We start from the raw sequence: 46,031 nt of genomic DNA, 5'->3' as shown, positions 1-46,031 counted from the left end.
CGTTAAAGGCGAAGCCGGTACCGTGATCTCGACCGAAAAAGAAGGTATCGAGTGGTACTAAGCCGTTAGGCTGGGTTCACCAAACAAAAAGGCTGCCTCAGGGCAGCCTTTTTTCGTATGCCTCCGACAAAAAAAACCGCAGCAAGAGGCTGCGGTTTTCGCTGCGGGAAAGAGCTTTAAATTCCGCCAAATGAGCACACGGTAAACAGCGACAGGCCATCATCGCGCACCAGTTTGGCGCCGCCCAGTTCGGGCAGTTCGATAATGGCTGCCGCCTCGACTACTTCTGCACCCAGCTTTTGCAGCAGATGGTAGCCGGCCATCATTGTGCCGCCGGTGGCGACCAGATCGTCGATCAGTAATACACGGTCACCTGGCTTGCAGGCATCGGTATGCATTTCTACGGTGGCGTTGCCATATTCCAGTTCGTACTCTTCCGCCACCGTGGTGAAAGGCAGTTTGCCTTTTTTGCGGATTGGAATGAAGCCGACATTGAGCTCGTAAGCCAGCACCGAGCCGATAATAAAGCCGCGCGCATCCAGACCTGCAACCAGGTCGATCTTCTGATCCATATAGCGATGGACGAAGATGTCGATCAGCATGCGGAAGGTCTTGGGGTTTTGCAGCAGCGGGGTGATGTCGCGGAACATCACGCCATCGTGCGGCCAGTTGGGAACGGCGCGAATCCAGCCCTTGAGGTAGCTCGCGTAGTCGATATTGCTGAGGTTGTCCATGATGCGGTCCGTACAAGGGTTACCCGCCATTGTACAAGTTTGTGGACGGGTATGTACAAGGGGCGCTCGAGGCGCCCCTTGTTGATGGAAGATAGCTGGCAGCTTAGTGGAAAAAGGCCAGTTTGAAAATCCACATGGCGGTAATTACCAATACTGCCGGGCTCAGATCCTTGGCGCGGCCAGCCAGCAGTTTGATGGCGGTAAAGCTGATAAAGCCAAAGGCAATGCCATCTGCGATGGAGAAGGTGAAAGGCATGGCCAGTGCAGTCATCACAGCGGGTGCCGCCTCGGTCAGGTCTTCCCACTTGATCTCGGCCAGACCGCGTGTCATCAGCACCGCTACATAGCAAAGTGCGGGGGCGGTGGCATACGCCGGCACGGTCTTGGCCAGCGGCGACAGCCACAGGCAAGCCAGAAACAGCAAGGCAACGGTGAGCGAAGTCAGGCCGGTGCGGCCACCCACGGCGGTGCCTGCAGCCGATTCGACATAGGCAGTGGTGGAAGAGGTGCCCATGGCCGCGCCGGCGGTGATGGCGATCGAGTCAGCCAAGAGGGCGCGCTTGAGGCGAGGCAGTTTGCCGTCTTTGTCCAGCAGGCCGGCACGGTGCGAAACGCCAACCAGGGTGCCGGTGGTGTCAAACAGGTCGACAAAGAAAAAGACGAAGATCACGCCCAGCAAACCAGCATTGAGCGCGCCCTGAATATCCATGGCCATCCAGGTGGGCGCGAGGCTTGGCACTGGCGCAAAAATGCCTTCGAAGGTCGACAGTCCCAGCGTAATGGAGAGTGTGGTGATCAGGATAATGCTCAGGATGATGGCGCCGGGTACCTTGCGGTATTCGAGGGCCACGATCATGAAAAAGCCGAGAATCGCCAAGAGAGTGGTCGGGTTGTGGATATCCCCCAGCGTGATCAGCGTCGCAGGGTGAGCGGCAATCACACCTGCGTTTTTCAGGCCGATAATCGCCAGGAACATGCCGACGCCGGCAGAAATGCCGAATTTGAGCGATTGCGGAATGGCATTGACCATGGCCTCGCGCACTTTAAACAGGCTGACGGCGAGAAAGACCAGGCCGGACAGGAACACGGCGCCCAGCGCGGTTTCCCATGAAACGCCCATGCCCTGCACCACGGTGAAGGTAAAGTAGGCATTCAGCCCCATGCCCGGTGCCAGTGCAATCGGGTAGTTCGCAACCAGCGCCATAATACTGGTGCCCAGCGCGGCGGCCAGACAAGTGGCGACAAAGACGGCATTGATATCCATGCCGGTTGCCGACAGGATGGCGGGGTTGACCAGAACGATGTAGGCCATGGTCAGGAAGGTGGTAATCCCGGCGATGACTTCCGTTTTGACCGTGGTTCCATGTTCTTTAAGTTTGAACAGGCTCTCTAGAACTTGCATGTCGTGCACCCTCGGCGGCATTTCAGTTTTTTATGAGTTGGCTATTTTATACGATTTATCATTAGGAGAGTGCGGGAGTTCCAAGTGCTTCTCTTTAAAGATGGCCCTCTCTTGTGGTAACCTGAAATATTAGTCCAAGTTTACAGAGAGCCAGCCCATGAGTATGTCGACCGGTAGCATCTTTATCGTGGTAGCACCGTCCGGTGCCGGCAAGACTTCACTGGTGGCGGCGTTACTCAAGGCAGCATCCGATGTCGAACTCTCGGTCTCTTTTACTACGCGCGCGCCGCGCGCCGGCGAGGTCGACGGTCAGCATTATCATTTTGTGTCGCGCGACGCATTCGAAGCGATGATTGCGGCCGGTGATTTTCTCGAGTACGCCGAGGTGTACGGCAATTACTACGGTACCAGCGTGCGCTGGATCCGCGAGCGTACGGCAGCTGGTCACGACATTCTGTTAGAAATCGACTGGCAGGGGGCGCGTCAGGTGCGCGAGATATTCCCCGATGCGGTCGGTATCTTTATTCTGCCGCCTAGCCTGCAAGTGCTGGAGAGCCGTTTGCGTGGCCGTGGTACCGACAGTACCGAGGTGGTCGAGCGCCGCCTGGCCGAGGCGCGTGCCGAGATCGCTCTGGTCGGCGAGTATGATTACATCGTGGTTAATGATGAGTTCGAGCAAGCACGCACGGATTTGCTCGCTGTTGTTCGCGCGGTGCAGTTGCGTGCACCGCGCCAGTGCGAGCGTCTGGCGCGGGTGTTGGCGCAGATGCAGCCTGCCGGCTGAAAAAATTGGTCAATCCGGCAAAATCACATATAGTTTCCACCATTCTTGAAAGAGGTAAACCCCATGGCCCGTATTACCGTTGATGACTGCCTCGACCGTATCCAGAACCGTTTCGACCTGACTTTGGCTGCCGCGTATCGTGCCCGCCAGGTTGCTTCGGGCGGAACGACTTTTGTTGAACCCGGTCGCAACAAGCCGACCGTGGTGGCTTTGCGCGAAATTGCTGCCGGTCATGTCGGCCGCGAAATTCTGACCCGTAATAAGGGCTGATTGCCCCGGATATCTCCTAGGTATGCAGCTGGATAGCGCACCCACCATTGATTATCAGGCCATGATAGATACGGCGGCGTCGGCTTTGCTTGAGTCGGCAGTCGCCTATCTGAAGCCGGAAGATGTGCAGCTATTGCGTCAGGCATTCGATGTCAGTCGCGAGGCGCACGAGGGTCAGACGCGCAAAAGCGGCGAGCCTTATATCACCCATCCGCTGGCGGTGGCCCAGATGCTGGTCGACTGGCGCATGGATGCGCAAGGGGTGGCCGCAGCCTTATTGCATGATGTGCTGGAAGACACCGGAGTATCCAAGCCCACGTTGACTGAGCATTTTGGCAAGACTATTGCCGATCTGGTGGATGGGCTGTCCAAGCTGGAGCGGCTGGAGTACCAGACCAAGGAAGATGCGCAAGCGGAAAACTTCCGCAAGATGGTGCTGGCGATGGCGCGCGACGTGCGCGTGATTATCGTCAAGCTGGCCGATCGCTTGCACAATATGCGCACACTGGATTCGATGCGTGAGGACAAACGCAAGCGCATCGCTTTGGAAACGCTGGAAATTTATGCGCCGATTGCCAACCGCATCGGTCTGAATAAGGTCTATCGCGAGTTGCAGGACCTGGCGTTCAAGCATCTTTACCCTACGCGCTATACCGTGCTGGCCAAGGCGGTACGCGCGGCGCGAGGTAACCGGCGCGAGATCGTCAACAAGATTCTGGAAGCGGTCAGCCAGCGCTTGGCCGAGAACAAGATCGAAGCGGTGGTCAAGGGGCGGGAAAAGAATCTTTACAGCATCTACAAGAAAATGCAGGAGAAAAACCTGTCGTTTTCCGAGGTGCTGGATATCTACGGTTTCCGCGTGGTAGTCAATGATATTCCCAGTTGTTATCTGAGTTTGGGTGCGCTGCATAGTCTGTACAAGCCTTTGCCGGGCAAGTTCAAGGACTATATCGCGATTCCCAAGGGGAACGGCTATCAAAGTCTGCATACCACCTTGTTCGGCCCTTATGGTACGCCGGTGGAAATGCAGATCCGTACTCGCGAGATGAATGCGGTAGCCGAGGCGGGCATCGCTTCGCACTGGATGTACAAGAGTGGTGACGGCAGTCTGGATGCGGCGCATCAGCGTACGCACCAATGGTTGCAGAGCATCCTTGATATCCAGGCCGAAAGTGACGATGCGATCGAGTTTTTCGAGCACATCAAGATCGATCTGTTTCCGGACGAGGTATACGTATTTACTCCTAAGGGCAAGATTCTGGTCTTGCCGCAGGGCTCGACTCCGGTCGATTTTGCCTATGCGGTACATACCGATGTGGGACACCGCTGTATCGCGTCACGCGTTAATCATGCACTGGTGCCGTTGCGTACGGTATTGCGAAACGGAGATAGTGTCGAGGTAATCACCTCGACCCAGGCTAAGCCAAATCCTTCGTGGCTGAATTTTGTCGCCAGTGGCCGAGCGCGCTCGTGCATACGCAGTTATTTAAAGAGCTTGCAGACCACTGAAGCATCGCTGCTGGGTGAGCGCCTGCTTAAGCAGGCTTTGGGTGCGCTGGTAATGACGCCGCTGGCCGACGTTGACGCGCTGCAGGGCGAGTATATAGCGCTGTATGGCGATAATCTGGGCTCGTTCCGCGAGGTGCTGGCCGAGATCGGGGTGGGCAAGTTGCTGCCTATCGCCGTAGCGAGGCGTCTGGTTGAGCTTGCCGGGCGCAAGTCCGGCGAGTCGGTGCGCGTGTCGGCCATCGCCATTCGTGGCAATGAGAGCGGCACGATACAACTGGCTACGTGTTGCAGTCCTATTCCGGGTGACGAAATTGTCGGTGCGATTGCCAAGGGGCAGGGGCTGATTATCCATCGCAGCCTGTGTGCCAATATCCTGCGTTTCGATCAGGATAAATTACTGGAAGTAACCTGGGATACGCAGCGGGATCGCATGTTTGCGGTGACGGTCAGCGTATTGGCGCGTAATGAGCGCGGCACGCTAGCCGATATCGCATCGGCAATTTCCGGCGCTGCCGCCAATATCGAAAGCGTAGACACGCAGGATGGCTCGGCGGGTGAGGGTTATATCCATATCCATTTCCGTCTGCAGGTGGGGGATCTGGTTCATCTTGACCGGGTGCTTGCCGCCGTGGGGCAGTTAGGCAGCGTGATTAGTGCTAAGCGCGGGTGACGAGCCTGCTGTGCCGTAATAACATCAGGCGCGGATAGGCCTCGACTTTTTGCTGCGAGTCCGGTATAAGTTTCAGCCCTGCGTGAAGCCCGCACTTTCGAGTACGTGCTGCCGATGGCCGAGGCCGACCCGGCGCCTACGCTGGCCGCGTTTTGTTTCGACCAATTGCAACACCATTTCTCCTAGTGAGGGGGTGATTTTTTCAGTCGTTTGTCGTGCATGGTGCACTCAAATGACGAACTTCGGAATCCAGGACTTTATCAAAAAGGATTCCGTTGCTAAAATACCGGTTTTATCAAGCATTTAGCTTACCCAAGATTTTAAGGATCCCTGTCGATGCCGACTGTTCGCGTAAAAGAGAATGAACCGTTTGAAGTAGCAATGCGCCGTTTCAAGCGCTCCGTAGAAAAAACCGGTCTGCTGACCGAACTGCGTGCGCGCGAGTTCTACGAAAAGCCAACCACCGAGCGCAAGCGTAAAGCTGCTGCTGCCGTGAAGCGCCACTACAAGCGCATCCGTAGCCAACAGCTGCCACCAAAGATGTTCTAAGCTTTACGTACGGTTGATTTACAGGACCGCAGGCTTTGTCTGCGGTTTTGCCTTTTGTAGTTCCGCATTTCTGCGGCCGGCTTCATGTCGGCCGCTGTCTCTTCTGAAAGCACGATATGAGCCTGAAATCACGTATCACTGACGACATGAAGACGGCCATGAAGGCCAGAGATGCCGTGCGTTTGTCCGCCATTCGCTTGTTGATGGCGGCGATCAAGCAGAAGGAAGTCGATGAGCGTATCGAACTGGACGACGCTGCCATCGTGGCGGTGGTCGACAAGATGCTCAAGCAGCGCCGCGACTCGGTAACGCAATACGAGGCGGGTGGCCGTCAGGACCTGGCGGAGCAGGAAAAGGCCGAGATGGTCGTGCTGGCCGATTATCTGCCACAGCAGTTGAGCATTGCTGAAATCAATGCACTGATTGAAGCCGCCGTTGAGAGCAGCGGTGCTGCCGGCATGCAGGATATGGGCAAGGTTATGGCGCTGTTGCGTCCGCAACTGGCTGGCCGTGCCGATATGGCCGCCGTGTCGGCTCTGATCAAGGCCCGCCTTGTTGCTTAAGGTGCGCGGATGATCCCGCAGGATTTTATCGATCAGCTGCTGACCCGCGTCGACATTGTTGACGTGGTGGATCGTTATGTCCCGCTGAAAAAAGCGGGGCAGAACTACTTGGCGTGCTGTCCGTTCCACAAGGAAAAATCTCCCTCTTTTACGGTTAGCCCGTCCAAGCAGTTCTATCATTGCTTTGGGTGTGGCATGCATGGCTCGGCCATCGGCTTTGTCATGGAGTATCAGGGGCTGGGTTTTGTCGATGCGGTGCGCGTGCTGGCAGATAGTGTGTCCATGCCGGTGCCGGAAGTGCGGCATGCCGATCCGCAGGCAGAGCAAGCAGCGCGTGCGCGTCGTTTGTCGCTTGAAGAAATCCTTGCCGCTGCTGCGGTTTATTTCAAGCAGCAGTTGAAATCTTCGCCTGCTGCCGTCAGTTACCTGAAGGGACGAGGTTTGTCCGGCGAAATTGCCGCGCGCTTCGCCTTGGGGTATGCGCCCGATGCCTGGCAAAATCTGGCCGCGATTGTGCCTGATTACCAGGAGGAATATCTGGTCGAGGCGGGGCTGGTGATCGCGGGTGATGAAGGTAAGCGTTACGACCGCTTCCGCGGTCGGGTGATGTTTCCCATTCGCAACCAGCGTGGCGTCATCATCGGTTTTGGTGGGCGGGTGCTGGGTCAGGGCGAGCCCAAATACCTGAACTCGCCGGAGACGCCGCTGTTCGAGAAGGGGCGCGAGCTTTACGGTCTGTATGAGGCACGCCAGGCGATACGCGAGCACAACCGTGTGCTGGTGGTCGAAGGCTATATGGATGTAGTGGCGCTGGCGCAGTATGGTGTGGCGTATGCGGTCGCGACACTGGGCACGGCAACGACCGGCGAGCATGTGCGCAAGTTGCTCAAACACGCTGATCAGGTCGTGTTCTGCTTTGATGGCGACAAAGCCGGACAGAAGGCGGCTTGGCGGGCGTTGGAAAACAGTTTGCCGTTCCTGGTTGACGGCAAGTCTTTGAGCTTTCTGTTTTTGCCGGAGGCGCATGATCCGGACTCGTATATCCGCGAGTACGGCACCGAGGCGTTTGAACGTCAGCTTAGTGAAGCCAGTGTACCCTTGTCGGGTTATCTGACGCGCGAGCTGACGCGGCGGGTTGATATGTCCACCCCGGAGGGGCGGGCCGATCTGGTCAAGCAGGCCATGCCTTTGCTGGCGCAGATTACAGCGCCGGCCTTGGGTTTCATTATCCGCAAGCGTCTGGCCGAACTGGTGGGTGTGGAGGTCGACGAATTCGACATGATGACCGGCCAGCGCAAGGCTCCAGCGCGTGGCCGGCGCGAATACCGTTTGCCGCGCCAATCGGCGCAGCCGGATGTGATGTCTACCGTTCGGCGTCTGATCAAGTGGCTGGTGATGAATCCGGCTTGGGCCAATGAAGTCGAGGTGCGTGATAGTTTGCCCCTGTCGGGTGATATTGCCTGTCTGGCTGCCTTGATCGAGCGGGCGCAAGCGTGTGTCAGCACGCCGACCAGTGCGCAATTGGCCGAGAATTTTCGTGGTACACCGTTTGAATCGCAGATTGACTCTGTGTTGCAGGCATCGTTGCGGGATCCGGCAGAACTTGCCAATCCGGACGAGTTTGATCTGGATATGTTCAAGAGCGGCTTCTCCAGAATGATGGATGCGTGTGATGACGCGCTATACCGGCAATTGTCGGTGCGCGGGCTTGAGCATCTGAGTGATGAAGATAAACGTTTGTTGCAGGAACTGATGCGCCGCATGGCGGCGCGGGCGGTACACAATCCGTTGAAATAACGGGCTGTGATATACTCAATTGTTTTTTTCGGCTTTTTTTCAAGCAGGAAACGAAATGGCGGCTTCCCCCAAAATCGATAAAGATGTGCAGGACAACCAGGACAATCCTCAGTTGAGCCTGGAAGAGCAGCGCAAGCGCTTGCGCCAGCTGATTGCGCTGGGCAAGGAGCGTGGCTACCTCACATTCGCTGAAATCAATGACCATCTGCCGGAAGACGTGTCCGACGCCGAGCAGATCGAAAATATCATCGTCATGATCGGTGGTCTGGGTATCCGGGTGACCGAAGAGGCGCCGGATGCTGATACCCTGCTGATGACCGATGCTCCGGCAGCGGTCACCGACGAGGATGCGGTTGAAGAAGCTGAGGCCGCCTTGTCGTCGGTTGATGCCGAGTTCGGTCGCACCACCGACCCTGTACGCATGTATATGCGTGAAATGGGTACGGTTGAGCTGCTGACCCGTGAGGGCGAAATCGAAATCGCCAAGCGGATCGAAGACGGCCTCAAGTACATGATCCAGTCCATCTCGGCATGCCCCGGCACGATTGCCGAAGTGCTGACGCTGATGGACAAGGTCGAGCGCGAAGAGATGCGCATCGACGAAGTTGTTGATGGCTTTATCGATCCGAATGCCAGCGTTGAGGCAGAGACCGAGTTTTCCGAGCCGGAAGACGACGAAATGCCGGATGATGACGAGCCGGAAGAGGAAGATGAAGAGGCCGATGCTGAAAGCATCAATGCCGCTAACCTGCTTGCGCTCAAATTGCAGGCGATCGAATTCTTTGCCGATGTGCGCGTGCAATATGCCGGCTTGACCGCCGCGCTGCAGAAATCCGATGCCAAGGCCGCCCAAGCTTGCCAGCAGCAGATTACCGATGCCTTTATGCAGGTGCGTTTTGCTACGCGCCAGATTGAAAGCCTGTGTGACTCCCTGCGCTCGCTGGTCGCTGAAGTGCGTTCGCATGAGCGTGAAATTCAGGATATCTGCGTGCAGCGTGTGCGCATGGATCGTAGCCACTTCATCAAGAGTTTCCCCGGTAACGAAATCAACGTTGACTGGGTGGTGAAGGAAATCGAATCCGGCAAGGCCTGGTCCGAAACACTGGAGCGCTTCAAGCACGCGATTATCGAGCGTCAGACACGTCTGTCCGACGTCCAGTTGCGCGCCATGCTGACGATTCCGGCGCTGAAGGAAATCAACCGCCAGATGGCGGCGGGCGAGAAGAAGGCGCGTCTGGCTAAGCGCGAGATGATCGAAGCCAACTTACGTCTGGTGATTTCGATCGCCAAAAAGTATACCAACCGTGGTCTGCAATTCCTCGACCTGATCCAGGAAGGCAATATCGGCCTGATGAAGGCGGTGGACAAGTTTGAATACCGTCGCGGTTACAAGTTCTCGACCTATGCAACCTGGTGGATCCGTCAGGCGATTACCCGTTCGATTGCCGACCAGGCGCGCACGATCCGCATTCCTGTGCATATGATCGAAACCATCAACAAGATGAATCGTATCAGCCGCCAGATCTTGCAGGAAACCGGGCACGAGCCGGATCCGGCCGAGCTGGCCGAGCGCATGGAAATGCCGGAAGAGAAAATCCGCAAGATCATGAAGATCTCCAAAGAGCCGATCTCGATGGAAACGCCTATCGGTGACGATGACGATTCCCATCTGGGCGACTTCATTGAGGATGCGGTGACTATCACCCCTTCGGATGCGGCGATGTATTCCAGTTTGCGTGAGGCGACCAAGGAGGTGCTCGAGTCACTGACGCCACGCGAAGCCAAAGTCCTGCGTATGCGTTTCGGTATCGACATGAATACCGACCATACGTTGGAAGAGGTAGGCAAGCAGTTTGATGTGACACGCGAGCGTATCCGTCAGATTGAAGCCAAGGCATTGCGCAAGCTGCGCCATCCGACGCGTTCCGAGCGGCTGAAGAGCTTTCTCGATAACGAGCCAAATGGTCAGTAAGTAAGCTGCATTTACCGGAAATTCTGGTATAATCGCTTGCGATCGGGCCTTTAGCTCAGTTGGTTAGAGCAGAGGACTCATAATCCTTTGGTCATCGGTTCAAGTCCGATAGGGCCCACCAGAAATTTGAATAGCAAAATCAGGGGTTTGCAGCTTAGGCTGCAAACCCCTTTTGCTTTTTCGCTTAGCTGCGGTTTGGTCATGCGACGTGTGGTCTGTACTTGCTTGTGGCTTGCTACGGGTCGCTTGGCGCGAAAGCCTTGCTGGAGAGGTGGGGATCAGGTGCAAAGCGCATCACCTCCGCGCTAGCGCGTGGAGGTGATGGTTTAAAGCTTAGGAGATAGCCGGGTTCAGTTTGTCGGCCTGTTTTTGTGCGGTCGCGGCAGGCGTGCTTAGCGTGTGGCGCTCGAGCATAAAGGCCAGTAAGGCAACGCCGATGCCGCCGCCAACGATATTGCCCAGTGTTGCCGGCAGCATGTTGTGCATGATGTCGGCGAACGACAGCGCTTCGGGCGCATGGGCGACGACCAGACTAAAGAGTGCCATATTGGCGATGCTGTGCTCGAAGCCGGAGAAGAAGAAGGCGAATACCAGCAGGAACACCAAAGCGATTTTGGCCATCTCGTTTTCCAGTTTCATCGGCAGCCAGACGGCCAGGCAGATGATCCAGTTACACAACACCCCTTTCCAGAAAATCTTCATAAACGGCGCGCCGGTTTTGACGGCTGCGATCTGGCTGGCCACATGGTCGGCAGGGTAGTCGCCCAGGCCGCCGGTCTGCATCCATACCACGGTAAACAGCAAGATGCCGGCCAAGTTGCCGAAGTAGACCGTACTCCAGCTCGCCAGCATCTCGCCGCTGCTGACGCGGCCGGTCAGTTTGCCCAAGGTCATATACATCACATTGCTGGTAAACAGTTCGGTCTTGGAGACAATGATGGCAACCAGTGCCGTGCCGAAGAAGGCGGAGTAGGCGATGGCGTAGTAAGGCGAGCCATTGCTGTGAAACAGCTGGCCCAGTCGCATGCTGACGGCGAGGACGAGGGCAATCAGCGCACCGGCAAAGGCGGCAGAAAGAAAATAGCGGGCAGTTGCGGTTCGTAGAACCGTGCGTTTGGCACTGGCTTGCTGGGCGACATAGTCGAGAGAGTAAGTATGGCTCATGGTGTTATCGGTGAGTGGTTTAGTTGTTTCGGATTTTATGACGTTTTGAAAACCCGTTTTGCGTTTTCGAAACTGCTTTTGGCCTGATTCGTTCGTGGCTTGACGCTTGTTGTCGTTTTTCAGTCAGAGTCAGACTGGTGTTTGACGTCACTTTTGTATTAAAATCCTTTCCTATCAATGAGTAACGTCAAAATATAAATTTTCCCTGCCACTATTTTCGTTGCGTGGAGAAATTTGTTTTTGACGTAGATCAAGTAATCGCTTTCGTTTTCGACTTAACATGTATTCAATTTGTTACATATCATGTTCGAAGATGAACTAGGAGACGCAAAAGATGGACGCTGCAAACAAGGAAATGCTGGCTGTTGACCCATGGAGAGAGTTCGTTGCCGGTGATTGGCAGGCACGCGTGGATGTGCGCGACTTTATCCAGAACAACATCACCCCTTACGAGGGCGATGCAGCCTTTCTGGCCGGCGCCACCGCGCGTACCCAAGGCATCTGGGACACGCTGTCCGTACTGCTGAAAGAAGAGCGCGCCCGTGGCGTGCTGGATGTATCTGCTGATCGTGGCGCCAGCATCACCGCACACGATGCCGGTTATATCGATGAAAAGAATGAACTGATCGTTGGTCTGCAGACAGATGCGCCACTCAAGCGCGCCATCATGCCTAACGGCGGCCTGCGCATGGTTGAAAACGGTCTGGAAGCCTTTGGCTTCAAGATCGATCCTATGGTCAAAGAGATCTGGGAAAAGTACCGCAAGAGCCATAACCAGGGTGTGTTCGATGCCTACACGCCGGCTATTCTGGCTGCACGCAAGTCCGGTGTGATTACCGGTCTGCCGGATGCTTACGGCCGTGGTCGTATCATTGGTGACTACCGCCGTGTTGCCTTGTATGGCGTCGACTTCCTGATGGCCGAGCGCAAGAAGGACTGGATGGCAATCAAGCCGCCGATGACTGACGACGTGATCCGTCTGCGTGAAGAGTGCTCCGAGCAGTACCGCGCGCTGAACGAACTCAAAGTCATGGCTGCCAAGTACGGCTACGATATCGCCCGCCCTGCCGCGACGGCGCGCGAAGCGATCCAGTGGACTTACTTCGCCTATCTGGCCGCAGTGAAAGAGCAGAACGGTGCCGCGATGAGCTTCGGCCGCGTGTCGACCTTCCTCGATATCTTTATCGAGCGCGATATCAAGGCCGGCGTACTGAATGAAGAGCAGGCGCAGGAGATGATCGACGATCTGGTGATCAAGCTGCGTATCGTGCGCTTCCTGCGCACTCCGGACTACGACGCACTGTTCTCGGGTGATCCGACCTGGGTGACCGAGTCCATCGCCGGTATGGGTCTGGATGGCCGTACCCTGGTGACCAAGAACAGCTTCCGTTTCCTGAATACCCTGTACAACCTGGGCCCGGCACCCGAGCCTAACCTGACCGTATTGTGGTCGACTCAGTTGCCACGCGGCTTCAAGGACTTCGCCGCCAAAGTGTCTATCGACACCTCGGCCATTCAGTACGAAAACGACGATCTGATGCGTCCGAAGTGGGGCGACGACTACGGTATCGCCTGCTGTGTATCGGCCATGGCCATCGGTAAGCAGATGCAGTTCTTCGGTGCTCGCGCCAACCTGGGCAAGACCCTGCTGTACGCGATCAACGGCGGTGTGGACGAGAAGAGCGGTGCAACCGTGGCCCGTGGTTTCGAGCCTATCACCAGCGACGTACTTGACTACGACGAAGTGATGGCCAAGTTCCTGCCGATGATGGACTGGGTGGTCGAGACTTACGTCGATGCGCTGAATACCATCCACTACATGCATGACAAGTACTCGTACGAGCGTATCGAGATGGCGCTGCACGACCGCGATATCCTGCGCACCATGGCTTGCGGTATTGCCGGCTTGTCGGTGGCTGCTGATTCCTTGTCCGCGATCAAGCACGCCAAGGTTCACGTGATCCGTAATGAAGACGGCTTGGCTGTCGATTACAAAATCGAAGGCGAATACCCGGCTTACGGCAACAATGATGACCGTGCCGACAGCATCGCAGTATGGCTGACCGAAACCTTTATGGAGAAGATCAAGGCCCAGCCTCACTTCTACCGTAATGCGACCCCGACCCAGTCGGTACTGACCATCACCTCTAATGTGGTGTACGGCAAGAAGACCGGTAACACGCCATGCGGTCGCCGTTCGGGCGAGCCGTTCTCGCCGGGTGCCAACCCGATGAACGGCCGTGATGTGAAGGGCTTTGTTGCTTCCGGTGCTTCGGTTGCTAAGATTCCTTATAGCGCGGCACTGGATGGTATCAGCTGGACATCGTCGGCGACGCCGGATGCACTGGGTCACACCGCTGAAGAGCGTATCCGCAACCTGGCTAACTGCCTGGATGGCTACGTTGCCGCTGGTGGCTTCCACGTCAACGTCAACGTGTTCAACCGTGACACGCTGATCGATGCGATGGAACACCCGGAAGAGTACCCACAGCTGACCGTACGCGTGTCGGGCTATGCGGTGAACTTCGTCAAGCTGACGCGTGAGCAACAGCTGGACGTGATCAACCGCACCTTCCACGGCAAGATGTAAGCCTGAGCTTCCCATCAGGGAAGCTGCTTCTGGTGGGCGGCGCAAGCCGCCCGCTGTCATTTATATTAAGGACATTCATGACTACGCCTGTTACCGAAATAGCCGTCAACTTTGTGGCCGAACGCACAGAAGTGAAGGGTTTTATCCATTCTCTGGAAACCGGTGCGGCCGTCGATGGCCCGGGCGTACGCTTCGTGTTCTTTACCTCGGGCTGCCAGTTCCGCTGCCTGTATTGCCATAACCCGGACACCTGGAAGCTGCATCACGGTCGCGAGATGAGCGTGGAGGATGCGCTGGCCGAGCTGAAGCCCTACGCAGGCTTCCTCAAATTTGCCGGTGGCGTCACCATTTCCGGTGGCGAGCCGATGATGCAGCCCGACTTTGTTGGTGCCGTATTCAAGGGCGCTAAAGAACGCTTCGGCCTGCATACCACGCTGGACACCCAGGGCTATCTGCACGAGAGCCTGCCGGATGCCTGGTTTGAGGCGGTGGATCTGGTGATGCTGGACATCAAGCACAGCGACCCTGAACAGTACAAAAAGATCACGGCCCAGCCTTTGCAGCCGACGCTGGATTTTGCCCGGCGCATGGCGAAGATGGGCAAGAAAATGTGGATCCGTTATGTGCTGGTGCCGGGGCTGACCGACGGCTTCGATGATGTCGAACGGCTGGCTGATTTTGTCGCCAGTCTGGGTGAAGTCGTCGAGCGTGTAGAGGTGCTGCCATTCCATCAGCTGGGCCAGAGCAAGTGGACCGAGCTGGGTATGGCGTATGAACTTGCCGACACCCTGCCGCCTTCGGCCGAGTGTGTCGCCCGTGTGCGTGGCCAATTTGCCGCACGCGGTTTCTTTGTCAGCTAGCGCGAGCGCTTGACGCTTGCTGCCTGACAAACCGATTTTACTAATTTATTGAAAGTACTCTCATGAGCCAATCCCTGATTCTGGTTATTAACTGCGGCAGCTCGTCGCTCAAGTTCGGTCTGTTCCCTGTCGGTGCGGAAGAGCCAACCCTGTCCGGTCTGGCCGAGTGCCTGGGCGATGCCGATTCGCGCGTCGTATTCAAGGCTGACGGCAAGAAGAGCACGCTGGCAATTGCCGGTGGCGCGCATGATCAGGCACTGGAAGCTGTGATTGAACATATCCGTGCCCGTGGCGAGCTGGATAGCGTGGTCGCTGTCGGTCATCGCGTTGTGCATGGTGGCGAGCGTTTCCACGCCTCGGCGCTGATCACTCCTGAAGTTGAAACCGCCATTGAAGCGTGCGCCGCACTGGCGCCACTGCATAATCCGGCCAACTTGCTGGGTATCCGCGTAGTGCGTGCTTGCCTGCCAGCGCTGCCGCAGGTTGCCGTGTTCGATACCGCTTTCCACCAGACCATGCCGCGTGCCGCTTACCTGTACGCGCTGCCGATGAAGCTGTACCGCGACCATGGTGTGCGTCGTTACGGTTTCCACGGCACCAGCCACCGCTTTGTGGCTGAAGCAGCTGTCGCCGAACTGGGCCTGGACGCCGCTGATCACGGCATCGTGATTGCCCACCTGGGTAACGGCGCTTCTGCTGCTGCCATCAAGAATGGTGCCAGCGTAGACACCACCATGGGCATGACCCCGCTGGAAGGTCTGGTCATGGGTACGCGTTCGGGTGATGTCGATCCGGGCAGCCTGGCCTATATCGGCGAAAAACTGGGTCTGGATCTGGCCGGCATCGACAAGCTGCTGAACAAAGAGTCCGGTCTGCTGGGTCTGTCCGAACTGTCCAATGATTGCCGTACGCTGGAAGAAGCCGCGGCCGAAGGCCATGAAGGCTCGATCGTTGCGCTGGAAGTATTTGCCCATCGTCTGGCCCGTCATATCGGCGGTCTGGCTACTTCGCTTGACCGTCTGGACGCCGTGGTATTCACCGGCGGCATCGGCGAGAACAGCGACAAGCTGCGCGCCATGACGCTGGCCAAGCTGTCGGCTTTCGGTATCGAAGTCGATGCCGAAGCCAACGCCCGCTGCACCCGCGGCACCGCCGGCGTGATCAGCCGTGGCAACGGTCCTAAAGCCATGGTGATCAACACCAATGAAGAATTCGTGATTGCTTGCGATACCGCCGAACTGGCCGGTATCACGGGCTGAATTCCGGTCTAGGATGAAATACGAACCCGCGCCTGCGCGGGTTTGTGCATTACAGCCACAAGAAAGGCTTACCCCATGCAGAAAATATTTTTCCTGGCCCCTGTCGGCCATGATGCCGGTCTGACCTCTTTGGGTCTGGGCCTGGTGCGCTCGCTGGAGCGCGAGGGTATCAAGGTCGGCTTTGCCAAGCCTATCGCCCAGCCGGGTACGGGTCCGGATCTGTCTACCCATTTCGTTCGCTCTTTGTGCGGTATCGAGGCGCCTGAGGCGATTCCTTTTGCCCGTGCCGAAGCACTGCTGCGCGAAGGCAAGTTGTCCGACCTGATGGAAGAAGTGGTGCAGAACGTCGCACCGCTGGTGTTGCAGCACGATGTGGTGCTGGTTGAAGGCCTGACCCCGGGCTCGGATGTGCCGCTGGCCAGCGAGCTGAATCTGGAACTGGCCAAAACCCTGACCGCCGACCTGATTCTGGCGATCTCGGCCGCCCGCCGCGACGCCCGAGATATTTTTGAAGCCATTACCCTGGCGCGCCGCAGCTATAGCGACGGGCAGGTTAACCTGGCCGGTGTCATGCTGAACAAGCTGCCGGCAGGAGCCGAAGGTCAGCAGTTGCTGCAAAACTTAGGCCGCATTGCGCCGCCGTTGCCGCTGTTGGCGACCGTGCCGTTTGAGGCACGTCTGAATGCCGTACGCCTGCTGGATCTGGCCTCGCCTTTGGGTCTCAAGATCGAGCACGCCGGCAATATCGTGCGCTCGCGGGTGCATGAAGTGGTTGTCGCTGCCCGTGCGGTGGAAAACATGATAGACCGCTTGCGCCCCGGTGCACTGGTGGTGACGCCGGGCGATCGCTCCGACGTGATTCTGGCTACGGCACTGGCAACCTTGCGTGGCGTGCCGCTGGCGGGTCTGCTGTTGACTTGTAACGAGCCGGTTGCTGCCAAGGTTGTGCCTTTGATCGAATCGGCCAAGCTGGCGGGTCTGCCTATCCTGTCGACCGAGCGCGATACCTTTGAAACCAGCGCCTTGCTGTCGGCGATCAATGTGCACGTTGCTGCGGACGATACCGAACGCATGCAGCAAGTGATCGACTTTATGGCCGAACACACGGCCACCGCACAGCTGAAAGAAAAGATCGGCGAGCCGACCGAGCTGCGTATGCCGCCACCGGCATTCCGCCATCGTCTGGTCGAAATTGCCCGTCGTGCCAATAAGCGCATCGTGCTGCCGGAAGGCGATGAGCCGCGTACCCTGCAAGCGGCAGTGATCTGCCACGAGAAGGGGATTGCCCGTTGCGTCTTGCTGGGGAATCCTGCACGTATCCATCAGGTGGCAGATGCCCAAGGCGTAGTGTTGCCGACCGATATCGAGATCATTGATCCCGAAGCCGTACTCAGCCGCTATGTGGCGCCTATGGTCGAGCTGCGCAAGTCCAAGGGCTTGACCGCACCACAGGCTGAAAAGCTGCTGGAAGATACGGTCATGATGGGGACCATGATGCTGGCGCTGGGTGAAGTTGACGGTCTGGTGTCCGGCGCGGTTCATACCACCGCCAGTACCGTGCGTCCGGCTCTGCAGCTGATCAAGACCGCGCCTGGCGCATCTATCGTCTCCAGCGTGTTCTTTATGCTGATGCCGGATCAGGTACTGGTGTATGGCGATTGCGCCATCAATCCGGACCCGACCGCCGAACAGTTGTGCGATATCGCGATCCAGTCGGCCGATTCGGCCAAGGCCTTCGGTGTCGAGCCGCGCGTGGCGATGATTTCCTACTCCACCGGGGCCTCCGGCACCGGCGATGATGTCGAGAAGGTGCGCGAAGCGACCCGTCTGGCCAAGGAAAAGCGTCCGGATCTGATGATTGATGGCCCGATGCAGTACGATGCGGCTTCGGTTGAATCGGTCGGCCGCCAGAAGGCACCGGATAGCCTGGTAGCAGGGCGCGCCAATGTATTTGTATTCCCGGATCTGAACACCGGCAATACAACCTACAAGGCGGTACAGCGTTCTGCCGGTGTGGTTTCGGTTGGTCCAATGCTGCAAGGCCTGCGCAAGCCGGTGAATGACTTGTCGCGTGGCGCATTGGTGGACGATATCGTCTACACCGTGGCACTGACGGCGATCCAGGCAACCCAGGCCTGAGTATTAGCTGTTTGATACAAGCCCCCACAGCACTGCTGATGGGGGCTTTTTCATGGTATTTACTCAGGAACGCCGGAGTGAATATCTAGCGCAAAGCAGCTCACGCTGCGCCCGGCTAGCAGGGCGGGCGGCGTCAGCTGATCCAGACGCTGGATGCCGATATCGACAAACTCTTGGCACAGCGAGCGACCACACGAATAGAACGTGTGTTCTACACGCGGCGAGTGGTAGCGTGTGCCCAGGCTGGCGGGGTGACGGCAAAAATCGCAGCGCCCGGAAAAGGGAGTACTCAAGGAAGGCTCTAAACTTGTAAAGTCAATGCAATATCCAGTGTGCACGACTCCTATTGTTATGTGTTGTGACTAATTGGAAATGCTTGTTTAATTATTTTGCAATGTTGTTATTTGGCATGTACCGTTCTTGTCGACGTTAATGTCTTTCTTGTGCCGCAGCTGATTTTGTATCGGTTTGCCTGAGCGTTTTCACCTGCCAGCGTTGCCGGTTGTGCGCGTTCTGTGTGGGCTACGGCAGGAGATCCAGCAGCTGCTTTGCTTATGAAATGAGCGAATCTGCCCATGGCAGGGCAAGGCTTGCCATGGTCAATAGAAAACAGCCCGGCAGGTTTAGCCTGCAGGGCTGTTGAATTTTCAGTCTGAGCCGCCCGCCTAGGCGGGCTGTGCCCATTTTCCGCTCAGTATCTTCAGCTCACGCGCTCGATCTGGGCGCCGACTGCACCGAGCTTGCGCTCGATATGTTCGTAGCCGCGATCCAGATGATAGATGCGCTCGACGATGGTTTCACCATCGGCGACCAGACCGGCGATCACCAGGCTGGCCGAGGCGCGCAAATCGGTTGCCATGACCGTAGCACCGGACAGGCGTTCAACACCACGAATCACGGCGGTGTTGCCTTCGGTCTCGATATTGGCGCCCATGCGCTTGAGCTCGGGCACATGCATGAAACGGTTTTCAAAGATGGTCTCGGTCACCATGGCTGCGCCTTCGGCAATGGTGTTCAGCGTCATGAACTGCGCCTGCATATCGGTCGGGAAAGCCGGGTAAGGCAGGGTACGGATATTGACCGATTTCGGGCGGCGCTTCATATCCAGCGAAATCCAGTCGTCGCCGCATTCGATAATGGCACCGGCTTCGACCAGCTTGTCGAGAATGGCTTCCATGCCCTTGGGTGCGGCATGGCGCAGGATGATGTGGCCCTGCGTCATGGCGCCGGCGACCAGGAAGGTGCCCGCTTCGATGCGGTCCGGCATGATTGCGTGTTCCGCACCATGCAGTTTTTCTACGCCTTCAATCACCAGACGGTCGCTGCCGATGCCGCTGATCTTGGCGCCCATCTTGTTCAGGCAATGCGCAAGGTCGCTGACTTCAGGTTCGCGTGCTGCGTTTTCCAGCACGGTAATGCCGTCGGCCAGGGTGGCGGCCATCAGCAGGTTTTCGGTACCGGTAACGGTCACCATATCCATGACGATGGTGGCACCGCGCAGGCGCTTGGCGCGCGCCTTGACATAGCCGTGCTCGATGGTGACTTCGGCGCCCATGGCGACCAGACCCTTGATGTGCTGGTCAACCGGACGCGAGCCGATGGCGCAGCCGCCTGGCAGCGAGACCGAGGCTTCGCCGAAGCGTGCCAGTGTCGGGCCCAGTACCAGGATAGAGGCGCGCATGGTTTTCACCAGCTCGTACGGGGCAACCAGTGTGTCGATCTGGCTGGCGGTGATCTCGATTTCATGCACATTGTCGGTCATCACGCGCACGCCCATGCCTTGCAGCAGCTTTTGCGTGGTGGCGACATCGCGCAGCATGGGCACATTGCTGTAGCGCATGGTGTCGGCCGTCAGCAAACTGGCGCACAGAATGGGCAGAGCCGCGTTTTTGGCACCGGAAACCGGAATTTCGCCATTGAGCGGGCCATTGCCGCGAATAATCAGTTTTTCCATGGGTCAGCCTTGTTGCTCAGCCCATTCTTGTGGGCTGAATGTTTTCATCGAAAGAGCGTGGATTTCGTCACGCATGCGGTCGCCCAGTGCCTTGTAGACCAACTGGTGTTGCTGCACACGGTTGCGGCCGGAAAACTCCGCACTGACGATTACCGCCGAGAAATGGGTGCCGTCATCCCCCTCGACTACGATGTGGGTACAAGGCAGCGAGGCAGTGATCAGTTGCTTGATGTAATCAGGTGTAACCATGGTACGGGATATTCCTAAAAAAGTAGCTTAATGGCGCAGCTTGTAGCCGACCTTGATCATCCACAAACCTAGCGAAGAAAGCAGAACAAAACTGCTGCCAACCACGGCCAGTGCCAGCCATGGGCTGACGTCGGCCTGACCGAAAAAGCCGTAGCGGAAGCCGTCTATCATGTAAAAAACAGGGTTCAAATGCGAAATGGCACGCCACAGCGGTGGCAGGCTGTCTATCGAGTAGAACACACCGGATAAAAAAGTTAGCGGCAGGATAATGAAATTCTGGAAGGCGGCCAACTGGTCGAATTTTTCTGCCCAGATGCCGGCAATAATACCCAGCGCGCCCAGTACTCCACAGCCCAGCACGGCAAAGGCGAAGATCCACAGCGGTGCTTGCGGCAAGGGCATGCCGAACCAGGCGGTAATGGCAATCACGCCCGCGCCGACCACCAGTCCGCGGACGATGGCGGCAGCCAGGTAGGCCGCAAAGAATTGCAAGGGCCCGAGCGGCGACAGCAGCAGGAACACGATATTGCCGGTGATCTTGGACTGAATCAGGCTGCTGGAGCCATTGGCAAAGGCGTTTTGCGTCATCGACATCATGGCAAGACCGGGAATCAGGAAGGCGGTATAGCTGATGCCGGGGTAAACCTCGAGATGGCGTGCCATTACATGGGAAAAGATCAGCTGATACATCAATGCGGTCAGCACCGGCGCGGCAACAGTCTGAAACGCCACTTTCCAAAAGCGCAGGATTTCTTTCCTGAACAGCGTGTAAAACCCCTGCATCAGGCTTTCCCTCCTTGCATCATATGGACGAAGACGCTTTCCAGATCTGTTTCTATCACCGTCATCTCCCGGACCTCTATCCGCGCTTCGCGCAAAGTGGCCAATACTTGTTCGATGCGGGCGATTTCCGGCAGGCGCAACACCACACGCTGGCCTTCATCGCGGACTTTCAGTGGCAAGAGCGCGTCCGGCAGTGCAGCCGACAGCTTGAACGATACATCGCGCTCATTGCTGTGCGCCAGAAGCTTGGTTTTGTCTTCCAGGGCGATCAGTTTGCCTTTTTTCAACATGGCGATGCGGTTGCACAACGCCTCGGCTTCTTCCAGATAGTGGGTGGTGAGTACGATGGTGTGCCCGGCCTGGTTCAGTTCGCGCACAAAGGCCCACAGGCTTTGCCTGAGCTCGACATCGACGCCGGCCGTGGGCTCATCCAGCACAATCACCGGCGGGCGGTGTACCAGTGCCTGTGCCACCATCACCCGGCGCTTCATGCCGCCGGACAGCGCGCGCATATTGGTATCGGCCTTGTCGCTCAGCCCCAGTTTTTCCAGTAGTTCATCCAGCCAGTCATCATTGTGTTTGAGACCGAAGTAGCCGGACTGGAAACGCAGACTTTCGCGTACCGAGAGGAAGGGGTCGAAAACCAGTTCTTGCGGTACGACGCCCAGGGTTTTGCGGGCCAGATAGGCTGCGCTGATGGTGTCGTGTCCGAGTATGCGGATATGGCCGCTAGTTTGGCGTGATAAACCCGCCATGGCCGAGATCAGCGTGGTCTTGCCCGCGCCATTGGGACCGAGCAGGGCGAAAAATTCGCCGGCCTCGACGCGAAAGCTGACATCGTCCAGCGCCTTGAGCGTGCCGAAGTTCTTGCTGACCGACTGGATTTCAATGGCGGGAGTCATAAGGCCGCGACGGGAAAAACCGGCATTATAGCCGGAATCGGCCCGCTGCGTCAGTCGTGCGCCAGCCAGCAGTCCGGCTTGAAAACCCCCGAAAAATAGGGCTTTAACAGGCTCTCGGGCTGGCTATGCAATAAGGGAGTATCCGGCAGTAACAGGCTGAATTGTACCAGGCCACGCTGCTGTGCCTGCCAGGCGATGGCCGCCGCGACCGGATCTATGCCCGGTTTGAGTTGTCCCTGCTGCTGAGCGAGTTCTATGATGCGGATCAGGCGCTGCTGCAGCTGGCGGATCCAGTCCAGATTCTCGATCTGTAGCGACTGTAACTCGCCTACATACTCACAACGAAAAAACAGAATACCCAGAATGCGGCGGATGTCGGGTGAATTACTTACGTTTGTCAGGATTTCTAGCGCGCCGTTCCACAGACTGCGGGCCGCATTGTCTGCCGCATTGCGCTCCATGGTGTCGTAAATCTGGTGATAGGGCGGTACCACTTGCTGACTCATGGCGTAGAACAGGTCGAGCTTGTCCTTGAAATGCCAGTAGATGGCACCGCGGGTCAGCCCTGCGGAGCTGGCAATGTCGGCGAGTGAAGTATGACTGACTCCTTTTTCCCAGAACAGCAGTGCTGCCGTTTCCAGAAGTTTTTTCCGGGTTTGTTCCGCTTCTTCTTTGGTTTTTCTGGCCATAGCTGCCTGCTTTTTTATCAGTGTGCTGTTGCGTGTATCGGGCGCAACAAATATTGATTCGTCGCTAAGAGGTATAGCGGAGTGTTGGAACAGGTTTTTTGCCATTTTACATTCATGCTTGTATGTATGTAAAATGCAGTCCATCTCCAAAAACACAATATGTAATCTATTCTGGGAAAGATATGTGTATGGTTTGGATATCTGTTTCCGAGGAAGACAACATGTCACCATCGAGTGTAAAAATGAAAAGACCCGTTACTTGGCTGTTGCTGACAGCCGTCGCCGCCAGCCTGATGGCTTGTAGCAAGGATGAAGGCGCGGTTGGCCAACAGGGCGCGATGCCCCCTATGCCGGTAACCGTGGTGTCCATTCAGCCCAAGGATATCCCGCTGACTTTTGAATACGCCGGCCAGGCTGCGGGTTTCCGTGAGGTTCAGGTGCGCGCTCGCGTCGAGGGCATTCTGTTGCACCGCAATTTTGTCGAAGGACGCCGCGTCAAGCAGGGCGAAACGCTGTTCGAGATCGGCCCCGATACCTATATCGCAGCGGTAGATCAGGCCAAAGGCAATCTGGCGGTACAAGAGGCCAACTACAATCAGGCCAAGCGCACCTACGACCGCGTGCTGCCCCTGTTCAAGGAAAATGCCGTCAGCCAGCAGGACAGGGATAATGCCTTGGCCGCCTTTGAAAGTGGCAAGGCTGCTGTCGAGTCGGCTCGCGCTACGCTTAAGCAGGCGCAGATCAATCTGGGTTACACCAAAGTCACCGCCCCGATATCCGGTCTGACCAGTCTGGACGTAGTGTCTGAAGGTAGCTTGGTCACCCCGAACAGCATGCTGACTCGCATTTCGCAGCTGAATCCTATTTATGTGAATTTCTCTTTCTCGGATAACGAAGCGCAGAAACTGCGCCGCGATATCGACGAAGGGCGTGTGCGGGTGCCTGCACAGAATGCCTATCAGGTGTCGGTGAAAATGTCCGACGGCTCGACCTTTGACCAGATCGGCAAGATCAACTTCTCCGACAATGTAGTGAACACCGATACCGGCACCATTAGCAGCCGTGCCCAGTTCGACAACCCGCAAGGCATGCTGTTGCCGGGCCAGTTTGTGCGTGTGACGCTCAAGGGTGCCCAGCGCATTAGCGCGGTTACCGTGCCGCAGGTGGCGGTATTGACCACGCAGCAGGGCAAGCTGGTGTGGACGGTGAACAAGGAAGGCAAGGCCGAGCCGCGCCCGGTCGAGGTGATCGATCAGGTCGGTGCGGACTTCGTGATTGGCAGTGGTCTGGCCAAGGGCGATCGCGTCGTGGTCGACAATATCCTCAAGCTGCGCCCGGGTGCACCGGTGACGCCGCACGAGGCCGGCAGCAAGCCTGCCGCTTCCGCGCCTGCCGCTCAGGCCCAAGGCTGATAAAAGGAGTCTGACCCCATGTTTTCTGCCTTCTTTATCAGGCGACCGATCTTTGCCACGGTGATCTCGCTGATCATCATGCTGGCGGGTCTGGCTGCCATTACCGCTTTGCCGGTCGAGCAGTACCCGGACATCGTGCCGCCGGTGGTGCAGGTGCAGGCCACATACCCGGGCGCCTCGGCCCAGGTGATCGCCGACACGGTCGCTTCTCCGCTGGAGCAGTCGATCAACGGTGTCGAGAACATGATCTACCTGCAGTCGTCCAGCTCGAGTAACGGTGTACTCTCGCTCAACGTCAGCTTCAAGATCGGTACCGATCCCGACCAGGCGACCATCGACGTCAATAACCGCGTGCAGTCGGCGCTGACCCAGCTGCCGCAGGAAGTGCGCCGCCAGGGTGTGACGGTGACCAAGCAGTCGACTGCGATGTTGCAGATCATCTCGCTGGTGTCGCCGGACAAGCGTTACGACACGCTGTTTATCAGCAACTACGCCACGCTGAATATCGTCGACGAACTCAAGCGTATCCCCGGTGTGGGTAGCGTGGTCAATTTCGCGTCGCAGGACTACGCGATGCGGGTCTGGCTCAAGCCCGACCAATTGGCCAAGCTCAAGCTGACACCATCGGATATTTCGACCGCTATCAACCAGCAGAACGCACAATACGCTGCCGGCAAGGTCGGCGCCGAACCGATGGTGAAGCCGACCGAGTTCACCTACACGGTGACGACGCAGGGTCGTCTGACCGATGTGACCGAGTTCGAGAACATCATCGTGCGCTCGAACCCGGATGGCTCCAATCTGCGCCTGAAAGACGTGGCACGGGTCGAGTTGGGCGCTCTGAACTACGACTTCAAGGGTACATATAACGGCCTGCCAACCGTACCTGTCGGTATCTATCTGTCGCCGGGAGCCAACCAGCTGGCGGTGGCCGATGCGGTGAATGCGACCATGGCCAAGCTGTCGCAGAGCTTCCCGGGCGGGCTGGAATATTCCATTCCTTACGACACCACCGACTTTGTGCGCGTGTCGATCGAAGAGGTGTACAAGACCTTCGCCGAAGCCATGGTGCTGGTATTCCTGGTGGTCTACCTGTTCCTGCAGAACTGGCGTGCAACATTGATTCCGTGTCTGGCGGTGCCAGTGTCGATTATCGGCACCTTTGCCGGCATGTATGCACTGGGTTTCTCCATCAACACGCTGACACTGTTCGGCATGGTGCTGGCCATCGGTATCGTGGTCGACGACGCGATCGTGGTGCTGGAAAACGTCGAGCGCATCATGAGTACCGAGAAGCTGGGGCCGCGTCAGGCTGCGATCAAGGCGATGGAAGAGGTCGCTGGTCCTGTGGTGGCCATCGTGCTGGTGCTGGTGTCGGTGTTCCTGCCGGTAGCTTTCCTGGGGGGTATCGCCGGTCAGATGTACAAGCAGTTCGCCATCACCATTGCGGTGTCGGTGACCATTTCCGGCATCGTCGCGCTGACGCTGACGCCGGCCTTGTGCGCGATCCTGCTGAAAGAAGGGCACCAGCAGCCTAACCGTTTCTTTACCGCGTTCAACAATCTGTTCGACAAGATTACCCACCATTACGCCTCGGGCGTGCGTTTCCTGCTCAAGCGTTCCTTTGTGGCCTTCGTGATGTTCGGCGGCATGATTGCGATTACCGCCGGCCTGTTCAATATGGTGCCAGGTTCGCTGGCACCGGAAGAAGACCAGGGCTATGTGATCGGTGCGGTGATCCTGCCCGATGGCGCCTCGCTGTCGCGCACGGCAGCCACCATGGACAAGATGGGCAAGGATCTGCAGCAGAACCCGGCGGTCAAGGTGGTGATGAACTTTGCCGGCTTCGATATCCTGTCCGGCGGCAACAAGACCAACGCCGGCGTCAGCTTTGTCACGCTCAAGCCGTGGAGCGAGCGCAACTCGGCCGACCAGTCTGCCTTTGCCGTGGTGAAGGATATCTTCAAGCTGGGGGCGAAGATTCCGGAAGGCGTGGTACTGGCCTTCAATCCGCCGCCGATTTCCGGCATGTCATCCACTGGCGGTTTTGAAGCCTATATCCAGAGCCGTGGCGGGGCATCGCCGGAAGAGATGAGCGTACAGGTGAAGAAGCTGATCGCCGAAGCATCCAAGCGTCCTGAGCTCTCCGGCCTGTCGACCACCTTCTCGGCGGATGTGCCGCAGATCAACGTCAAGCTTGACCGCGAGAAAACGGTCGCTTACGGCGTGCAGATCAACCAGGTGTTCGACACCATGCAGAGTACCTTCGGTTCGCTGTATGTGAATGACTTCAACAAGTTCGGCCGTATCTACAAGGTACAGTTGCAGTCCGAGGAAGACTTCCGCTCCAAGATCGAAGACCTGCGCAATATCTATGTACGCTCGGTCAGTGGCAACATGATCCCGCTGACCTCGCTGGTGACGGTGGAAATGACTACAGGCCCGCAGACCATGGAGCGCTTCAACGCTTTCCCTGCCGCCAAGGTGGTGGGCGGTCCGGCACCGGGTTACAGCTCGGGCGAATCACTGATCGCGATGGAAGAAGTGGCCAAGGAAGTCCTGCCGGCTGATTACTCGCTGTCGTGGAGCGGTAGCGCGTATCAGGAACAGTCGACCAGCGGCTCGACCTTCATGGTGTTCGGCTTCGGTATGATCATGGTGTTCCTGATCCTGGCTGCACAGTACGAGCGCTGGACCTTGCCGATCGCGGTGTTGACGGCGGTGCCGTTCGCGCTGTTCGGCGCGATCCTGGCGACCTGGCTGCGCGGCCTGCAGAACGACATCTACTTCCAGGTGGCGCTGGTGGCGCTGATCGGTCTGGCGGCGAAGAACGCGATTCTGATTGTCGAATTTGCGGTGATGAAGTTCGAGGAAGGGGAGAGCCTGTTTGACTCGGCGATGGAAGCGGCCAAGCTGCGTTTCCGTCCTATCGTGATGACCTCGCTGGCCTTTATTCTGGGCGTGGTGCCATTGGCGATTTCGTCTGGCGCGGGTTCGGCCAGCCGTCATGCCATCGGTACCGGTGTGATCGGCGGCATGCTGGCGGCGACCTTTATCGCGGTATTCTTTATTCCGCTCTTCTTCCTGTTGATCATGAAGGCGTCGAACAAGGGCAAGGATCATTACCAGGCGCCGGATGAAGGCCACACTGAAATCAAGGAGTCTACCGATGCTCATTAAAAGTCTGCCGCTATGGCTCGCCATCGCGCTGACCGGTTGCGCGGTCGGCCCCGACTACTCCCGTCCGGTCGTGGAAATGCCGGGCGCCTGGCAGGCGGGGGCCGTGGCTCCGGCCGTAGCCGCCGATGTCAACGTGGCGCCTGACTGGTGGAAATCGTTTAACGATCCGGTGCTGGACCAGCTGGTCGACGAGGCGCTGGCGTATAACCGCAATCTGGCGCAGGCTGCGGCACGCGTGGAAGAAGCGCGTGCCCAGGCCGGCATCGCCCGTGCCAATCTGGCGCCACAGCTCTCGGCCAACGCCGGTTATCAGCGCGGGCGTACCTCGGCGGATTCCGCTGCGGGCTCTCAGGTGTCCGATGCGCGTACTGCCAATGGCGCACTGAGCTGGGAGCTGGATCTGTGGGGCAAGCTCAGGCGTGCCAACGAGGCGGCGCTGGCCAATCTGGCGGCCTCCGAGTACAACCGTGATGCGACCCGCTTGTCTGTTGCGGCCACGGTGGCGCAAACCTATTTCCAGCTGCGCAGCTTTGATACCCAGCTCGATATTACCCGGCGTACGCTGGTGTCGCGCGAGGAGTCGCTGCGCATCAACAAGCGCCGCTTCGAAGGCGGGGTCACCTCCGAGCTGACCTATCGCCAGGCCGAGGCGGAGGCTGCATCGGCGCGTGCCGCTGTGCCATCGCTTGAGCAGTCGGTCATCCAGAGCGAAAACGCGTTGGCCATCTTGTTGGGCCGCTCGCCACGGGCGCTGGTAGACAGCAAGGTGGCGCGCGGCAGTGAGTTGGAAGCGCTGCAGGTGCCGGTCAATATCCCGTCCGGCCTGCCATCCGAGCTATTGATGCGCCGTCCCGATGTGCAGGCTGCCGAGCAGCAGCTCAAGGCCGCCAACGCACGCATCGGCGTGGCGCGTGCCGCCTACTTCCCCAGCATCGGTCTGACTGGCTTGCTGGGCTCGCAAAGCGCGGCACTGGATACGCTGTTTAGCGGACCGACCCGCACCTGGAGTTTTGTCGGTAATCTGGCCATGCCTATTTTCGACTGGGGCAAGACCGGCGCCGGCGTCGATGCCGCGAGTGCGCAGCAGAAACAGGCGCTGGCGGCGTACGAGCTGGCCATCCAGAGTGCATTTGGCGAGACGCTGGATGCCTTGTCGTTTACCCGGACTGCGCGTGACCGTCAGGCTGCCTTGTTTACCCAGTTGCAGGCGCTGCAGGAAAGCTTGCGTCTGGCCCGTTTGCGCTACGATAACGGCTATTCCAGCTATCTTGAGGTACTGGACTCGGAGCGCGGCTCTTATCAGGCCGAGCTGCAATTGGTCAGTGCGCGGCTGGATCAGCTGCAAGCTTCAGTCAATCTGTACAAGGCACTGGGGGGGGGCTGGAACGCACCGGCCCAGCACTGAGGTTTCTTGTATTAAAAAGCCAGCCCCCGTTCATCGGGGGCTTTTTTGTAACTGGCCTATTTCATTCCCTGTGCCACTGATGCCTTGCGAGTTCCCTGCATGAGCCTGAGGGGCGCAAAAAATCCCCGCAGCCATGGGGTAGGTGCGGGGATGTGGTTTTACTGCGTCTGGCTTCAGGGCTTGGGCGGTGGCGGCACGGCCACTGGGGCCGAGGCTTGCGGCTCGCCTACCAGATCATCGATATCGATGTTTTCTTCATCCATGTCCTGTGGCAATACCGCCCCGGTTTGCTTGGCGCGCATATGCATATAGGCGTCGCGGGTAAAGGTATAGGCATCCAGCGAGGACTCGTCGATCTGCTTTTCCACGCCGAGCAGGCGTTCACGTTCGTTGACACCATACAGGCCGTAAAAACCGGCCGCTTGCGGCAGGGTGTCATAGATCAGCTTTTCCGGCCCCGGAATGCTAAGCGAAATACCCAGACCCGAGCCGTCGCGTACGGTGGACGGGCCGAAAAACGGCAGCATCAGGTAGTTGCTGTTTTTCCAGCCCCAACTTGCGAAAGTGTCGCCCAGCGTGGTGCGGTTCTTGACCAGACCTGCCGGTGTTGCGATATCGATCAGACCGAACAGGCCGAAGGTCGAGTTGATGCTGACCCGCATCAGATCGTTCAGCGCTTTTTCTGGTTCGGCTCGCAGCGTATTGTTCAGTACGCTGAACACATCCTTCAGGTTGCCGTAGAAATTGCCGACCGCCGTCCTGAACGGCTTGGGCGTTACGGTGCGATAGCCTTCTGCCGCCGGCTTGATCACATTGCGATCCAGCGTCGTGTTGAAGTTATACATCGAGCGGTTGAACGGCTCGTAGGGGTCGTACGGACTGGTCGGGTTGCTGGCGCAAGCCGATAGTGACAGTGCCGCCACAATGGTTAACAAGCGCAAGGGTTTCATCTTGCAGGCTCCATAAACTTGTCCAGCAGGGTATCTGCACCGTATAGCTTGGCCAGGCTGATAAGCGGTGCCGGCACATTTTGCAGGGTGAAAGACTTGCCCTGCGCGGCCCCTTGGCGTGCCAGTTCGAATAGCAGCGACAAGGCCGCCGAGTCGGCACGGGTGACCTTGGCCAGGTCAAGATGCAGGCTGTCGCCGCTTTTAAGCCGGGCTGACAGTGTTTTGAGCTGCTGTTCTGCGCTTAGCATGGTCAGCTCGCCGGACAGAGAGGTGGCGGCGTGATGAACCTGCATCAGGCGCTTGCTCCGCGTGCCAGCTTGGCATTCTTGTCCTGCAAGGCGCGGATCAGGCCGTCCAGACCGTTTTTACGGATTTCATCGCTGAACTGGTTGCGGTACACGGTGACCAGACTGGCACCTTCGACGCTGACATTAAAGACTTTCCAGCCCTGTGCGGTCTTGTACAGCACATAGTCGACATTGACCGGCTTGCTGCCGTTGCCGTTATTGCTGCCGGTGGTGATTTCCGACTTGACCGTGGCTTCACGCCCTTCGTTGTTCAGCGTTACATTGGGCTTGATATTGACCGATGCATTCTTGAAGCGGGTCATGGTGCCGGAGTAGGTACGCACCAGCATGGTCTGGAATTCGCGTGCCAGCGCATCTTTCTGTTCCGGCGTCGCATCGCGCCAGCCGCGGCCGACGGCCAGGGCCGTCATGCGGGTAAAGTCGAATTTGGGGATGACGAAGGTTTCGACCTGGGTACGGATTCGGGCAGTGTTTTTGCCGTCGTCCTTTTTCAGCAGTTCCAGAACCTGGGCCGAAGTGTCCTGGATCAGCGCCAGCGGCGTATCGGCCGCGATGGCTTGGGTCGATAGGCCGAGCAAGAACAGGGTGGTCAGTAGCAGTTTTTTCATTTTCAGGGTGTCCGGTATTATTGGTTTTCAGTTTAGTGCCTGAGCCGGCGGCTCAGGGCTGTTTGTCGTCTTTAGCTGCGCCGCCTTCGGCAAAGCTGGTCATAAACTTGCCTATCAGCTGTTCCAGTACCAGTGCCGACGAGGTCAGGGCAATGCGGCCGCCGGGTTTCAGGTCTTCCGGATCGCCGCCCTGTACCAGCCCGACGTATTGCTCGCCCAGAAGGCCTGCGGTCAGGATTTCGGCGCTGGTGTCCTGACTGAAACTGTACTGGCTATCTATGCTCAGGTTGACGCGGGCCATATAGTTTTTAGGGTCAAGCTCGATGCTGCTGACCCGGCCGACCAGAACACCGGCCGCCTTGACTGGTGCCTTGACCTTGAGGCCGCCAATATTGTCGAACTCGGCATACAGCACATAGCTCTTGTCGGCGCTTTGCGGCGTCAGGTTGGCCACCTTGAGTGACAAAAAGGCAATGGATGCAAGGCCTATGGCGACAAAAATGCCGACCCACAGGTCGATGATGGAGCGTTTCATGATGGTTTTTTCCGAAGCTAGAACATGAAGGCAGTCAGCACAAAATCGAGTGCCAGAATAACCAGGGCCGAAGTGACGACGGTACGTGTGGTAGCCGCCGAGACGCCGGCTGCGGTGGGCGTCGCGTCAAAGCCTTCGTACACGGCAATCAGGGTCACCGCCATGCCGAAGAACAGGCTTTTGATCAGGCCGTTGACCACGTCGACGTGCAGGTCGACATTGGCCTGCATTTGCGACCAGTAGCTGCCGCTGTCCAGGCCTATCATCAGCACGCCGACGGCATAGCCGCCGATAATTCCCATTACATTGAACAGCGCCGCCAGAATCGGCATGGACAGCACGCCGGCCCAGAAGCGCGGCGCTACGACGCGGGCGACCGGATTGACCGCCATCACGCTCATGGCGTCCAGTTGCTCGGTCGCCTTCATCAGACCGATTTCGGCGGTCATGGCCGAGCCTGCGCGACTGGCAAACAGTAGCGCCGCCAGTACCGGCCCCAGTTCGCGCAGCAAGGACAGCGCCACCAGTGCACCCAGCGCATCGGCCGAGCCAAAGCGCACCAGCGTGGTATAGCCTTGCAGGCCCAGAACCATGCCGACGAACAGGCCGGATACCACGATGATGATCAGTGACAGCACGCCGGAGAAGTACATTTCGCGTATCACCAGATGAAAGCGCAGCAGGCTTTGCCCCGAGTTCATCAGGATGGCGACAAAAAAGCGGCTGATCATGCCCAGACGCCAGATGGCCTCGATCACCCAGTGACCCAGCTTGCGCAGGGGAGAGAGCAGGGTTTCAAGCATGGAGGTCTCCGAGTCCAATATCGTCGGCCAGCGAGGTGGTGGCCGGATAGGCCAGATGCACCGGGCCGTCAGCTTCGCCGTAGACAAACTGGTGTACCCAAGGTGACGCAGAGGCGCGAACCTCGTCCGGTGTGCCTTCGGCGACGATCTCGCCATTGGCGACAAAATAGACGTAGTCGACGATATTGAGCGAGTGCTGCACATCGTGCGTCACCATCACCGAGGTGGTGCCCAGCGCATCGCTGAGCTTTTTGATCAGGTGGGCGATGGCGCCCAGCGAGATCGGGTCCAGCCCGGTGAAGGGTTCATCGTACAGCATCAGCGCAGGGTCCAGCGCAATGGCGCGCGCCAGTGCAATGCGGCGCGACATGCCGCCGGACAGTTCGGCCGGCATCAGGCGCTCGGTACCGCGCAGACCGACGGCAGCGAGCTTCATCAGCACCAGATCGTGCACCATGCTGTCGGGCAAGTGCGTGTGTTCGCGAATCGGGAACGCCACATTGTCGAATACCGACAGGTCGGTAAACAGCGCGCCGAACTGGAACAGCATGCCCATGCGGCGGCGGAGCTCGAACAGTTCGCGGCTGCTCATCTTTTCGACATGCTTGCCGTCGACGATGACTTCGCCCTGTTGTGGGGAAACCTGCCCCGAGATCAGGCGCAGCAAGGTGGTCTTGCCGCTGCCGCTGCCGCCCATGATGGCGACAAAGCGTCCGCGCGGGATGCTCAGGTTGATGTTCTTCAGAATGCTGCGCTCGCCATAGGCAAAGCTGACGTTTCTGAATTCGATAAAGCTGTCTGTACTCACGGAGGTTTCTATGACCGAAAAAAAATGGGGCAGAATCTGCCCGAGTTAATCGGCATTTTACAGGCTGTAAGGCAGAATCACCAAATTACCGCCTTACTTTATGGCGCCTTGTTGCAATGCACACAGCGGACGGGAGTGGTTTGACGGTCTTGCTTGATGCTGCGGGTTTTTAGGGCGCAAAAAAGCCCGCTTTTTGACGGCGGGCCGGAGTGGGCGGGGAAATCAGATGCCGCGCAGCAACTCGTTGATGCTGGTCTTGGAGCGGGTCTGAGCATCAACCTTTTTGACGATGACCGCGCAATACAGGCTGTGGCTACCATCTTTGGATGGCAGGCTGCCGGACACCACCACCGAACCTGCCGGTACGCGGCCATAGTGGATTTCACCGGTTTCGCGGTCATAGATGCGGGTGGACTGGCCGATAAAAACGCCCATGGAGATGACCGAGCCTTCACCGACGATCACGCCTTCGACCACTTCGGAGCGCGCGCCGATAAAGCAGTTGTCTTCGATAATGGTCGGGTTGGCCTGCAAGGGTTCCAGCACGCCGCCGATGCCGACGCCGCCGGACAGGTGCACATTTTTGCCGATCTGGGCGCAGGAGCCGACGGTGGCCCAAGTGTCGACCATCGTGCCTTCATCGACAAAGGCGCCGATATTCACAAACGACGGCATCAGTACGGTGTTTTTGGCAATGAAGGCACCCTTGCGTGCTACTGCGCCGGGTACTGCACGGAAGCCGGCGGCGCCGAAGTCTTCGGCTTTCCAATCGGCAAACTTGGTGTCGACCTTGTCGAAATAACGGCTGACGCCATCATCCATGACTTCGTTGTCGCGGATGCGGAACGACAGCAGGACGGCTTTTTTCAGCCACTGGTTGACGATCCATTCGTCGCCCTGTTTTTCCGCTACGCGCAGATGGCCGTTGTCCAGCTCGTTAATGACCTGCTCGATGGCGGCTTTCAGTTCGACCGAGACAGTGGCTGGAGTGATGGATGCGCGCTCTTCGAAGGCGTTTTCAATCAGGGATTGCAGCGGATGCATATGGTTAAGCCCTTTGGCAAGATGAATGGTGGTGGTCATGATCGTAATCTTTAAGTGTTTGCTGTGCGATAAGCGGTCGTAAATTGTGCCATGCGTTGTGCAGCCTCGACGCATTCTGCCAGTGGCGCGACCAGCGCGATACGGATATAGCCTTGCCCCGGGTTGTGGCCATGGGCTTCGCGCGCCAGTAGCGAGCCGGGCAGGACGGTAATGTGCGCGTGTGCGAATAATTCGCGGGTAAAGCGGACATCGTCGCCACCGGGCACGCGGGCCCACAGATAGAAGCTGGCATCGGGGCGCTTGACGTCCAGCACTTGGGCCAAGGGCGCGGTGACCGCCTCGAATTTGGCGATGTAAGCCGCGCGGTTGGCGACGACATGCGTTTCGTCATTCCACGCGGCGATGCTGGCGGCCTGCGTTGGCAGGCTCATGGCGCTGCCGTGATAGGTGCGGTACAGCAGGAAGTCTGCCAGCAGACTGGCATCGCCGGCAACAAATCCCGAACGCAGGCCCGGTGCATTGGAACGCTTGGACAGGCTGGTAAACATCACCAGGCGCCGGTAGTCGCGTCCCAGCTTGCGCGCTGCCTCCAGTCCGCCCAGAGGCGGAGTACCGAAGTGGATTTCGGAGTAGCACTCGTCCGATGCAATCACAAAGCCGTAGCGGTCGGATAGCTCGAACAGTGCCTGCCAGTCGGCCAGATTCATCACCGCGCCGGTCGGGTTGCCCGGCGAGCAGACAAAAACCAGTTGTGTACGCTGCCAGATGGCCTCGGGCACGGCGGACCAGTCCGGCTGGAAAGCACACCCGGCGGTGCAGTTGACGTAAAACGGCTGGGCACCGGCCAATAGTGCAGCACCTTCGTAAATCTGGTAAAACGGGTTGGGTGAAATGACGACCGGTTTCTTTCCTTCGCTGCTGTCGATCACGCTTTGCACAAAAGAAAACAGCGCCTCGCGGCTACCATTGACCGGCAGAATTTCCCGGGCCGCATCCAGCTTGATATCGTAACGGCGCTGGGCCCAGTCGCGACAGGCCTGACGCAGGGCATCCGTGCCTAGCGTGGCCGGGTAGCCGGCCAGGCCCTCCAGATTTCCTGTCAGCGCATTAGTGAGTAGTGCCGGCGTCGGGTGCTTGGGCTCACCTATCGACAGATTGATGGCGCTCTTGTCGGGCGGGGGCTGGACATCGGCCAGCAGGGCGCGCAGGCGCTGGAACGGGTAGGGTTGCAGTAGGGCCAGATTGGGGTTCACGGTTCTCTCTCGTGCTGCAGCAAATTCGGCCATCTTAAAGAAAACAATATGATCCTGGCAAAACAAAAGCTGACAGCCATGGCTTGTCTGTTGACGACTGCTCTGGTGTGGGGGCTGATGTGGCTACCTTTTCGCGCCTTGCAAACGGGGGGTGTCAGTAACTGGACCACCTCGCTGGTGGTGTATCTGATCGCCATGCTGTTTGGCGTGGTGCTATTTCGTTCCACCTTCCGTCAGGGCGTGCGCTTGATACCGGTGATGCTGCCGATGATGCTGGCTTTTGGCTGGTGCAATTTCAGCTATAGCTGGGCACTGACCGAAGGGCCGGTGGTGCGTGTTCTGTTGCTGTTTTATTTGTCGCCGTTGTGGACGGCCCTGCTGGCACGCCTGATCCTGCACGAGCGGCTGACCCGCGCCGGTTATATGGTCATCGCCATCTTGCTGGCCGGCTGTCTGGCCATTTTGTGGCGCCCTGGGGTATTTGACGGCGATTTGCCGCTGAGCCATCGGTATGAGTGGCTGGCCTTGTCCGGAGGGATGGCGTTCTCGCTGGGTAATGTACTGAGCCGCAGTGCCGATCGGCTACCCTTGCCGGTCAAATCCGCCATGATCTGGCTGGGGGTTCTGTTCTTTGCTGCGGGAGCCTTGCTATGGCGTGGCCAGTTAGGTGCCGTGCTGGAGATTCCGCCCATGGCATGGGCGGTCATGCTTGCGCTGGGTATTACCTTATTGTGTACCAGCGTGATCTCGCAACATGGCGTGTCGCTGTTGCCGGCCAATCAGGTGACAGCCCTGATGTTGCTGGAGCTGGTGTTTGCCGCCGCAGCCGCCTGGCTGCTTGCCGGTGAGGCCATACGACCGGGCGAGTGGCTGGGCGGTACGCTGATTGTCGGAGCCGGGCTGTTTTCCGGACGCATGACGCATAAGCCGGCTGGCGCGCGCGTGGGCGCTCAATAGTGCGGCGGGATCTCGTCGCGCAGCGAGCGCTCTTCGTTTTCGCCGCTGCCGCGTGCGCTTTGGCGATACAGGAGGCGCAACTGCTCTTGCAGCAGGTCGAGCTCGTGTTGTTGGCGCGCAAGCGTGCTGCTTAAGGCATCGACCGTGTCGTCCAGAAAGGCCAGACGAATTTCCAGTTCGCCACAGCGTTGTTCGGCATCGCGTGCATTTAGCCAGTTTTGCAGCTGCTGTACGCGAAACGGGCGCTGGAACAGGCTGTAGAGTTCCAGCCAGTCTTCGGCGCGCATCCATGGCAAGCCATGTTCGATATCCACCTGTGCCGGGTTGAAGTCCCAGCCGGTCTTTTTCTCCTGGCCGTGTACGCAAATGCCTGCCATCAAGTCGATGGCACTGCCGTCCTGACTGACAAAGCGGGCAAAGTGCTGCGCAATATGGCGTGGATGCGCCGGCCTTGCTTCTTCGTTAAAAAGTTCGGCCAGACGCAGATGGGCCTGGGCAAAGTGTTCAGGCGTAACCAGCAGGTCCAGATCCTGCGGGTTGGCCTCCAGCCCCAGATGGTAGAGCAGGGTGCTGCCGCCGATTCCCCAGTCAAGACCATTCAGCAAGGGGGCGAGTCGTGTCGCCAGTGCCACTGGGGCAGGGATGTTCATTATGCTTCCTTAAAAATTTCACAGCACCATGGCGGCAATCCAGCCTGCAGTCAGTAGCGGCAGGTTGTAGTGCAAAAAGGTGGGGATGACGGTGTCGCGGATATGGTCATGCTGGCCATCGACATTCAGACCCGAGGTCGGCCCCAGGGTCGAGTCGGAGGCCGGCGAGCCGGCATCGCCCAAGGCACCGGCCGTACCGATAATGGCGATGGTCGCCATCGGTGAAAAACCCAATTGTATGCACAGCGGCACATAAATGGCGGCGATGATGGGGACGGTAGAAAAGGACGAGCCTATGCCCATGGTGACGAACAGACCGACCAGCAGCATGGCGAATACGGCCAGGCCGCGGTTATGGCCGAACAGTTCGGCCGAGGCGCTGACCAGTGGCGCGATCTGTCCGGTGGCTTTCAGTACTTCGGCAAAGCCTTGGGCGGTGATCATGATGAAGCCTATCATCGCCATCATCTTCATGCCTTCGGTAAACAAATCGTCTGCGTCTTTCCATTTCACTACGCCGGTGGCGATAAAGGTCAGGAAGCCGACCAGCGCCCCCATAATCATCGAGCCGGTATAAAGCTGTACCGAAAACGCCAGTACGATGGCGAACAGCGCAGTCAGGATGGAGCGCGTGCTGATCTTGGCGTGGGTACGCTCGGCATTTTCGATGCGGCCCAGACTGTAGTGGCGCGGCTTGCGGTAGCTGATGAATACCGCACACAGCAGGCCGGCCAGCATGCCGGCAGCCGGAATGGCCATGGCGTGGGTGACATTGATGCCGGCCACGTCCATGCCGGACTTGGCGATATTGCCCAGCAGTATCTGCTTAAGGAAAATCTCGCCAAAGCCGACCGGAAACAGCATATAGGGTGTGACCAGGCCGAAAGTCATCACGCAGGCGACGGCGCGCCTGTCCAGTTGCAGCTTGGCCATCACATAAAGCAGCGGCGGCACCAAGAGCGGGATAAAGGCGATATGGATGGGAATCAGGTTCTGGCTGGAGATGCTGACGGCCACCAGCAATAGCAGCAAGGTCCACTTGAGCGTGGTTTTGGCCTGACCGTTTTCCAGTTTCTTCAGAGCGATGTCGGCCAGCGCGTGCGGCAGGCCTGATTTGGCAATGGCCACGGCAAAAGCGCCGAGCAAGGCATAGGACAGCGCGACTGACGCGCCGCCGGTCAGGCCCTTATTGAAGGCCTCCAGTGTGTCGGCCAGCGACAGACCACCGACCAGTCCGCCGACGATGGCGCCGATCAGCAGGCTGATGACGACATGGGTGCGGGCGAGTGACAGGCCGAGCATCAGCACGACCGCAAGAAGAACAGCATTCATGTTGAGTATCTGTGGGGGAATTCAGGATGGTTTTAAAATAATCGCTTAAACGCAGCCTGTCGAGTTGGCGAGTGCTTGCTTCGTTCCCTGCGGCACTCGCCGCTTAGTCCGTCTTGGCCATGCTTTGCTTGATATAAAGGTCAAAGCGGGTCGATTTGCCCTCCATCACCACCGAAGGCTTCATGCCCGCTATCGGTGCGCCCAGACGCGGGCGCTTCACCACGACCCGTTTGCGCGCCGCCTCCCACGCCGCCGCGAGCAAGGCGGCGCTATCCATATCGTCGCCGATGACCTGCTGGAAGGCCTGCATGTCTTTTTTCGCAGCAGCACTTTTCTTGTCGGTGTCAGGGAACATCGGGTCGACAAACACCACATCCGGGGCCTGCTCGGGGGCAAGCGTGCTAAGCCAGTCTATCGAGTTGGCGTGCACCAGCGTCATGCGTGCAGCGATATCGGCCGTGTCGGCATGCGAGCGCGCCCGGTCCAGTGCATCAAACAGCAAGGCTGCGGCAACCGGCGAGCGCTCAAGCAAGGTGACCTGACAGCCCAGGCTAGCCAGTACAAAGCTGTCGCGCCCAAGGCCTGCCGTGGCATCGACGACGCTGGGCAGGGTTTTGGCACTCTTGAGGCCGATGGCCTTGGCCACCGGCTGGCCGCGCCCGCCGCCCTGTTCGCGCCGGTGTTTGGCCGCACCTTCGACGAACTCGGCGTAAACCGCGCCATGCTTGCCTATGGTCACCAGCTCCAGCCTGTCATCCCCCAGTTCCAGCCAGTAGTCGCTGGCCGGGCGTGCGCGCAGGCGTTGCAGACCGAACAGGGCGGCCAGCCTGTCGGCGTAGTCACGCCGGGCGCCGGCGGCGAGGAAAAAGGGAAAATCGGACATATCGGTCTTTCGGGCAGTATCAGGCGAGGGCGCACGATAAGCGAGGCTAGGCTGCCATGCAAGTTGTGCCTGCATATGATGGAGCATGGAACGGCTGGTTTGCTTCTGTCTGGGCGTGGCGCTGGTGGCCGTGCTGCCCGATTTGCCTGACTGGCGCTTGTGCTTGCTGCCGCTGGTTTTGGCTTGGCCTGCGCGGCGCTATCTGCGGGGTGTGGGCTTGCGCGTCTGTTACGGCGTTTTGATTTTGTGCTGTGCCATGGCGTGGGCTAGCTGGCGCGCCCAGTTGCAATTGACGCATGGCCTGTCGGCGGCCGAGGAGGGCATTCCGCTGGTGCTTGAGGGCCGGGTGCGGGGGCTGGCTACCCGTAACGACTTCGCCACCCGTTTTGATTTTGTGCCGGACAATGCGCCGGCCGGTGTTCCTGACGTGGTGTTGGCGCGTGACTATCTGGAACGCGACTGGCCAGCCGGTAGCCGCTGGCGTCTTAGCTTGCGCCTGCGTGCGCCGCGTGCCGAGGCCAATCCCTACGGTTTTGATGGCGAAGCCTGGATGTGGTCGCAAGGCTTGCTGGCCAGTGGCAGCGTCGGTAAATATCGGGTTGCACTGGGGCAGGAGGAGGGCATGGCCGCTGCGCTGGACCGTTTGCGTGCGCGTCTGGTGGCGCGGATTTTTGCCACGCTGGGCGACGGACGCGAGGGCGGTCTGGTGGCAGCGCTGGCAGTTGGCGCACAAGGGGAGTTGCCGCGCACAGTGTGGCGCGAGTTGGCCGCGACCGGTACCACCCACCTTGTCAGCATCTCCGGCGTGCATGTGACCATGGTGGCCTTGCTGGCGGGCTGTTTGATGCGCGGCCTGCTTTTCTTGTTGCCGCGCCTGGTGCGTACGCCGCAAACGCTGGTGATCCTGGCCGGGGTGGGGGCTGCGTTTGCCTATGCGCTGCTGGCCGGCTTTTCGGTGCCGACCCAGCGCACGGTGCTGGCCTTGACGCTGGCCGGGGCAATGTTGCTGGCGCGGCGCGGCTTTACGCCTTTTCAGATATGGTGGAGCAGCCTTGCACTGGTATTGCTGATGGATCCTTTTGCCGTGCTGACGCCGGGCTTGTGGCTGTCGTTTGGTCTGGTGGCCGCGCTGATTGTGGCGGGCATGGCAAGACGACGTCCGCTTTATGGCTGGCGCGATATGTTGGGCGGGCAGTGGGCGGTGCTGGTGGTGTCGCCCTTGCCGCTTTTGTGGTTCTTCGGCCAGCTGCCGCTGGTGTCTCCGCTGGCCAATTTGCTTGCCATCCCCTGGATTACGCTGGTGGTGACGCCTTTGGCACTGCTTGGTCTGTTTGATCCTACTGGCTGGCTATTGCATCTGGCCGGCGTGGCTGCACAAGGTTTTTTCTGGGGCCTGGCATTTCTGGCGCGCTTTCCGACACTGGCCTTGCCGGCGGCGCCCTGGCCGCTGACTATTCTGGCGCTGGCAGGCAGCTTGCTTGTTCTGCTGCCGCTGGCATGGTGTGCACGCCTGTTTGGTGTCTTGCTGATGGTGCCGCTCTTGTTTTACCCGGCTCCGGTGCCTGATGCGGGTCACTTTCGTGCCCGCCTGATCGATGTCGGGCAAGGCCTGGCCTTGTTGGTGCAGACCCGCCGCCATAGCTTGTTGTTTGATACCGGCGCCGGCGAGGCCGGCCGTATCCTGTTGCCGCAATTGCAGGGCTTGGGTGTCCGGCGGCTGGATGTGCTGGTGTTGTCGCACCATGACGCTGACCATATGGGGGCTGCCGCTTCCTTGCTGGCGATCTTGCCGGCCTCGCGTATCTTAAGCGGGCAGGTCGGGAAAATGCGTGCTGACGGCATTCAAGCCTTGCCTTGCCAGGCAGGGCAAAGCTGGGCCTGGGACGGGGTGCGCTTTGATATGCTGGCGCCTGCCGTGGGCGAGCGCCACGGGGATGATAATGCCGCCAGTTGCGTACTGAGGGTCGCGACCCTACAGCAGGCCTTGCTGGTAACGGGTGATTTACCGCAAGCCAGGGAGCGCGCGCTGCTTGTGCGTTATGGCGCGGCCTTGCGTGCCAGTGTGCTGGTGCTGGGCCATCACGGCAGCCGTACCTCCAGCTCGGCCGAATTTCTGGCCGGCGTTGCACCGCAATGGGCGCTCTCCAGTAATGGTTACCGCAACCGTTATCGCCACCCGCATGGCGACGTGCTGGCGCGGGTGGCCGCCAGCGGTGCCCGCTTATTGCGCACCGACGAGAGCGGTGCGCTGCAGATTGATGTGTCCGACAGGGTCACCATACGGACATGGAGGCACGAGGCGCCGCGCTATTGGCGTTTTCGTCAGGCCGGCAGCGATTGATATAGCGCAGCATAGGCCTGCGACAGCTTGTGGCGCGGCTCAAGAAAGATCATCGGGCTGCAGGCCTCGTGTGATTCGCGGATTTTGACCGAAGCAGGCAGCGGCGGGTCAAGCACCGGCAAACCCTGTTCGCGCAATTCCTCCACCATGCGCTTGGGCAGGCTGGCCCGCGGCTGGAACTGGTTGACAACGATGCCTTCGATAGACAAAGCCGGATTATGGTCGGCGCGTATTTCCGCCACGCTATCAAGCAGCCCAAGCAGAGCGTGGCGCGAGAAGGCATCGCAGTCAAAAGGAATCAGGCAGCGTTCGGCGGCAATCAGGGCCGAGCGGGTATAGAAGTTGAGCGCGGGCGGGGTGTCTATCCAGATTTCGTCGAACTTGTCGTCCAGCGTATCCAGCGCCTCTTTAAGTTTGAACATTTTGTAGCGCGATTCCAGCTTGACCATCATTTCGGCCAGTTCCGGATGCGAGGCCATCAGCGACAAGCCCGGAAAGCGGGTTGCGCTGATAAAGTCATCCGCCTTTTTGCCGAACAGGCTGATGCTGAGCATCTGCTGGTAGAGGCCCGCCACGCCCTGGCGGGTATCCGCCGCACTTTCCCCGGTCAGATAATGGCTGCTATTGCCTTGCGGGTCGAGGTCGATGACCAGTACCCGCTTGCCCAGGCTGGCGGCTATCGCCGCCAGGTTTACGGTAATGGTCGATTTACCAACCCCGCCTTTTTGATTGAAAACGATTCTGCGCATGGGCTCCGTTCCGGCGGAGCCCGGCGCTCAGTTGGCCGTAGTTCCGCACACATATTCAAATTGCTGATAGCTGGCCGAGTTGCGTACAACCGGCATTGCTCTAATTTGTTTGTCATTATATGTGTAGTTGGCGATGGCACGTCCATTTTCGTCAAACAGATCCATGCCGGTCAGCCGTATATTGCGCGCCTTGCAATCGACGACCCAGCGATTGACGGACTGCTTGTGCTTGGGCGTATTGAGATAGTTCTCTTTGGCCGGGTTGAAAATGGTCTTGCGGTCGCGGTAGGCAAACAGGTTGTTAGCTTGCTTGCGTATGCTGAGCCCGTCGATTTCGTGCAGGATATTGCCGCTAGGCGAGACCCCCAGATTGTGCCATTCGGCATTAGCCAGCGGACGGCTGCCGCCTGGCGTGCCGGTGTCTAGCGGTTTACTGGTTTGTGTGGCGCAACCCGCCAGAAAAACCGTGCAAAGCACGGTGCTGCGTAATAAATGCTTGAACATGAAAGCCTCCGTGCGCGCAGTCTCGCATATTCGTGCGCTCTGGTCAGCAGGCAAGGCAGGCTAGCGGTCTGCTGCAACATACGGACTGGCTCGGTTTGTTTTGCGCTTACAATGAGCCCCTTTCTTGCTCTTCCGGTCGTCAAACCATGCGTCAAGCCCTCGATATTCTGCAAAACCTGTTCGGTTATCCCGCATTCAGGGGGGAACAGGCACAGATCATCGCGCAGGTCGCGCAAGGGGGCAGTGCGCTGGTGCTGATGCCGACAGGCGGGGGCAAGAGTCTGTGTTTCCAGATCCCGGCGCTGATGCGCGATGGCCTGGCTATCGTGGTGTCGCCGCTGATTGCCTTGATGCAGGATCAGGTGGCCGCTTTGACCGAGCAGGGTATTGCTGCCGCTTGTCTTAACTCGGCTACCGAGCCGGAGGCGCAACGGCGCATCGCCCTGGATGCGCGCTCGGGTGCGCTCAAGCTGCTTTATGTGGCGCCCGAGCGCATGCTGACCCCGCGTTTTCTCGAGTTTATGGCCGGGTTGGATATTTCGCTGTTTGCCATTGATGAGGCGCACTGCGTCAGCCAGTGGGGGCATGACTTCCGCCCCGAATATCAGCTACTGGGCGTGCTGGCCCAGCGTTTTCCTGCTGTGCCGCGTATTGCGCTGACGGCAACGGCCGATCCGCAGACCGAAGCCGATATTCTGCACTATCTGGGGCTGACGGATGCGCCGGTGTTCAAGTCCAGTTTTGACCGGCCCAATATCTTCTATCAGGTCATTGAGAAGCACGAGGCCAAGAAGCAGGTGCTGGCCTATATCCAGCGCGAGCATAGCGGCGAGTCCGGCATCGTCTATTGCCTGTCGCGCAAGCGGGTCGAAGAGTTTGCCGCATGGCTGGCACAGAACGGCATCACGGCGCTGCCTTATCACGCGGGGATGTCGCACGAGGCGCGGGATGCAAATCAGCGCCGTTTTTTGCGCGAGGACGGGGTGGTAATGGTGGCGACCGTCGCCTTCGGCATGGGTATAGACAAGCCGGACGTGCGTTTTGTCGCCCATGTCGACCTGCCTAAAAGCCCGGAAAATTTTTACCAGGAGTCGGGACGCGCCGGGCGTGACGGCCTGCCTGCGTCCAGTTGGTTGTGTTACGGGCTGAACGATATGGTGCAGTTGACGCAGATGATCCTGAACTCGGAGATGGCTCAGCTACAAAAGCAGGTCGAACTGTCCAAGCTGGATGCCATGGTCGCATTTTGCGAAACTGCCGCCTGCCGTCGCCAGCTGATCCTAGCGCATTTCGGTGAGGCGGGGCAGTCGTGCGGGCATTGCGACAATTGCCTGCACCCGCCGGTCACGTTTGATGCGACGCTGGCTGTGCAAAAACTATTGTCGTGTATCTGGCGGGTCGGGCAGCGCTATCCGGCCAGCCAAGTCATCGATGTGCTGCTGGGGCGCAGCAATGCACACGTGCAGCAAGCAGGCCATGATCAGCTCTCTACCTTCGGCATAGGCAAGGAGTATTCGCAGCGGGCATGGCGTTCGCTGGTGCGCCAACTGGTGGCAAGAAAGATTGTCGAGGTTGATGTCGTGCGCGGCCAGTCGCTGGTGTTGACCGAGTCAAGCCGCAGCATTCTTAAAGGGCAGGAAAAAATCTTTCTGCGGCCGTTGGCCGACGACAGCCGGGCCAAAGCCGGTAGCGCCGAGCAGTGGCTGCGTACCGAGCGCGAGGAGCGGGTCTGGCAGGCGCTCAGGCGTTGGCGTAAAGGCATGGCCGATGAGCACAATGTGCCGGCTTATGCCGTTTTCTCCGACAAGACCTTGCGCGAACTGGTCGAGAAGCGGCCGTCGTCTCTGGCCGAGTTGCGACGGATCTATGGTTTGGGAGAGCTTAAGCTAGCCCGCTACGGGGCGGCGTTGTTGTCGTGCCTGGAAGAGGCACTAGCCAACTGAGGTGGGCTGTCGCGCAGACATAAACAAATCCGTTACAATCAATGCCAATAACATTTTGGTGTGGAGGCGCGGAATGGCAGTCAATCTCAATGTACAGGATGATCAAAGCTTGCTGGCGGTAGCCGGTGTCAAGCTGATGGTGGCTGAGGCCGGCATCAAGAAGGCGGATCGCAAGGATGTGCTGGTGATCCAGCTGGATAAAGGCAATACCGTTGCCGGCGTCTTTACCCAGAACCGCTTCTGTGCCGCACCGGTTCAAGTGAGCAAAGCCCATCTGGGCACGGGTGTACAAATACGTGCGCTGGTGGTCAATACCGGTAATGCCAACGCCGGTACCGGCGTAGCCGGGCGCGAGCATGCCTTGCAAGTTTGCAAGGCGCTGGCCGAAGAGCTAGCCTGTCAGCCAGAGCAGGTCTTGCCGTTCTCTACCGGCGTGATTCTGGAGCCGCTACCCGTAGGCAAGATCATCCAGGCCTTGCCGGCAAGACGTGAGGCGAGCTGGGGCGAGGCGGCCGAGGCCATCATGACGACCGATACCGTGCCCAAGGCGGCGAGTCGCACATTGAGCCTGGATGGTGTGCCTGTCGTCTTGACCGGTATTGCCAAGGGCGCCGGCATGATTCATCCCAATATGGCAACCATGCTGGGCTTTATTGCGACCGATGCGGCCATTACGCGTCCGCTGTTGGAACAGTTGATCAAGGAGGTCGCCGACCAGTCCTTCAACTGTATCTCGATCGATGGTGACACTTCGACCAATGACAGCTTTATGCTGATTTGCAGCGGGCAAAGTGCAAACAGCCTGATCGACTCGGTAGATCATCCGCATTACGCCCCATTTAAAGCGGTCTTGCTGGATCTCGCACGCGAGTTGGCGCAGGCTATCGTGCGTGATGGTGAAGGGGCTACCAAGTTTATTACCGTCAAGGTTGAAGGCGGGCGTAGTGTGGCGGAGTGCAAGGATATTGGCTATGCGATTGCACGCTCTCCGCTGGTTAAAACCGCCTTCTTCGCTTCCGATCCTAATCTTGGACGTTTGTTGGCCGCGATCGGCTATGCCGGTGTGGCGGATCTGGATGTGGACAGGCTTTCCCTCTACCTGGACGATGTGCTGGTAGCCTCCGCCGGAGGACGTCACCCAGATTATGAGGAAGCTGACGGTCAGCGCGTCATGCAGCAAAGCGAGATTACGGTGCGGGTTGTGCTGGAGCGGGGGAGTGCGGATGCGACCGTTTGGACGTGTGACTTCTCCTATGACTATGTGCGTATTAATGCCGATTACCGTAGTTGAGCGCTCGTTTTTATCCTGCTGCAGGAGCGGTTTGACGCGCACCCTAGGCGGCGACCTGTAGCAGGATGGATAGTTTGAAAAAACATTAACGGCTTAAGTTGTTTTAAAACAATTGCTTGTCTGTTTTTTGTTGCTTGGTATCATGTTTCTACTCGTGTTTTGAGTGTTTCGTGCTTGACGCATCTGTCCGAAGTCCGTATATTTCGCCTCCTCAGCTGACGCCGCAAACGAAACAA

Annotated in this window: 40 protein-coding genes and 1 tRNA gene; 19 read left to right on the top strand and 22 right to left on the bottom strand. The window is 58.5% G+C overall.

The window, feature by feature from the left end; all coding sequences use genetic code 11:
* Window positions 1-176 precede the first annotated feature (176 nt).
* Window positions 177-734: an adenine phosphoribosyltransferase gene (locus tag GQF02_RS14975; protein ID WP_124735146.1), complete on the bottom strand. Its 558-nt coding sequence runs from the start codon at window positions 732-734 to the stop codon at window positions 177-179.
* A 103-nt stretch (window positions 735-837) separates the two neighbouring features.
* Entirely contained in the window at window positions 838-2,136 is a 1,299-nt protein-coding gene (locus GQF02_RS14970) for an NCS2 family permease (protein WP_160798206.1), read from the bottom strand.
* 157 nt (window positions 2,137-2,293) lie between these two features.
* On the opposite strand from GQF02_RS14970, the gene gmk reads away from it, so the two are divergent.
* The 8 genes from gmk (at window position 2,294) to GQF02_RS14930 (ending at window position 10,371) form a co-directional block, all read left to right on the top strand.
* Window positions 2,294-2,920, top strand: coding sequence for a guanylate kinase (gene gmk / locus GQF02_RS14965; RefSeq protein ID WP_160798204.1), 627 nt, complete (start codon window positions 2,294-2,296; stop codon window positions 2,918-2,920).
* Window positions 2,921-2,983: 63 nt separating this feature from the next.
* Window positions 2,984-3,190, top strand: coding sequence for a DNA-directed RNA polymerase subunit omega (rpoZ, locus tag GQF02_RS14960; RefSeq protein ID WP_124735143.1), 207 nt, complete (start codon window positions 2,984-2,986; stop codon window positions 3,188-3,190).
* Between the two features lie 22 nt (window positions 3,191-3,212).
* Window positions 3,213-5,369, top strand: a complete 2,157-nt coding sequence (locus GQF02_RS14955) for a RelA/SpoT family protein (protein ID WP_160798202.1) — start codon at window positions 3,213-3,215, stop codon at window positions 5,367-5,369.
* Window positions 5,370-5,705: 336 nt separating this feature from the next.
* Window positions 5,706-5,918 (top strand): 30S ribosomal protein S21, encoded by a 213-nt coding sequence (rpsU, locus tag GQF02_RS14950; RefSeq protein ID WP_124735141.1) that lies wholly within the window; start codon window positions 5,706-5,708, stop codon window positions 5,916-5,918.
* Between the two features lie 116 nt (window positions 5,919-6,034).
* Window positions 6,035-6,481, top strand: a complete 447-nt coding sequence (locus GQF02_RS14945; RefSeq protein WP_160798200.1) for a GatB/YqeY domain-containing protein — start codon at window positions 6,035-6,037, stop codon at window positions 6,479-6,481.
* A 9-nt stretch (window positions 6,482-6,490) separates the two neighbouring features.
* Window positions 6,491-8,278 carry a DNA primase gene (gene dnaG / locus GQF02_RS14940; RefSeq protein ID WP_160798198.1) on the top strand — a complete coding sequence of 596 codons (1,788 nt, stop codon included), beginning with the start codon at window positions 6,491-6,493 and terminating at the stop codon, window positions 8,276-8,278.
* 55 nt (window positions 8,279-8,333) lie between these two features.
* On the top strand, window positions 8,334-10,250 hold the full coding sequence (rpoD, locus tag GQF02_RS14935; protein WP_124735138.1) for an RNA polymerase sigma factor RpoD: 1,917 nt from the start codon (window positions 8,334-8,336) through the stop codon (window positions 10,248-10,250).
* 44 nt (window positions 10,251-10,294) lie between these two features.
* Window positions 10,295-10,371, top strand: a tRNA-Ile gene (locus GQF02_RS14930).
* A gap of 212 nt (window positions 10,372-10,583) precedes the next feature.
* On the opposite strand, the gene GQF02_RS14925 is transcribed toward GQF02_RS14930, so the two are convergent.
* Window positions 10,584-11,414 (bottom strand): formate/nitrite transporter family protein, encoded by an 831-nt coding sequence (locus GQF02_RS14925; RefSeq protein ID WP_124735137.1) that lies wholly within the window; start codon window positions 11,412-11,414, stop codon window positions 10,584-10,586.
* A 334-nt stretch (window positions 11,415-11,748) separates the two neighbouring features.
* Here GQF02_RS14925 and pflB point away from each other — a divergent pair, with 334 nt between their 5' ends.
* The 4 genes from pflB to pta all read left to right on the top strand — a co-directional run bounded on the left by pflB (window position 11,749) and on the right by pta (window position 18,262).
* Entirely contained in the window at window positions 11,749-14,004 is a 2,256-nt protein-coding gene (gene pflB, locus GQF02_RS14920) for a formate C-acetyltransferase (protein ID WP_124735136.1), read from the top strand.
* A 77-nt stretch (window positions 14,005-14,081) separates the two neighbouring features.
* A complete protein-coding gene (gene pflA, locus GQF02_RS14915) occupies window positions 14,082-14,864 on the top strand; it encodes a pyruvate formate-lyase-activating protein (RefSeq protein WP_160798196.1) in 783 nt (260 codons plus the stop codon).
* 62 nt (window positions 14,865-14,926) lie between these two features.
* Window positions 14,927-16,123, top strand: a complete 1,197-nt coding sequence (locus GQF02_RS14910) for an acetate/propionate family kinase (protein ID WP_160798194.1) — start codon at window positions 14,927-14,929, stop codon at window positions 16,121-16,123.
* Between the two features lie 75 nt (window positions 16,124-16,198).
* Entirely contained in the window at window positions 16,199-18,262 is a 2,064-nt protein-coding gene (pta, locus tag GQF02_RS14905) for a phosphate acetyltransferase (RefSeq protein WP_124735133.1), read from the top strand.
* A 59-nt stretch (window positions 18,263-18,321) separates the two neighbouring features.
* On the opposite strand, the gene GQF02_RS14900 is transcribed toward pta, so the two are convergent.
* The 6 genes from GQF02_RS14900 to GQF02_RS14875 all read right to left on the bottom strand — a co-directional run bounded on the left by GQF02_RS14900 (window position 18,322) and on the right by GQF02_RS14875 (window position 22,839).
* Window positions 18,322-18,555, bottom strand: a complete 234-nt coding sequence (locus GQF02_RS14900; RefSeq protein ID WP_160798192.1) for a hypothetical protein — start codon at window positions 18,553-18,555, stop codon at window positions 18,322-18,324.
* Between the two features lie 407 nt (window positions 18,556-18,962).
* On the bottom strand, window positions 18,963-20,216 hold the full coding sequence (murA, locus tag GQF02_RS14895; RefSeq protein WP_124735131.1) for a UDP-N-acetylglucosamine 1-carboxyvinyltransferase: 1,254 nt from the start codon (window positions 20,214-20,216) through the stop codon (window positions 18,963-18,965).
* Between the two features lie 3 nt (window positions 20,217-20,219).
* Window positions 20,220-20,465 carry a BolA family protein gene (locus GQF02_RS14890; RefSeq protein ID WP_124735130.1) on the bottom strand — a complete coding sequence of 82 codons (246 nt, stop codon included), beginning with the start codon at window positions 20,463-20,465 and terminating at the stop codon, window positions 20,220-20,222.
* Between the two features lie 27 nt (window positions 20,466-20,492).
* Entirely contained in the window at window positions 20,493-21,248 is a 756-nt protein-coding gene (locus GQF02_RS14885; RefSeq protein ID WP_124735129.1) for an ABC transporter permease, read from the bottom strand.
* The gene (locus GQF02_RS14880) at window positions 21,248-22,150 is read right to left on the bottom strand and encodes an ABC transporter ATP-binding protein (protein WP_160798190.1); all 903 of its coding nucleotides are present in this window, start codon (window positions 22,148-22,150) and stop codon (window positions 21,248-21,250) included. The genes GQF02_RS14885 and GQF02_RS14880 overlap by 1 nt, the downstream gene beginning before the upstream one ends.
* A 50-nt stretch (window positions 22,151-22,200) precedes the next feature.
* Window positions 22,201-22,839, bottom strand: a complete 639-nt coding sequence (locus GQF02_RS14875; protein ID WP_160798188.1) for a TetR family transcriptional regulator — start codon at window positions 22,837-22,839, stop codon at window positions 22,201-22,203.
* Between the two features lie 242 nt (window positions 22,840-23,081).
* On the opposite strand from GQF02_RS14875, the gene GQF02_RS14870 reads away from it, so the two are divergent.
* Genes GQF02_RS14870 through GQF02_RS14860 form a run of 3 tightly spaced genes read left to right on the top strand, consistent with a single transcriptional unit; the run spans window position 23,082 to window position 28,836 of the window.
* Window positions 23,082-24,251 (top strand): efflux RND transporter periplasmic adaptor subunit, encoded by a 1,170-nt coding sequence (locus GQF02_RS14870; protein WP_160798186.1) that lies wholly within the window; start codon window positions 23,082-23,084, stop codon window positions 24,249-24,251.
* A gap of 18 nt (window positions 24,252-24,269) precedes the next feature.
* Window positions 24,270-27,431, top strand: a complete 3,162-nt coding sequence (locus tag GQF02_RS14865; protein ID WP_160798184.1) for an efflux RND transporter permease subunit — start codon at window positions 24,270-24,272, stop codon at window positions 27,429-27,431.
* Complete coding sequence (locus GQF02_RS14860; RefSeq protein ID WP_160798182.1) at window positions 27,421-28,836, top strand: efflux transporter outer membrane subunit; 1,416 nt, start codon at window positions 27,421-27,423, stop codon at window positions 28,834-28,836. The genes GQF02_RS14865 and GQF02_RS14860 overlap by 11 nt, the downstream gene beginning before the upstream one ends.
* 173 nt (window positions 28,837-29,009) lie before the next feature.
* On the opposite strand, the gene GQF02_RS14855 is transcribed toward GQF02_RS14860, so the two are convergent.
* The 8 genes from GQF02_RS14855 to dapC all read right to left on the bottom strand — a co-directional run bounded on the left by GQF02_RS14855 (window position 29,010) and on the right by dapC (window position 35,145).
* Window positions 29,010-29,786 (bottom strand): MlaA family lipoprotein, encoded by a 777-nt coding sequence (locus tag GQF02_RS14855; RefSeq protein ID WP_160798180.1) that lies wholly within the window; start codon window positions 29,784-29,786, stop codon window positions 29,010-29,012.
* Entirely contained in the window at window positions 29,783-30,079 is a 297-nt protein-coding gene (locus tag GQF02_RS14850; protein ID WP_160798178.1) for an STAS domain-containing protein, read from the bottom strand. Before GQF02_RS14850 ends, GQF02_RS14855 begins: the two co-directional genes overlap by 4 nt.
* Complete coding sequence (locus GQF02_RS14845; protein WP_124735121.1) at window positions 30,079-30,702, bottom strand: MlaC/ttg2D family ABC transporter substrate-binding protein; 624 nt, start codon at window positions 30,700-30,702, stop codon at window positions 30,079-30,081. The genes GQF02_RS14850 and GQF02_RS14845 overlap by 1 nt, the downstream gene beginning before the upstream one ends.
* Before the next feature lie 52 nt (window positions 30,703-30,754).
* Window positions 30,755-31,237, bottom strand: coding sequence for an outer membrane lipid asymmetry maintenance protein MlaD (gene mlaD, locus GQF02_RS14840; RefSeq protein WP_124735120.1), 483 nt, complete (start codon window positions 31,235-31,237; stop codon window positions 30,755-30,757).
* Window positions 31,238-31,254: 17 nt separating this feature from the next.
* Complete coding sequence (mlaE, locus tag GQF02_RS14835) at window positions 31,255-32,040, bottom strand: lipid asymmetry maintenance ABC transporter permease subunit MlaE (RefSeq protein WP_124735119.1); 786 nt, start codon at window positions 32,038-32,040, stop codon at window positions 31,255-31,257.
* Window positions 32,033-32,848, bottom strand: coding sequence for an ABC transporter ATP-binding protein (locus GQF02_RS14830; RefSeq protein WP_160798176.1), 816 nt, complete (start codon window positions 32,846-32,848; stop codon window positions 32,033-32,035). Before GQF02_RS14830 ends, mlaE begins: the two co-directional genes overlap by 8 nt.
* A gap of 222 nt (window positions 32,849-33,070) precedes the next feature.
* On the bottom strand, window positions 33,071-33,892 hold the full coding sequence (dapD, locus tag GQF02_RS14825) for a 2,3,4,5-tetrahydropyridine-2,6-dicarboxylate N-succinyltransferase (RefSeq protein ID WP_124735237.1): 822 nt from the start codon (window positions 33,890-33,892) through the stop codon (window positions 33,071-33,073).
* Between the two features lie 50 nt (window positions 33,893-33,942).
* Window positions 33,943-35,145 (bottom strand): succinyldiaminopimelate transaminase, encoded by a 1,203-nt coding sequence (gene dapC / locus GQF02_RS14820; protein ID WP_160798174.1) that lies wholly within the window; start codon window positions 35,143-35,145, stop codon window positions 33,943-33,945.
* Between the two features lie 48 nt (window positions 35,146-35,193).
* Here dapC and GQF02_RS14815 point away from each other — a divergent pair, with 48 nt between their 5' ends.
* Entirely contained in the window at window positions 35,194-36,102 is a 909-nt protein-coding gene (locus tag GQF02_RS14815; protein WP_160798172.1) for a DMT family transporter, read from the top strand.
* On the opposite strand, the gene GQF02_RS16035 is transcribed toward GQF02_RS14815, so the two are convergent.
* The 3 genes from GQF02_RS16035 to GQF02_RS14800 form a co-directional block, all read right to left on the bottom strand.
* Entirely contained in the window at window positions 36,096-36,752 is a 657-nt protein-coding gene (locus tag GQF02_RS16035) for a SlyX family protein (RefSeq protein ID WP_235930215.1), read from the bottom strand. The two genes, GQF02_RS14815 and GQF02_RS16035, sit on opposite strands and share 7 nt — an antisense overlap.
* 18 nt (window positions 36,753-36,770) lie before the next feature.
* Window positions 36,771-38,084: a Na+/H+ antiporter family protein gene (locus GQF02_RS14805; RefSeq protein ID WP_160798170.1), complete on the bottom strand. Its 1,314-nt coding sequence runs from the start codon at window positions 38,082-38,084 to the stop codon at window positions 36,771-36,773.
* Between the two features lie 103 nt (window positions 38,085-38,187).
* Window positions 38,188-38,967, bottom strand: coding sequence for a class I SAM-dependent methyltransferase (locus GQF02_RS14800; RefSeq protein ID WP_160798168.1), 780 nt, complete (start codon window positions 38,965-38,967; stop codon window positions 38,188-38,190).
* An 85-nt stretch (window positions 38,968-39,052) separates the two neighbouring features.
* On the opposite strand from GQF02_RS14800, the gene GQF02_RS14795 reads away from it, so the two are divergent.
* On the top strand, window positions 39,053-41,308 hold the full coding sequence (locus GQF02_RS14795) for a DNA internalization-related competence protein ComEC/Rec2 (RefSeq protein ID WP_160798166.1): 2,256 nt from the start codon (window positions 39,053-39,055) through the stop codon (window positions 41,306-41,308).
* Here the strand turns inward: GQF02_RS14795 and GQF02_RS14790 are convergent.
* Both GQF02_RS14790 and GQF02_RS14785 read right to left on the bottom strand, forming a co-directional pair.
* Window positions 41,290-42,057 carry a ParA family protein gene (locus GQF02_RS14790; RefSeq protein ID WP_124735113.1) on the bottom strand — a complete coding sequence of 256 codons (768 nt, stop codon included), beginning with the start codon at window positions 42,055-42,057 and terminating at the stop codon, window positions 41,290-41,292. The genes GQF02_RS14795 and GQF02_RS14790 overlap by 19 nt on opposite strands.
* A gap of 27 nt (window positions 42,058-42,084) precedes the next feature.
* A complete protein-coding gene (locus tag GQF02_RS14785; RefSeq protein WP_124735112.1) occupies window positions 42,085-42,561 on the bottom strand; it encodes a surface-adhesin E family protein in 477 nt (158 codons plus the stop codon).
* A 146-nt stretch (window positions 42,562-42,707) separates the two neighbouring features.
* Between GQF02_RS14785 and recQ the strand changes: the two genes are divergently transcribed.
* Complete coding sequence (recQ, locus tag GQF02_RS14780) at window positions 42,708-44,504, top strand: DNA helicase RecQ (protein WP_160798164.1); 1,797 nt, start codon at window positions 42,708-42,710, stop codon at window positions 44,502-44,504.
* Between the two features lie 73 nt (window positions 44,505-44,577).
* Window positions 44,578-45,795 carry a bifunctional glutamate N-acetyltransferase/amino-acid acetyltransferase ArgJ gene (argJ, locus tag GQF02_RS14775; protein ID WP_160798162.1) on the top strand — a complete coding sequence of 406 codons (1,218 nt, stop codon included), beginning with the start codon at window positions 44,578-44,580 and terminating at the stop codon, window positions 45,793-45,795.
* The last annotated feature ends 236 nt before the right edge of the window (window positions 45,796-46,031 follow it).

The organism is Craterilacuibacter sinensis, from assembly GCF_009831765.1.
GTDB classification, from domain to species: Bacteria; Pseudomonadota; Gammaproteobacteria; order Burkholderiales; family Chromobacteriaceae; genus Craterilacuibacter; species Craterilacuibacter sinensis.
This window is presented reverse-complemented; position numbering and strand designations above follow the sequence as displayed.

Coding starts and splice junctions, on each gene's coding strand:
- GQF02_RS14975 (WP_124735146.1), bottom strand. CDS start 734: ATGGACAACCTCAGCAATATCGACTACGCGAGCTACCTCAAGGGCTGG.
- GQF02_RS14970 (WP_160798206.1), bottom strand. CDS start 2,136: ATGCAAGTTCTAGAGAGCCTGTTCAAACTTAAAGAACATGGAACCACG.
- gmk (WP_160798204.1), top strand. CDS start 2,294: ATGAGTATGTCGACCGGTAGCATCTTTATCGTGGTAGCACCGTCCGGT.
- rpoZ (WP_124735143.1), top strand. CDS start 2,984: ATGGCCCGTATTACCGTTGATGACTGCCTCGACCGTATCCAGAACCGT.
- GQF02_RS14955 (WP_160798202.1), top strand. CDS start 3,213: ATGCAGCTGGATAGCGCACCCACCATTGATTATCAGGCCATGATAGAT.
- rpsU (WP_124735141.1), top strand. CDS start 5,706: ATGCCGACTGTTCGCGTAAAAGAGAATGAACCGTTTGAAGTAGCAATG.
- GQF02_RS14945 (WP_160798200.1), top strand. CDS start 6,035: ATGAGCCTGAAATCACGTATCACTGACGACATGAAGACGGCCATGAAG.
- dnaG (WP_160798198.1), top strand. CDS start 6,491: ATGATCCCGCAGGATTTTATCGATCAGCTGCTGACCCGCGTCGACATT.
- rpoD (WP_124735138.1), top strand. CDS start 8,334: ATGGCGGCTTCCCCCAAAATCGATAAAGATGTGCAGGACAACCAGGAC.
- GQF02_RS14925 (WP_124735137.1), bottom strand. CDS start 11,414: ATGAGCCATACTTACTCTCTCGACTATGTCGCCCAGCAAGCCAGTGCC.
- pflB (WP_124735136.1), top strand. CDS start 11,749: ATGGACGCTGCAAACAAGGAAATGCTGGCTGTTGACCCATGGAGAGAG.
- pflA (WP_160798196.1), top strand. CDS start 14,082: ATGACTACGCCTGTTACCGAAATAGCCGTCAACTTTGTGGCCGAACGC.
- GQF02_RS14910 (WP_160798194.1), top strand. CDS start 14,927: ATGAGCCAATCCCTGATTCTGGTTATTAACTGCGGCAGCTCGTCGCTC.
- pta (WP_124735133.1), top strand. CDS start 16,199: ATGCAGAAAATATTTTTCCTGGCCCCTGTCGGCCATGATGCCGGTCTG.
- murA (WP_124735131.1), bottom strand. CDS start 20,216: ATGGAAAAACTGATTATTCGCGGCAATGGCCCGCTCAATGGCGAAATT.
- GQF02_RS14890 (WP_124735130.1), bottom strand. CDS start 20,465: ATGGTTACACCTGATTACATCAAGCAACTGATCACTGCCTCGCTGCCT.
- GQF02_RS14885 (WP_124735129.1), bottom strand. CDS start 21,248: ATGCAGGGGTTTTACACGCTGTTCAGGAAAGAAATCCTGCGCTTTTGG.
- GQF02_RS14880 (WP_160798190.1), bottom strand. CDS start 22,150: ATGACTCCCGCCATTGAAATCCAGTCGGTCAGCAAGAACTTCGGCACG.
- GQF02_RS14875 (WP_160798188.1), bottom strand. CDS start 22,839: ATGGCCAGAAAAACCAAAGAAGAAGCGGAACAAACCCGGAAAAAACTT.
- GQF02_RS14870 (WP_160798186.1), top strand. CDS start 23,082: ATGAAAAGACCCGTTACTTGGCTGTTGCTGACAGCCGTCGCCGCCAGC.
- GQF02_RS14865 (WP_160798184.1), top strand. CDS start 24,270: ATGTTTTCTGCCTTCTTTATCAGGCGACCGATCTTTGCCACGGTGATC.
- GQF02_RS14860 (WP_160798182.1), top strand. CDS start 27,421: ATGCTCATTAAAAGTCTGCCGCTATGGCTCGCCATCGCGCTGACCGGT.
- GQF02_RS14855 (WP_160798180.1), bottom strand. CDS start 29,786: ATGAAACCCTTGCGCTTGTTAACCATTGTGGCGGCACTGTCACTATCG.
- GQF02_RS14850 (WP_160798178.1), bottom strand. CDS start 30,079: ATGCAGGTTCATCACGCCGCCACCTCTCTGTCCGGCGAGCTGACCATG.
- GQF02_RS14845 (WP_124735121.1), bottom strand. CDS start 30,702: ATGAAAAAACTGCTACTGACCACCCTGTTCTTGCTCGGCCTATCGACC.
- mlaD (WP_124735120.1), bottom strand. CDS start 31,237: ATGAAACGCTCCATCATCGACCTGTGGGTCGGCATTTTTGTCGCCATA.
- mlaE (WP_124735119.1), bottom strand. CDS start 32,040: ATGCTTGAAACCCTGCTCTCTCCCCTGCGCAAGCTGGGTCACTGGGTG.
- dapD (WP_124735237.1), bottom strand. CDS start 33,892: ATGCATCCGCTGCAATCCCTGATTGAAAACGCCTTCGAAGAGCGCGCA.
- GQF02_RS14815 (WP_160798172.1), top strand. CDS start 35,194: ATGATCCTGGCAAAACAAAAGCTGACAGCCATGGCTTGTCTGTTGACG.
- GQF02_RS16035 (WP_235930215.1), bottom strand. CDS start 36,752: ATGAACATCCCTGCCCCAGTGGCACTGGCGACACGACTCGCCCCCTTG.
- GQF02_RS14805 (WP_160798170.1), bottom strand. CDS start 38,084: ATGAATGCTGTTCTTCTTGCGGTCGTGCTGATGCTCGGCCTGTCACTC.
- GQF02_RS14800 (WP_160798168.1), bottom strand. CDS start 38,967: ATGTCCGATTTTCCCTTTTTCCTCGCCGCCGGCGCCCGGCGTGACTAC.
- GQF02_RS14795 (WP_160798166.1), top strand. CDS start 39,053: ATGGAACGGCTGGTTTGCTTCTGTCTGGGCGTGGCGCTGGTGGCCGTG.
- GQF02_RS14790 (WP_124735113.1), bottom strand. CDS start 42,057: ATGCGCAGAATCGTTTTCAATCAAAAAGGCGGGGTTGGTAAATCGACC.
- GQF02_RS14785 (WP_124735112.1), bottom strand. CDS start 42,561: ATGTTCAAGCATTTATTACGCAGCACCGTGCTTTGCACGGTTTTTCTG.
- recQ (WP_160798164.1), top strand. CDS start 42,708: ATGCGTCAAGCCCTCGATATTCTGCAAAACCTGTTCGGTTATCCCGCA.
- argJ (WP_160798162.1), top strand. CDS start 44,578: ATGGCAGTCAATCTCAATGTACAGGATGATCAAAGCTTGCTGGCGGTA.